The organism is Streptomyces sp. NRRL S-118, assembly GCF_000716335.1.
Lineage (GTDB): Bacteria > Actinomycetota > Actinomycetes > Streptomycetales > Streptomycetaceae > Streptomyces.
The window spans coordinates 169,913-227,583 of sequence record NZ_KL591003.1 but is presented as its reverse complement, the minus strand read 5'-3'; the positions used below and the strand labels follow the sequence as shown (position 1 = coordinate 227,583).

Genomic DNA, 57,671 nt, shown 5'->3' with positions numbered 1-57,671 from the left:
CCGGCCGTGACGAGCTCCAGCGGCACGGGCAGCCGCGCCGCGTCGTCCACCAGGGCGTGCCGGACGCCCGCGTCGGCGAGCACGGTCCTGATGCGCTCGGCGGGCGCGGCCGGGTCGACGGGGACGTAGTGGGCGCCCGCCTTGAGGGTGCCGAGGAGGGCGGCGACGGCCGCGGGGCCGCGTCCGAGGCAGACGGCGACCGGGTCGCCGTGCCGCACACCGCGGTCCCGCAGGCGGTGGGCGATCGCCTCCGACCAGCGGTCCAGGGCCGCGTAGTCGAGCGCCGTCGCACCGTGGCGGACGGCGACGGCGTCCGGCTCGATGGTGGCCCGCTCGCGGAAGGCCCGGTCGAGCGTGGTGGTCCAGGCGGTCTCGTCGACGGGGCCGCCCCGGGACAGCTCACGGGCGTGCCGGGAGGCGGCCGGCTCCTCGACCAGGCTCAGCTCGCCGATCCGGACGTCGGGGTCGTCGGCGACCTGCTCGATGACGCGCCGGAAGGCGGCGAGGAGCGCGGAAGCGGTGCCGTGCCGGTACAGCGAGGTGTTGTACTCCAGCGACAGCTCCAGCCCGTCGTTCTCGCCGACGAGGAAGCTCATGTCGAACTTGGCCGCCCCGTCGTGCAGCTGCTCGACGGCGAACCCGACTCCGCCGGCCTCGGTCGTGTGCGTGCCCCAGCGGCCGAGCGAGGTGAACTCGATCTGGAACAGCGGGTGGCGCAGGGGGTCGCGGACCGGCCGCACTGCGTCGACGACCTGCTCGAAGGGCAGCTCGCTGTTGGTGAACGCGTCCATCACGGTGCTCGCGGTGCGTGCGACGAGCTCGCGGAAGGTGAGGCCGTCGCCCACCTCCGTGCGCAGGGTGATCATCTGTACGAAGCAGCCGATGACGCGTTCCAGGTCGGGGTGCGGACGGGAGGCGCTCGCCGTGCCCACGACGACGTCCTCCGTGTGCGTCCAGTGCCGCAGCAACGCGTTGAAGGCGGCGAGCAGCGTGGTGAAGACGGTGGTGTCGGAGCCCTCCGCCACCTCCTTCAGCCGGTCCAGCAGCTCCTGCTCCAGCATGAGCGTCAGCCCGCGGCCGTCGCCGCGGGTCTCGGGGCTGCGCGGATGGTCGGGCATCACCTCGGTGGCCTCGGCGCCGGCGAGCAACTGCCGCCACTTGTCGGCCAGCGCCTTGCGGTGCCCGGCGTCGTCGAGCTTGGCGCGCTGCCAGGCGGCGAAGTCGGCGTACTCGACGGGCGGCGAACCGGCCTCCGGGCGCCGGCCGCGGGCGGCGTCCGCGTAGCAGGAGGTGAGCTCCTCGGTGAAGATGCGCGTGGAGCCCGGGTCCCACACCACGTGGTGGACCACCCACAGCAGGACGTGCCGGTCGGGGCCGAGGCGCACCAGGTGGGCCCGTACGGGCGGGGCGGCGGCGAGGTCGAAGGGCGCCGACGCGCAGGAGGCGGTGAGCTCGGCGAGCTCCCGCTCCGGATCGTCGCTGCCGGTGAAGTCACTGGTCTGCACGCCGAGGACGAAGGCCGGGACGGGTTCCTGCCACGGCACCCCGTCCACTTCGACGAGCTTGCTGTGCAGCACCTGGTGGCCGGCGACGACGGCGTTGAGCGCCTCGTGGAGCGCGGCCCGGTCGAGCGGGCCGTCCAGGCGTATCGCCAGGGCTATGTTGTTGCGGGCCTTGCCCGCCCCCAGCCGGTCGATGAACCACATCTGCTCCTGCTGGAAGGAGGCGCGGGAGCGCGGCCCGTGGTCGGTCCGCCTGAGTTCGTTGCGGTGACCGACACCGGCGGTCATCTGGTTGCGCATCCGGCCCAGCAGCCGGGAGCGCTGCCCCTGGGGCAGCCGGCCGAGACGTTCGGCGAGGTCAGACATGGGTTCCTCCGTTGCGGTGCAGCTCGGCCAGCAGTGCGGCGAGCCGGTCCGGCAGATGCTTGGCGAAGTAGTGGCGGCCACCGGGGATCACGGCGAGCCGCAGGTCACGGGCGTACCGGCCCCAGGCGCGGTGGCCCTCCTCGTAGCCCTTGGTGGCGTCGTCGGCGTCGCCGATGACGCAGGTGAGCGGGGTGACGAGCGGCTGGTCGTAGCCGTCGGGGGTGCGGGCGAAGAAGCGGGCGGCCTCGGTCATGTCGTGCCGGACCATCCGGAGCACGGCCGACAGGTCGCTGTCGTCGAGGACGCCGTCGAAGCCGTCCATGGTGGTGAGGTAGCCGACGAGGTCGTCGTCGGTGGAGACGCGCTCCATCTCCAGGGCGAAGTCGGGATCGTCCTCCGGCAGCGCCGCCGCGAGGTGGAGGGCCACCGGCCGCAGCCCGTCGCGCTCCAGGACCCGGGTGGTCTCCAGGGCCGTGACCACCCCGGCGCAGTGCCCGTAGACGGCGAACGGTCCGGTGACGGTACGGGCGATCTCGCGGGCGGCGAGTTCCGCGAACTCGGCGACCGGGAGCATCGGCCCCGGGTTCAGCGGGTCGTGCCCGGGAGGGGACACGGCCAGCAGCTCGATGTGCGGCGGGAGGTGCGCGGCGAGAGGCTGGTAGGCGATCGCGTCGCCGCCGCCGTGCGGGAAGCACACGAGGGTGAGCGGGGGGGGGGCGCCGGGGGACGGGGGAGTGAGCCGGTGCAGCAGCCGGTGCGGCGCCGTGCCCTCGCCGCCGCCCCGGCCGGCCAGTTCGGCGGCGCGGGCGGCCAGGCCCGCGGAGGTGGGATTGCTGAAGAGGTCCACCACCCGCAGCTCGCCCGCCCCCGGCAGCGCCTCGGCGACGGCCCGCACGGCCCGGACGGCCGCGAAGGAGTCACCCCCCAGGGCGAAGAAGTCGTCGTCCACCCCCACGGCCGGCAGACCGAGGACCTCGGCCCAGACGGCCGCGACGCGTCGCCCCGCGGGGTCGCCCCCGGCCGGCGCGGAGGCGGCCTCGGGCGGCGCCGCCGCGGCGCGCGGCTCGGGCAGCGCCTTGCGGTCGACCTTGCCGTTGGGGCTGAGCGGCAGCCGCTCCAGCACGACGAGCCCGGACGGTACGCAGTGCGGCGGGAGCACCGCGCCCAGGGCCGCGCGCAGCGCCGGCGGGTCCGGGCGGGCGCCGTCCTCGGGGACGACGTAACCCGTCAGCCGGGCCGAGCCGGCGGTCTGCCGGGCGACGACGACGGCGTCGCGGACGCCGGGCAGCTCGCGCAGGGCGCTCTCCACCTCGCCGGGCTCGATGCGCAGCCCGTTGAGCTTGATGCGGAAGTCGGTGCGGCCGAGGAGCTCGATGGTGCCGTCGGGCCGGTAGCGGGCGAGGTCACCGGTGCGGTAGAGCCGTTCGGTCCGCCCGGGCTCCAGCTCCACGTGCACGAACTTCTCCGCCGTCAGCTCCGGCCTGTTCAGGTAGCCGCGGGCCAGCCCGACGCCGCCGAGGTGGAGTTCGCCGGGCACGCCGACCGGGACGAGCCGGTCGGCCGGATCGAGGATGTAGGCGCGCTGGTTCGCCATCGGGCGGCCGTAGGGCAGCTTCGTCCAGCCGGGTTCGACCCGGCCGACGCGGTACTCCACGGAGTGGATGGACGCCTCGGTCGCCCCGCCGAGCGCGGCGAAGGCCACCCCGGGTGCGAAGGCGCGCAGCCGGTCCGGCTGGGTCACGGGAATCCAGTCGCCGCCGAGGAAGGCGGCGCGCAGACCGGGCAGCGCGGGCCCCGAGGCGTGTTCGAGCTGGTCGAGGAGGAGGCCGAGCAGGGCGGGAGCGGAGTTCCACACGCTCACGCCGTGCCGCTCGGCGAGCTCGGCCCAGTGGGCCGGGTCCTTCGCCGCGGCCGGGTCGGGCAGGACGATGGTGCCGCCGGCGGCGAGCATGCCGAGCGTCTCGTACACGCTCATGTCGAAGCTCGGCGAGGACAGCGCGAGCACCGCGTCGCCGGGCCCGATGCCGTAGGAGCGGTTGAGGTCCAGCAGGTTGTTGACGACGCCGCGGTGCTCCAGCGCGATGCCCTTCGGGGTTCCGGTGGAGCCCGAGGTGAAGATGACGTACGCCAGGTCCCGGGACGTGACGGGGACGGCGGGCCGGCTCGCCGGCAGGGACTCCAGCCGCCGCCGGTCGGCGTCCAGCAGGATCCGCGTGGTGCCCGGGTCCAGCGGCAGCCGGCCGACCAGCTCCGCGTCGGAGACCACGATCGGCGGTGCCGCGTCCCGCAGCAGCAGGCCCAGGCGCTCGGCCGGGTAATCGGGGTCGAGCGGCACGTACGCGGCGCCCGCCTTCAGCACCGCGAGAATCGCGGTCACCAGCCCGGGGCCGTGGCGCAGGCACAGGGCGACCGTCCGGTCCGGCCCCGCCCCCGCCTCGGTGAGCCGGTGCGCGAGCCGGTTGGCGCGCCGCTCCAGCTCCCGGTAGGTCACGGTCCAGCCGCCCAGCCCGCCGCAGACGACGGCCGCGGCGTCGGGACGCCGGTCGGCGTGCTCCTCGAACAGGTGGTGGAGGCAGGCGTCCTGGGGGAAGGGCGCGCGGGTGGCGTTCCAGTCGTCCAGGGCGGCGCGCCGCTCGGGCCCGGTGAGCAGCGGCAGCGTGGAGAGGGGCGCGGCGGGCCGTTCGACGGCCGCTTCCAGGGTGGTGAGGAAGTGGCCCAGGAGCCGGTCGACGGTCGCGGCGTCGAACAGGTCGGTGGGGTACTCCACGAGGGCGCGCACGGCGCTGCCGGTGTCGTGGACGCTGATCATCAGGTCGTACTTGGTGGCGCGGGAGGAGAAGTCGATGGGCTCGGTGTCCAGTCCCGTGAGGCCGGGCGCGGTGTCCGGGGTCTCGTCCAGCAGGAACATCACCGAGGTGAGCGGCGGCCGGCTGGGGTCGCGCGGCAGCCCGAGCGCGTCGACGATCAGGTCGAACGGCAGCTCCTGGTGGGCGTACGCCTGGAGCGTGGTGTGCCGCGTGGAGCGGACCAGCTCCGCGAAGCCCGGGTCCCCGCCCGTTCTGATGCGCAGCGGCAGGGTGTTGACGAAGAAGCCGATCAGGTCGCCGAAGGCGGGGTGGTCGCGGCCGGACACCGAGGTGCCGACGAGGACGTCCTCCTGCCCCGTCCAGCGGCGCAGGGTCGCGGCGAAGCCGGCCAGCATCGTCATGTAGAGGGTGGCGCCCTCGGATTTGCCGAACTCCCGCAGCCGCGCGATGAGCCCGGGCGGCAGTTCGACGTACCGGGAGGCCCCCGCATGGCCGAAGACCGGCGGGCGGGGCCGGTCGGTCGGCAGGTCCACGGGGGCGGCGCCGCCGAGCTCCTCGCGCCAGAAGGCGGTGAGCTGCTCCAGCCGGTCGCCGCTGATGCGGCTGCGTTGCCAGACCGCGAAGTCCGCGTACTGCAGGGCGAGCCGGGGCAGCGGTCCCCCTCCCGCGCCCGTGCGGGCCGCGTAGGCGCGCTCCAGCTCCGTCGACAGCAGCCGCATCGACCAGCCGTCGGTCACGATGTGATGGAGATTCAGCACGAGGACGTGGTCGTCGGCGGAGAGCCGGGCGAGCGAGGCGCGCAGCGGGACGGCGCCCGCGAGGTCGAAGGGGGCCGACGCGTCGGCGTCGTAGAAGGCCCGGACGGCCTCCTCGTCCGGCAGGTCGGTGACCGGCAGGGGCAGCCGGTAACCGTCGATCACCCGGGGTACGGCCTCGGCGGCCCCGGGCACGTCCCGGTAGACGGTGCGCAGCACCTCGTGCCGGTCCACGACCTCCTGGAGGGCGCCGTGCAGCGCGGCGACGTCGAGGGGGCCGCGGATGCGGGTGGCGACCGGCACGTTGTACGCCGGGCTGCCGGGCTGGAGCTGGTCGATGAACCACAGGCGGCGTTGGGCGAAGGAGAGCACCGGCGCCGCGGCGGGGTCCCGTGGTGCCGGCTCGGGGTCCTCCCGTACGGCGGCGCGCCCCCCGTTGCGGCCCGCGAGGGCCTGGAACAGTGCCCGGCGGGACTTCGGCAGTGCGGCTATGCGTTCGGCGAGGGACTCGCTCACCTTGTGCCTCCGTGCGTCTGATGGAGAGGAATACAGCAAGGGATGCGGGGGGAGGGGCCGCGACCGGTACGCCCCCGGGCCTTCGGAGCGGTACGGCTCCCGGCGCGCCGGGAGCGGCGCGGCCGAGGCGGCTCGCGGGTCGTGCGGGCCCGGAGCGGGCGGCGTCGTGCGGTGACGGCGGGGACGCCGGGCGGGCCCGGCTGGGGCTGCTGCGGTACGGGCGCCGGCGCGCCGCGCGACCCACGGCGGTGTGCGGCCGGCTGCGCCGCCCGGGACGGTCCCCGCGGTAACGGCGGGCTGGTGCGGGTCGCCCGGTGCGGGCGGGCACGGCCGGCTGGTGCGGGTCCCGCGGTGCGGGCGCGTACGGCGGGTGGTGCGGGGTGATGAGGTAGGGAGCCGCGGGCGCGGTGCCGCGGATGTGCGGGTGCGGAGCGGGTGCCGGGCGGGCCGGCACCCTCTCCGACATGTCGGGGTCGCGCTACGCGCCGACCTTCGTGCCGTCCGCGGAGGACTGCGCCGGATCCGCGTCCGCGGCGTCCTGGCCGGCGGGCGCGTCCCCGACCGGCATCTCCTTGATCGCGGCGACCGGCCCCCCGAGGAGCGTCAGACCGCCGATGATGCTGAGCGCTCCGGCGATGGCCAGGGCTCCGGTCAGGCCGAGCGCCTCGCCCAGCGCGCCGCCCGCGAAGTAGCCGAGGGACAGGGCGCCGTAGACCGCCGACAGGGCGGCACCGCTGACGCGGCCCATCTGCTCGTTCGGGGTGACGCCCTGCACCAGGCTCAGGACGTGGATGTCGAACATCGGGGACACGAAGCCGATGACCGCCTGGACCACGATCAGTCCGACGAAGCCGGCGACCGCGCCACCGGTCGGCACCAGGATGTACCCGGCGCCCAGCACGACGGCGGTCAGGACCAGGGTGCGGCCGACCGTCAGCACCTTGGTGACCAGCTCGGACAGGACGGCGCCGACGATCACGAAGACCGACATGACGGCGAAGGCCGCGCCCACCTGGCCGGGGCTGAGGTCGAGGACCTTGTACGCGTACACGATCAGCAGCGCGTCACCCATCGCGGCACCGAGGTTGACCACGACGTTGGCGGTGAACAGGCCCCGCAGGACGGGGTTGCCGAAGAGGGTCTTCAGGCCCTCCTTCATCTCCGCCTTGGCCGACGCCTTCGTCTCCTCCGCCCTCGCCCGGGTGTCGCGGTGCCGGATGACCAGCAGGGCGACCAGCGAGACGAGGAAGGTGAAGGCGTCCGCCGTGATGGCGCGTGCCGCACCGAGCACCTGGATCAGCGCGCCGCCGGCGCCGGCGCCGACGGCCTCGGCGACGCTGCGGCTGATCTGGAGCTTGGTGTTGCCCTCGACGAGGTTCTCCGTGCCGATGAGCTGCGGCAACCAGGACTGGTACGAGACCTCGAAGAAGGTGGTCAGGATGCCGGCGAGAGCGGCCACGACGTAGACGTGCGCCATCGTGACGGAGTCCACGGCGAACGCCAGCGGGATCGACGCCAGGGCCAGGAAGCGGCCCAGGTCCGCCACGATCATGATCGTGCGGCGCGAGAACCTGTCGGCGACGAGACCGGCGATCGGGGCCAGCAGGAGGAAGGGCAGGAAGCGCAGTGCGCCGAGGACGCCGACCTCGAACGCTCCCCCGTCGAGAAAGACGACCGCGAGGGTCGGTAGCGCGAGCAGTGAGATCTTGTCGCCGAAGTTGCTGACGGTCTGCCCGAACCACAGGCGGTTGAAATCGGAATGCCGACCGAGTGCCATGTCGACGCCCTTTTCTGGTTGGGGACGGAATTGTCGGACGGCACTCACCGTAGGAAGACCGGGTTAGGGACCGGTTACGTATCCGGGCGGTCAAAGACCTGGTGTAGAGAGCGTATGAGAAGCGTTGTAGACCCCGGAGAAGCGTGCGACGTCGGCGCTCTCCCGGGCGATCCCCGCCGCGGTCGCGGTGTCGAAGGGCGCGCCGCCCGGGAAGGGCTCGACCACCGGACCGCTGCCGCGCCGGCCGCCCGACCACGTACCGACCGCCCAGCCGTCGACCACGACCGTCGGGCGGATCACCCCGCCTCCGGGCCATACGCGGCGCTCGTGCTCCGCGGGCACCGACAATTCCCTGCGGCGGTATCCGACGAGGTAGTTGTCGTACGCGGGGAGCAACCGCACATCGCCCCGCGGAATTCCGTCCGTGTTCTCCACGGGCATCTCGCCGGCTGCCGCCCACGCCTGTTTGGCCGTGCTGGTGCGCAGTCCCGACCAGTGGGCGAAGTCCAGGGCGTCACTGGGACCGTGGGCCGCCCGGTAGCGGCGGGCGAGTTCGGTCTCCGCGGCCGCCCCCGCGAAGGGGAGCGGTCCGGTGTCCGCCAGCCAGTCGTCGAGCAGCACGAAGGTGGCCTCACCCGCCCGCAGGGGGCCGTGGCAGATCATCCCGGCCAGCGCCGTGCGGCGGATGAGGTGGAAGGCCGACTGGCCCTTGGGCTCCACTCCCAACGACGTGAGCCGTGCGGTGAGTTCGGCCCGGGTCAGCGGGCCCTCGCCGTCGATCGCCCGCACGATCAGACGCGACGCCCGTTCGCACAGGGCCTCGTCCAGACCGAGCTCGCGCAGGCGGCGGGCGCCGAGCGCCAGGTGGACCGGGCCCAGGAGGCCGAGCAGCCAGCGGGCGTCGGCCGCGGGGACGAGCTGGAGTGTGCCGCGCATGTACCAGCCGCGGACGGCGGTGCGCTCGACATCGGTGGCCCGCCGGACGTCCTCGGCGGTCAGGCCCGTCACGCGGGCGCGCAGGCCGAGACCCGCCGCCGCGAGGTCCTGCGCCTGGACGGCGAGGACCCGGTCCAGGGCGGCGGCGACCGTCGTCTCGCGGGCCCGCCCCCCGATCGCCTGTGCGCGTGCTCTCAGCAGCCGGTCGGCAGTTCGTCGTTCCACGGTCTCCAGTCTTTCACCGATACAGGGCGGTGCGGCTGCCGGACACCGTCCGCAGCCGCACCTCTTCGAGTGCCGCGACGCAGCCGACGGCCTCCGCCGCCGACCAGTCCGTGAGCCGCCAGGCTCCCCGGCGGACCGGGCCGGGCCGGTGCACCGGAAGGTCGAGGAGGCGTACGTCGTCGAGTGCGCCCTCCCCGACCTTGACCAGGGCCTCCTTGCGCACCCACTGGCGCAGGAAGGTCCGCCGGGGGTCGGCGGCCGCCGCCAGCTCGGACAGCTCGGCCGGCCCGCACGCGCGGGCCGCCACGTGCCGGTCCAGGGGGGTGACGCCGTCGTCGGCCTCGATGTCGATGCCCACCGGGCCGTGGGCCGCGGCGGCCGCGACCCAGCCGCGGGAGTGGGCCAGGCTCACCCCGACCCCCGCCGGGCGGTCCAGCCGGGGACGGCCGTGCGGCCGGTCGCACCGGTCGCAGCTCTGCACGACGGCCAGGCTCCGCGCCGGGCGCCCGAGCAGCTCCGCGGCACAGAACCTGACCAGCGCGTGCGCGGCGACGAAGTCGTCCCGGTCCGCGGCGGACCGCAGGGCGTCCGCCCGGTCCCGTTCCGCACGGGTGAGCAGCTCCCGTACGTCACCGGCTCCGGCCAGCACCTCTCCGGTCCGCCCGGCCAGCGCGACCGCCGCCATCAGCGCCTGCGGCGCAGGACCGCGTAGTAGCCCGGCAGCAGCAGTGCGTCCGCGTCCGACTGCGGGTCGATGGCGTGCAGCCGGACCGCCTGGTCCTCCAGGACCTCCCAGTCGTCCGCCGGGAAGGCCGCGGACAGTTCGGGGCGGGTGAAGCGCTGGGAGTGCCGCACACCGGCCGCCTCCAGCGGCCCGACCAGGTCCTCGGCCCGGCCGCGCTTGCCGCCGACGAAACCGAGGTAGCCGAACGAGTTGCTGGAGTAGTCGGGCTCGTGGACGATCAGCACCCCGTCGGGCCCCAGCAGCCGGCCCGCGACCGCCGCGAGCCGGGCCCGGGCGGCGCTGTCGAGGACGTGGAAGACACCGCGGACGAAGATGTTGTACGGGCCCTCGCCCAGGGCGCCGGCCTGCTCGGCGTCGGTCATGTCGACGGCGAGGTACTCGACGTTCGCGACCCCCTCCGCGTGTGCCTCCCGCACGGCGTGCTCGATCGCGCTGACGGAGACGTCCACACCCACCACCCGCGGGTAGTGCGGGGCGAGTTCACGGCTGTAGCGGCCGTTGCCGCAGCCGAGGTCGATGAGGGGCAGGTCGTCGCGGAAGTGCCGGCGGGCCTGGCCGAGCAGCCACTGGAACTCCTCGCCGCTGTCGGCGTCCCAGATGACGTCCCCGCCGCGGCCGGTGCGCTCGATCCCCGCCCAGTACCGCTCCCACGCGTCGCCGGTGTCCCGCTCCTCGACGGGGCCGGCGGCGGCGTCGTCCCGCTCGCCCGGCGGCGGGGAGAAACGCTCCCAGGTCTCCTCCTCGCCGAGCGCCTCGAGCAGGGCGAGGAAGTCCCGGAACATGGACTCGACCAGCCCGTCGGGGAAGACGGCGGGCAGGTAGTCCCAGTTGAAGGTCAGGCCGCCGGCCTTCTCGAAGACCTGGAAGTCCAGCGAGACCTGCGGCGTCTGGGAGATGCCGTAGACCGGCACGCCCAGCTCGGTCTCCTCGTACTGCGGCGGGTGGCCGGCGAGGCTCGTCATCACCACGGGCATGGCGGGGGCGAGGGAGCCGCGCAGCTTGGTCAGCTCGCGCAGCACCTGGACACCGCTGAAGTAGCGGTGCTCCAGATCGGCCCACAGCCGGCGCTGCACGGCCTGGGCGCGCCCGGCGAAGGTGGTGTCCCGCTGCTCGACGGCGAGCAGCAGGGTGGTCGTGGTGTCCGCGAGCAGGGAGTTGACCTGGGGGTGCAGCGGGAGCCGGTTGAACAGCGGGAAGTTGATGGTGAACCGGGCCTGCCCGGAGGCGTTGCCGAGGATCTCGGCGTAGGCGGCGGCGAGCACCCCGGACGGGGTGACCTTGCGGTCGCCGGCCCGCTCCTGGATGCGGTTCCACAGCCCGGCGGGCACCACGTGGCTGAGCCGCTCGAAGCGCACGGGCAGGGCCGGGGCGCCGGCGGGGCGTTCGGGCAGCTCCGGTGCGGGCGGCAGGGTGGCGAGCCGGTCCCGCCAGTACCACTCGGAGCGGCGGTAGAGCTCGCTGTCGCGCAGCGAGTTCCCCACGGCCAGGACGTAGTCGCGGAACGTCAGCTCCAGCGGCGGGAGTTCCGCGCCGGGATCGGTGTAGCAGGTCACCAGGTCCGGGATCAGGACCTGGAAGTAGCTCCACGCGTCGGCGACGAGGAAGTCCAGGCAGAGGTGGATGCGGGCCCGGCCGCCACCGAGCAGGCTGATCCGCACGTCGAACAGCGGCCAGCCGTCGGCGTCGAGCACCTGGTGGGACAGCCGCTCGCGCAGCGCGTCCAGTTCCGCCTGCCGGTCCGCGGCGTCCAGGCTCCCGAGGTCCGTGACCGGGATGTCGTACGCGGGGATCTCCTCGTACACCTGCTGGGTGCCGTCGGGCAGGATGCGGGTGCGCAGCGCGTCGTGGCGCTCGACCAGCCGGCGCCAGGCCGCCTCGAACCGCGGGACGTCGAGGTGCTCGCTCTCCCACTCGAAGTAGCCGTGGCAGCCCACGTTCCCCAGCTCCACCAGGCCGCCGCGGCCGATCCACAGCGCTTGCTGGCTCTCCGTGAGCGGGAACGGCTCGAAGCGGGCGGCGGGGTCGGGGACGATGGCCGCCAGACCGCCGAACTCGCCCCGCCCGTCGGTGTGTTCCGTGACGATCAGGGTGCCCAGTTCGGCGACGGTCGGGCAGGTCGACAGGTCGGACAGGCTCAGTTCGACGCCGTAGCGGCGGCGGATCTCGTCGATCAGCTGGAACGCCAGCAGCGAGTGGCCGCCCAGCTCGAAGAAGTTGTCGTGGATGCCGACGCCCTCGGTGCGGAACGCCTCGGCCCACAGGCGGACCAGCCCGTCCTCGACCTCGTTGCGCGGAGGCTCGTACCCGGCGCTGACGCCCTCGTGGGGCTCCGGCGGTTCGGGCAGGCTCCGCCGGTCCACCTTGCCGTTGGCCAGGCGGGGGAGGGCGGGCAGGACGACCACCGTGCCGGGGACCATGTAGTAGGGCAGCGTGCGCGCCACGGCGGCCCGGACCGCGCCGGCGTCCGGAGGCGTGTCGCCGTCGGCGGAGACGTACGCGACCAGCCGCTTGTCGTCGGGTCCGCGTTCCTGGGTGACGACGACCGCCTCGGCGACACCGTCGGCACGGGCGACATGGGTCTCGACCTCGCCGAGCTCCACCCGGAAGCCGCGGATCTTGACCTGGGCGTCGGAGCGGCCGAGGAGCTCGACGGCCCCGTCCTCCCGGCGGCGCGCCAGGTCACCGGTGTCGTACAGCACGGGATACGGATCGTCCGGGACGACTCCGGCGCGGAACTTCGACGCCGTCAGCTCCGGACGGCCGTGGTACCCGGCGGACACCCCGGCTCCCGAGACGTGCAGCCGGCCGACCTCGCCGTCGGCGACCGGCCGGTCCTCCTCGTCCAGCAGGTGCACGCGCATGTTGGCGATGGGCACCCCGACGGGCACCTGCCGTGTGGCGCGGACCTCCTCCGGGGTGGCCTGGCTGGTGAAGTCCACGCCCGCGCCCAGGTCGAGGCAGGTGAGGACGTTGGTCGTCTCGGTGGTGCCGTACGTCATGACGACCCGGAACGGTGTGTCGACGGGCGGCCAGCTGTGCACCCGCTCCGCCGTCGTCACCAGGATGCGCAGCGCAGTGTCCCGCGGCCAGTCCAGCCCCCACACGGGTTCGGCGAGCGCGGCGACCAGCATGGTGTGGGTGATCCCCTCCGTACCGAGCCAGTCCCTGATCTGCTCGGGCGTCTGCGCCTGGCCCGCCTCCGGGATGTGGACCGCCGCGCCCAGGGGCAGGTACGGCAGCCACTCCATGATCTGCACGGCGAACCCGGGCGTGGACATCCAGGACGCCCGGTCGCCCGGGCGCACGCCATAGGCGCGCCCGGTCCAGTGCACCAGGTTGGTCAGGGCACCGTGCCGCTCCAGCACCGCCTTGGGAGTGCCGGTGGACCCCGAGGTGTAGATGAGGTGGCTGACCGTGTCCGGGCCCGTCGGGACACCGGTCGGGGTCTCGGGCAGGCCGTGCCCGGCGGTGGCGACATCGGCACGCGCCACCCCCTCGGGCAGTCGCGGGCCGTTCCCGGGCGCAGTGAGCACGAGCAGCGGACCGGCGTCGGCGATCATGGCGGCGAGCCGGTCGTCGGGGTTGACCGGGTCGAGCGCCACGATCGCCGCACCCGTCTTCAGGACGGCGAGCGAGCCGATGACGTACTCGGCGCCGCGGGGATAGCACAGACCTATCCGCTCGCCGGGGGCCGCGCCCCGGGCGATCAGTGCGTGGGCCAGCCGGTTGGTGGCGGCCTCCAGCTCCGCGAAAGTCCAGGCGCGGTCGCCGTGGACCAGGGCGGGGGCGCCGGGGGTCCGGGCGGCCTGCTCGGCGAGGAGCCGGGGATAGCCGGTGGCGGGGAAGCCGGTGTCGGTCCGGTTGAAGTCGACGATCGCGGTGGTCACAGCGCAGCCCTTTCTCGGTGTGCGAAAGCCCGGCTGCGCAGCAGCCGCACCGGGAGACTCTTGATCCCCCACGTGAAGTTGGACGAGTTGAACCGGGCCGGTCCGGTCGGTTCGAAACCGTCCAGAGCGGCGAGCATCTCGGTCAGCAGGGCGCCGAGTTCGAAGCGGGCGAGCCGGGCGCCCAGGCAGAGGTGGCGTCCGTGGCCGAAGGCGACGTGGCGGTTGGGACGCCGGTCGACGCGGAAGGCGTGCGGATCGGTGAAGACGTCCTCGTCGCGGTTGGCGGAGACGTTCCACAGCGTGACGCGGTCCCCGGCGGCGATGCGCGTCCCGTCGATCTCGGTGTCGCGCACGGCGGTGCGCAGGGCGTGCACCCCCGGGGTGGTCCAGCGCAGGATCTCCTCGACCGCCGGGGCGATGCCGGCGGGACCGAGGCGGCGCAGCAGCTCCCACTGCTCCGGCAGCCGGGCGAACATGTGGACCGCGCCCGCGGCGGAGTAGCGGGTGGTCTCGTTGGCTCCGGACAGCACGCCGTTGCAGTTGAAGACGATCTCCTCGTCGCTCAGGGGCCGTTCGGTGCCGTCCCCCTCGTCGACGAGGGTGTCGTGGGCGATCTGGCTGACCAGGTCGTCACCGGGCCGGGCCCGGCGCTCGCCGAGGAGTTCGATGAAGTAGAGGAAGATCTCGGAGTGCGCATTGCTGCGCACGGTCTCGTCGGGGGAGTCGAAGGCGTCGGTGGTCAGGGCCCCGATCCAGGCCCAGTCGGCGCGCGGGATGCCCATCATGGCGCAGACGACCCGGTTGGGGAGCTGCTTGGCGAGGTCGATGAAGTCCAGCTCGCCCTCCTCGACCGCCTCGGCCACCAGCTCGCCCACGACCGTTTCGACGAGGGCCTCCAGGCGGGGCATCCGCTGCGGCCCGAACGCCTGGTGCAGCGCGCGCTTGAGCCGGGTGTGCTGGGGCGCGTCGGAGACGATCAGCATCCGCTGGGCGACGGCGGCGACGGCCGCCGGATCGCTGCCGAGGCGCATGCCCCGCGCCGAGCTGAAGGTGTCGCTGTCGGCGTACACGGCCATGATGTCGCGGTGCTTGCTGAGCACCCAGAAACCGTCGTCGCCGCCGGGCTCCGGGTGCCAGTGCACGGGCGCGTGGGCGCGCAGCCAGGTGAAGGCGTCCCAGAAGTCGTTACGGGTGAAAGGCGCCGGATCGAGCAGGTCGATACGCATCTCAGGCCCCTTCGGCCCGGTGCGCGGGGGTGGCCGCCGCGGTGCGCACGCTGCGGGGCCGCGTGTCGCTCCAGCAGGCGTCCACATGGGCGACGCACTCGTCCTCGGTGCCGCTGAACCCGGCCGGCGTCCAGCCGTCGGGCAGCTCGCGCGCCGAGGGATACAGCGCGTACTGCTCCTCGTGGTTGACGAGGACCTGGTAGGTGGTGGGCACGACGTCCTCCGGCTCGGTCGCATGGCATTCGGTCAGGGATGGGGCGGGTCGACGTGCGGACCGCCGGTGCGGGACGGGGCCCGGCGGCCCGCCGCCCGGCTCAGGCGGTGCCGGCCGGTACGGCCGCGACATCGCGCAGCAGTCCGGCCAGGTGCTCCAGGAGCGTCTCCGGCCGGCGCAGCACGGCGTGATGACCGCCTTCGACGCGGTGGACGCGGAAGGCGGCGGTGGTGACCGCGGCCCAGCCGGCCAGGTCCTGCGCGGTGACGGTGTCGTCGCCGTCGGCCCTCCACGCGTGCACGGGCACGGAGAGCGGGGTGCCGGGGGAGTGGGCGTAACTCAGCGACAGCACCGCGTCCTTGCGGAGCATCGCGACCATCAGGGCGCGGGTGTCCTCGTCGAGGAAGGCGGGGTCGAGCCCGGCGGTGTCGAAGAGCTTGTCCAGCTCCTCGTCGTCCTCGACGATGCCCCGCCCGGCGCCGTCCCAGTGGCCGGGCGCCCGGCACGCGCTGACCACCAGGGCCGCGGGCCGGACGCGGCGGGCGATCTCGTACCCGAGGAGCCCGCCGAAGCTGTGGCCGAAGACGACCAGCCGCCGGCCGGCGGCGACGACCGGGCGCAGCTCGCCGGCGATCGCCTCGACCGCCTCGTCGAAGGTCCGCGGCATGGGCTCGCGCCAGCGGTTCTCGCGGCCCGGCAACTGCACGCCGTACACCTGCCCGACCCCCGCCAGGGCCGGGACCCAGGCGCGGAACTGCTGGCAGCCCGCGCCGGCCGGCGGCAGGCAGAGCAGCGCCGGGAGGGCGGTGTCACCCGGGCCGGACGGCCACGTGGAGATCCAGCTGCCCATGGCGTCAGGCTCCTTCGGCGGTGAGGACGGGCGCGGCCGGTGCCCCGGGCCCGGCGGCGAGCCGGTCGAGCTCGGCGGCGACCTCCGCGACGGTGGGCCGGGTGAGCAGCTTCCCCAGCGTGATGCGCAGGCCGGTGGCCCGGCGCAGGTCGGCCACGACCCGCGCGGCGGCCAGTGAGTGCCCGCCCAGCTCGAAGAAGTCGGCGGACGGTCCGGGGACCTCGCGCTCCAGCACCGCGGCCCAGACGGCCATCACCTCGCGTTCCCGTGCCGTGGCGGCGTCCGCGCCGTCCGTCCCGCCGGTCCGCTCCGGCGCGGTGAGTGCGGCGGCGAGCGTCACCCGGTCGGCCTTGCCGGTGCCGAGGGTGGGGATGCGGTCCACCACCCGGACGACGGCGGGCACCGCCGCCTCCGGCAGCAGCCCGGCGCAGTGCCCGGTGACCGCGGCGGCCAGGTCACCGGGGGCGCCGCTGCCGGGCGCGGCGACGACCGCGAGCCCCAGTGACTCCCCCGGGGCGAGCGGGCAGCAGGCGGCGGCCACCACGCCGGGGACCTCGGCGGCGACCCGCTCCACCTCACCCAGTTCGATGCGGTGGCCGCGGACCTTCACCTGGTCGTCACGCCGTCCGCGGTACTCCAGCTCGCCGCCGGCCCGCCGGACCACCAGGTCCCCGGTGCGGTACATCCGTGCCCCGCCGCCCTGGAACGGGTCGGGCAGGAACCGGGCGGCGGTGAGACCCGGACGGTTGCGGTAGCCGCGGGCCACGGCGGGCCCGCCGAGGTACAGCTCGCCCTCGGTCCCGGCGGGCACCGGGACCAGGTCGTCGTCCAGGACGTACGCCCGGTGGTCGGGCAGCGGCCGTCCGATGCTGCTCACGTCGTCACCCCGTTCACTGTCGGCCCAGGTCGCCGCGATCGTGGCCTCCGTCGGCCCGTACACGTTCAGCAGCCGGCGGCCGCGGGAGAAGCGCTCGGCCAGCGCAGCCGGGCAGGGCTCGCCGGCCACCACGACGACCTCCGCCTCGTCCAGCCCGCCGCCGTGGGCGGCCAGCAGGGACGGCGTCAGGGAAGCGGTGCGCAGTCCGGCCGGCAGCGGGGACCGGCCCTCGGCGTCGGCGCGGCGCAGCCCGTCGAGGGACAGGTCCACCAGGGCGACGCCCTGGCCGTGGAGGAGGTAGAGCAGCGTGCACCACAGCCAGCCGTCGAAGGCGGGGGAGACGGCGTTGAGGCCGAGGCCCCCGGGCGGCAGGCCCAGTCCCGCGAGCGCGCCGACGAAGGTGTCCAGGCCGCGGTAGGTGACCTCGACGCCCTTGGGGCGGCCCGTGGTGCCGGAGGTGTAGATGACGTAGGCGCATCCGTCGGGTGCGGGGGTGGCCACGGCGAGCGCCCCCGAGGCGGCGCGGGCCGGGCGGACCGTACGGATCCCCGTGACGGCCAGCCCGTCGGGCACGTCAGCGGCGACCAGGACGGAGACCCGGGCGTCCCGCAGGACGGAGCCGAGCCGTTCCACCGGGTGGCCGGGGTCCAGGGGCACGGCCGTCGCGCCGAGGCTCCAGACGGCGAGGAGCGCGGGCACGCTGTCCCGGGAGCGGCCGAGGAGCAGCCCCACCGCGCTCTCGGGCCCGGCACCCGCGGAGGCGAGCGCCGCGGCGGTCGCGGCGGTGCGCGCGGTGAGTTCCGCGTAGCCGAGGGCACCGTCCTCGGCTCTGACGGCGGGGACGTCCGGCTGCTCGCGGGTCCAGCGCGCCAGCGCGGCGAACAGCGGCGGAAGGGCTTCGCCCGACGGCCCGTCGGTGGGCCGGGGCGCCGGCGCGGGGCCGGCATGCTGGGCCGTCATCCGTCGTTCCTCTCCTGGTCGCGGACAGTGGTCGGTGCGGTCGGTGCGGTGGGTGCGGCCGGTGTGGTGGGTGCGGCCGGTGGGGTCGAGGAAGCCGGGGCGGTGGCGCGCAGGCGCGGGCCGACCACCGGTTCCCCCGAGCCCCCGCGGCCGGGCAGCTGCAGGGACTTGGTCTCCAGGAACGCCTCCAGCCCGGCGCTCCCGCACTCGCGGCCGATGCCCGACTGCTTGAAACCGCCGAACGGGGCCGCCGGGTTGAACGACCCGCCGTTGACGTCCACCAGGCCGGTGCGGAACCGGCGGGCGACGCGCTCGGCCCGGCCGTCGTCGCCGGACCAGACCGCACCGTGCAGCCCGTACCGGGTGCCGTTGACGATCCGTACCGCCTGCTCCTCGTCGTCGTACGGGATGACGCACAGCACCGGTCCGAAGATCTCCTCCTGGCCGATGGTCGTCAGCGGGTCGACGTCGGCGAACACGGTGGGCCGGACGTAGTACCCGGTGGTGAGGCCGGAGGGGCGGCCGGTGCCGCCGCGCACCAGGCGGGCGCCGCCCTCGGAGGCGCCCCGGTGGATGTAGTCGTTCACCCGGGCGTGCGCGGCGGCCGACACCAGCGGGCCGAGATCGGTCGCGGGGTCGCGGGGATCACCGGTGACGTACCCGTCCATGATCCGTCCGGCCAGCTCCACCGCCTCGTCCTGGCGGTCGCGGGGCACCAGCAGCCGGCTCCACTGGAGGCACGTCTGACCGGTGTTGAACAGGACCTGGTCGACGGTGGCGCCCACCGCGGCCGGCAGGTCGGCGTCGTCGAGGACGAGGGAGGCGTTCTTGCCGCCGAGCTCCAGGTGGACACGCTTGATGCCGTCGGCGCCCAGGGCCGCCACCTGCCGCCCGGCGCGGGTGGACCCGGTCAGGGAGACCACGTCCACGAGCGGGTGGCTGACGAGGGCGGTGCCGAGGGTGTCACCGGTGCCGACGACCATGTTGACCACACCGGGCGGCAGATCGGCCTCGGCGAACACCTCGGCGAGCAGTCGGGCGTGCAGCGGCGTGATTTCGCTGGGCTTGTGGACCACGGTGCAGCCGGCGGCGAGCGCGGGCATCAGTTTCTGCACCGTCAGCAGCAGCGGCATGTTCCAGGGCGTGATGCACACGGCGACGCCCGCGGCCTCGCGCACCACGAGGGAGTGGCCGACCCGCTCCTCGAACGCATGGGACGCGGCGGTCTCCACGCAGTGCGCCGCCATGCCGACGGACAGGCCGGCCTGGGTCTGCAGGGCCATCCGGGAAGGGGCCCCCACCTCGGCGGTGATGGTCCGCGCGAACCGCTCGGCGTTGCGCTCCAGGCCCTCCACCACGCGGCGCAGCAGCGCGGCCCGTTCCCGTACGGGCGTGGCGGACCAGCCGGGGAAGGCGCCGGCGGCGGCGCGGACGGCCAGGTCGGCGTCGCGGGCGGTGCCCGCGGGCACCGTGGCGAGCGGCGCTTCGGTGCTGGGGTCGGTGACGACCAGCCGGCGGTCGGCGTCGGAGACCGTCCAGCGGCCCCCGATCCAGTGGTCGTCGTAGCGGGGCGGCAAAGGCCCCGGGGACGGCTCGGCCGGCGGTGCGGCGGAGCCCTGCGGCACGGTCAGCACGGTCACGGTGGTTTCCTCACTGGATCGCTCGGTCACGGGATGCGCGGCGGCGGGACGAGACCCGGCCCCGGGCGGGGGACGGCGGCCCAGGGACCGGCCGCGGGACCGGCCGCGGGGCCGGGGACGCGGGCTGCGGCGCGCGAGTCGGTCGCCGGGCCGGGGACGCCGGCCGCGGCGCGGGAGTCGGGCCGGGCGCGGCGCACCGCGCGCGGCCGGAGCCCCGGGGCGGCGCCGCCCTGCACGGCGGAGGTCAGGGACGGAAAGGACGCCAGGGGCGAGCGTGCCGGTCCCCCGGCGGGAACCACCGGGGCGGGCAGCAGTGCGTGCAGCAACCGGTCGGTCTCCCGGGACGGTGCCACCGCGAGGTCCTCGCGCAGTCGGCGCGCGCACAGCTCGTACCAGCGGCGCACGCAGGCGTGTTCGCCCCGCCTGCCGTGCGCCGTCATCAGCGCCCGGTAGGTCCCCTCGTGGTGCCGGTCGATGCCCAGGGTGCTCCGGCAGACCTCGATGAGCTCGGGGAAGTCCTCCCGCTCGGCGGCGTCGGCACGCAGCACCTCCAGCGCCCGCAGCGCCAGCGACCGCAGGTACTCGCGCTGTTCGACCACCCAGTCCGCGCTCTCGCCGCGCAGGAACTCCCCGGCGTACAGGGCGACCGCGGACCGCAGCCGTTCACGGGCCGCCCCCCGGTCGCCGGCGGCGGCAGCCCGCAGCCCGGTGTGCACCAGCTCCTGGAAGCGGTCCACGTCGGACCAGAGGTCGGCGATGTCCAGGACGTAGCCGAAGTCGCGGTAGTGCAGCCGGATCCCCGACGCACAGGTGCCGTCGGGGTGCGCGTCGAGGACCCTGCGCAGCGCGTGCGCGGCCACCTTCAGCGAGCTGTCCCCGGCGGACCGGCCGGAGCCCGGCCACAGTGCCTCGTACAGCCGGTCGCGGGTGAGGGTCTGACCACGGTGGATCACGAGGAACTGGAAGAGCCCGCGTGCCTTGCCGGCCCGCCAGCGCTGCACCGGGGCGCCGTTCACGGTCAGTTCGAAGTCGCCGAGGAAGCGGATGCGTACCGCCTGCCGTGCGATTCCGGTCACCGCGGTCGTCATCGCGTCCTCCCGGGGGCCGTCGTATGCCGTTCTGCCTGCGGCGAGTCTGTTCCCCCGCTCTACAAGCGCCCTATACCGGCCGGATCCCGCCTCTGTAGGTCCGTCATAGAGCGGTTCTCCACACTGGGGATCCGACGTTCCGGGCAAACACCACCGGCGGTTTCCGGCCCCGGTCCGCCGGCTCCCGGTCCGCCGGCGGGTCCCCGGTCCGCACGGCCTCGCGGTTCACCGGCCCCGGTCCGCCGGACACGGCCGCCCCGGCGGACACCGGTGGGCCGGCCCGGGCCCGCCCACCGGGCGTCGTGCCCCCCAGCTCCTCGGCTCCCGACCGTGATTCCCGACTCCGAAATGAGGGCTGCTCCATGACCAGCACCGACACCCGATTGAAGAAGGTCGTCATCCTGGGCGGCGGCACGGCCGGCTGGATGACCGCCGCGTATCTCGGCAAGGCCCTCCAGGGCACGGTCGACATCACCGTGCTGGAAGCCCCGACGATTCCGCGGATCGGGGTCGGCGAGGCGACGGTTCCCAACCTGCAGCGCGCGTTCTTCGACTACCTCGGCATCGCCGAGGACGAGTGGATGCGGGAGTGCAACGCCAGCTTCAAGATGGCGGTGCGGTTCGTGAACTGGCGCACCGAAGGAGCGGGCGAGGCCACGGCCCGGGAGCTGCCCGACGGCCGGCCCGACCACTTCTACCACCCGTTCGGGCTGCTGCCCGACTACGACCAGACGCCCCTGTCGCACTACTGGTTCAAGCGCAAGTACGACGGCCTCACCACCGAGCCGTTCGACTACGCCTGCTTCCGCGAGCCTCCGATCATGGACGCGATGAAGGCGCCGCGCTGGCTCGACGGCCGCTCCGCCACCCGCTACGCCTGGCACTTCGACGCCCAGCTCGTCGCCGACTTCCTGCGCCGCTTCGCCACCGAGAAGCAGGGCGTCCACCACGTCCAGGACGAGATGACGGAGGTACGTCAGGACGCGCGCGGCTACGTCACCGCGCTGCGCACCCGCAGCGGCCGCGAGCTCGACGCCGACCTCTTCGTCGACTGCTCCGGCTTCCGCGGGCTGCTGATCAACAAGGCGATGGCCGAGCCGTTCGTCGACATGAGCGACCACCTGCTGTGCGACAGCGCGGTCGCCACCGCCGTCCCGCACGACGACGAGGCGGGCGGCGTGGAGCCGTACACCTCGGCCATCGCGATGTCGTCCGGCTGGGCCTGGAAGATCCCGATGCTGGGGCGCTTCGGCACCGGCTACGTCTACTCCAGCAAGTTCACCGAGAAGGACGAGGCCACGGCCGAGTTCGCGGCCATGTGGGGCCTCGACCCCGAGACGACGGCGTTCAACCACATCCGCTTCCGCGTCGGCCGCAACCGCCGCGCCTGGGTGAAGAACGTCGTCAGCATCGGGCTGTCGTCGTGCTTTCTGGAGCCCCTGGAGTCGACCGGCATCTACTTCATCACCGCGGCGATCTACCAGCTGGCCAAGCACTTCCCCGACAAGACCTTCAACGAGGGCCTGATCGACAGCTTCAACCACGAGATCGAGGTGATGTTCGACGACACCCGCGACTTCATCCAGGCGCACTTCTTCTACGCGCCGCGCAACGACACCCCGTTCTGGCAGGCGAACAAGAAGCTGACCCTCCCCGACAACATTCAGCAGAAGATCTCCGCCTACCGGGCCGGCCTGCCCATCAACTCGCCGATCACCGACGAGTCGACGTACTACGGCAACTTCGAGGCCGAGTTCCGCAACTTCTGGACCAACGGCAGCTACTACTGCATTTTCGCGGGCATGGGCCTGGAGCCCGACGCGCCCCTGCCGGCGCTGGCGTACAAGCCCGAGTCGGTGGCGGGTGCGGAGCCGCTGTTCGAGACGGTCAAGCGCCAGCAGCAGAACCTGCTGGAGACGCTGCCGAGCGCCTACGAGTACCTCAAGCGGCTGCACGGCTGAGCCCGGCCGGGTCCCGGGCTCCCCCCAGGCCCCGCGCCACCGCCGGCCCCCCGGCCCCCCGGCCCCCCGGCCCTCAGGTGTCCGGGTCTTCGGGCCGGGCCCATCACCTCCCCCGGCACCGCAGCACTCCGGCGCGGAACCGGCGGCCACCCCCGGGCCCCCGCTTCCGCCGCCGCTCCCACGGCCCGGCGCCCGGCGCAGTCCGCCGGGTGCCGGGCCGCACTGCATCGTCATCCACAGGGAGTCAGACATGCCCAACTCCGCTCCGCACCCGGACACCCCGGGCGGCGACGGCACCGAGGGGGCCGTCGCCGCAGAAGGCGCCGTCGTCCTCCGGGAGGCGGACCTCCGCCCCTTCATGGCCGCGTTCCCCTCCGGTGTCACCGTGGTCACCACCCTGGACGCCGACGGCCGGCCCCGCGGCCTCACGTGCAGCTCGATGGCGAGCGTCGCTCTCGCCCCGCCCACCTTGGTCGTGTGCATACGGACGGCGAGCCCGACCCTGCGGGCGCTGCTCGACCAGGGACAGTTCGCCCTCAACCTGCTGCACGAGCGCGCCAGGGCGACCTCGGACCTCTTCGCCTCGGGGGCGCCCGACCGCTTCGAGCGCACCCAGTGGCGGCTGCCCCTCGGGGCGAGCGGCCCGCACCTGACCTCGTCCGCCCACGCCGTCGCCGACTGCACCGTCGTGGAGACGGCCGTGTTCGGTGACCACACGGCGGTCTTCGCGGAGGCGCGCCGCATCAGCGTGCGCCCCGCGGCGCAGCCCCTCCTCTACGGTCTGCGCCGCTACGCCGGGTGGTCCGCCGCGGCGGCCGTGCCGCAGCCGGCGGCGATCCCGCTCCCGCCGAGATCCGTACCGACCGAAGGAGCCGCCGGTGTCCGCAGCTGAAGCCATGCCCGCGCTGCTCGTCGCCGTCCCGGCCGCCATCCTCGCCTGCCAGGCCGGGGCGAGCCTCGTCAGACGCCTCGGCCAGCCACCCGTGATCGGCGAGATCACGATGGGCATCGTCCTCGGGCCCTCCCTGCTGGGCTGGCTGTGGCCCGAGGCGCAGCACTGGTTGTTCCCCGCGTCGGTCCTGCCGTACACCTCGGTGCTGGGACAGCTCGGTCTGCTGGCGTTCATGTTCCTCGTCGGGCTGGAGCTCGACCTGGGTGCCCTGCGCGGCAACTCGCGGACCGCCGTGGCCGTCAGTCAGGCGGGCATGCTGCTTCCCCTGGGGCTGGGTGCGCTGCTGGCCATCCCGATGTACGCGCAACTCGCGCCCGACGGTGTCGAGTTCATGCCGTTCATGCTCTTCATCGCGGTCGCCATGAGCATCACGGCGTTCCCGGTGCTGGCCCGGATCCTGGTGGACCGCGGTCTGTACGGGACTCCGCTCGGCGCGCTCGCGATGGCCTGCGCGGCGGTCGACGACGTGGCCGCCTGGTGCCTGCTGGCGCTGGTGGTCGCGTTCACCTCGGCGGGGTCGCCGTTCGACGCCCTCACGGCGGCGGGGCTCACCGTTGCCTTCGGCGCCGCCATGCTGCTGGTGGTCCGTCCCCTGCTGGCACGGTGGGCGAAGGGCCGCACGGACCGGGCCGGCGACGGGGCGGTCCTGGTCCTGCTGTTCAGCGGTCTGAGCCTGTCCGCGCTGGCGACGGACCTGATCGGGGTGCACACCCTGTTCGGCGCCTTCCTCTTCGGCGTGGCCACACCGCGCGGCCACCGCCGCATCGAGGCGTCGTCCGCCCGGCTGCGCGCCGTGGTGGTCCCGGTGCTGCTGCCACTGTTCTTCGTGCACACCGGACTCAGCACGGAGATCGGGGCCCTGGCTACCGACCCAGTGCAATGGCTGTGGACGGGAGCGCTGCTCGCGGTCGCCGTGCTCGGCAAGTGGGGCGGGGCGGCCGGTGCCGCGCTGGCGTGCGGACAGTCCTGGCGGCAGGCCATGTCGATCGGGGCCCTGATGAACTGCCGGGGCCTGACCGAGCTGGTGGTGCTGTCCATCGGTCTGGAGCTCGGGGTGATCGGGCCCGAGCTGTTCACCATGCTGGTGCTGGTGGCCCTGATCACCACGGCGGTCACCTCCCCGGCCGTCACCCGCTTCCAGCGCCTCCGCCCGCCGGCCCCGCCGGCCCCGGGACCGGAACCTGTGCCGACGGCCGCCTCCCGCCCCTGAGCCGAGCCGGGCCGGCGGGCGCGAACCCTGGCCGGGCGGCGCCGGGCGGATGCGCCGCCGGGCCGGGGCGCCGCTGCCGTCGAGAAGCCGCATCCGCCGGGAGATCGCGCCCGGTCGGGAGACCGCGCCTCGGGAGGCCGCAGCTGCCGGTGGCGGCAGAGGTCAGGGGTTCCCTGTGTCCGTTCCCTGTGTCCGGTGACCGCGGTCGTCGGCCGGGGAGTTCGTCCGCCGGGCAAGCCCCAGCCCGAGAGACCACGCCTACCGGGAGCGGCAGCCGCGAGGAGCGCCCGGTACCCGTTCCTCCGCCGGGCGGGCCCCCGGCCCCGGAGGCCGCACCCGCGCGGGCGGGCCCCGAGGCCGCACCCACCGAAAGAACCGCAGTCGCCGACAGGGCGCGAAGCCCGCGCCTCCGCCCGTCGGGGACCCTCGTCGGTCGGGAGGCGCGGCCCTGGAGGGCCCACCGCACCCCGATGGCCCCCACCGGCCCCGCGGCCGACGTGTCGGCCCGCCCCTGTCCCTCCGCCGCACCAGGATCGGGGCATGGGCGTCCTCCTCCCCACCCTCTTCGCGCTGTGCGCGGCGGCGAGCAACGCGCTCGCCACCGTGCTCCAGCGCCGCGCCACCCTGACCGTCCCCCAGGCACAGGGCTTCCGGCCCGGTCTGCTGCTCGATCTGCTGAGACGACCGATCTGGCTGGCCGGCATGCTGGCCGTGATCGTCGCCGGAGTGGGCCAGGCGGTCGCCCTGGCGACCGGCCCCCTGGCCCTCGTGCAGCCACTGTTCGTACTGGAACTGCCCCTCGCCCTGCTGTTCGGCTCGCTGGCGGACCGTCAGCGGCTGGCCCGGCCGCTGTGGGCGGCCGTGGCCGCCGTCGTCGCCGGGCTGGGCCTGGCGCTCATGGCGGCCGCCCCCGAGGGCAACCGCACGCACGTGCCGCTCGACCGGTGGGTGCCCACCCTGGCCGGGTGCGCCGTGGTCGTCCTGGCGCTGACGACCGCGGCACTGCGCCGGCCGCCCGGCAGGGCGAGGGCGGGGTGCCTCGGGGCCGCCACCGCGGTGTGCTACGCCCTGACGGCCGCCCTGATGAAGACGTCCATGCACATCCTCGACGACAGCGGCGTCGGCGCGTTCTTCAGCACCTGGCACACGTACGCCTTCGCCGTCTGCGGCATCTGCGCGCTCCTGCTGCTGGAACACGCGCTGCAGGGCGGGCCGCTCGTCGCCTCGCAGCCGGCGCTCACGCTGGGCGACGCGGGCGTGAGCCTCGTGCTGGGCGTGCTGCTCTACGAGGAGCACGTACGCACCGGCTGGTGGCTGGTGCCGGAGCTGCTCGGGGTCGGCCTCATCGTCGTGGGAGTGTTCACGCTGGCGCGTGCCGGGGCGAGCACGGGATGACCGGCGGCCGGCCGGCGACCGGAGTCAGCCGGCGCCGTCCAGCCCGGCGAGCAGGGCGCGAGCCTCCGCCCGCGCCCGGTCCACCTCGACGTCGCGGCAGACCACCTCCAGCCCCGGGGAGGTCCACTCGGGCCGGCCGGGGACGGCGACGTACGACCGGTAGGAGAAGAAGGCACGCGTCCCCTCACCCCCGTCCCGGCCGACCCGCAGGGTGGCGAAGCGCTCCTCCTCGGGCCCCTCCTCACCGAGGAGGAACTCGTGCTCATGGGCGGCGGGAGCCGACCGCAGGCCGAGCACCGCCCGGCCGAACGCCCGGACCTGCGCGGCGTCGTCGAAGGGCAGCAGCTCGGTGACGTGCGGCAGCCCGGCCAGCAGCAGCCAGCGACGCGGCGTGCCCTCCTCCGCCGGCTCGTGGGCGACGGACAGGACCGACGTGCCCGGCGTCGACCCCGCCGCGCCGCCGCCGTACGGCCACGCGTACGTGAAGACCTGCTCGAACCTCACGCTTTCGGCCCTCCCTCCTCCGGTACGCGCGTCAGAGCCGGTTCACGGGGTACGCGCGCAGCATGACGCGTCAACGCCTGGAATGACACCACGAATTGACACGGAGGAACCTGTGAACCACATCGTGACAGCCGCTCAGGACGCGGCGGCCGCCCCCGCCTGGCTCCATCTGATCGTGATGGCGGTCGCCGTACTGATCCTCTTCTACAGCCTGGCCCGGCACAGCAACTGACCGGCCCGCTCCTCAGGGCGTGCGCGGCGTGAGCCGCCCGTCCTCGTGGCGGAGCACTTCACGGGCCGTGTCCAGCGCCGCTTCCCGGTCGTGCGGCACCACTCCGATCCGGGTGCGGCGGTCGAGGGCGTCGGCCTCGTCGAGCGCCCCTTCATGGCGCACCGCCCACACCAGTTCGGCCACGGTCACCGGATGGCCCGGCACGACGGGGCGCGCGAGGGCGGGATCCTCCAGCCCCAGCGCGTGCACGGCCGGAGCCTCGGTGCCGTAGCGGCGCACCAGCCGGCGGGGGGCGTCCAGGGCGGCGAGGGCCGCCGGGGCGGCCGCCCCGACCAGCGGAAGGCATGCCGTACGGCAGGGCCCCGCCGTGAGACCGCGTGCGGAGACCGCCGCGTCCAGGGCGTCCTGCGCCATGCGCCGGTACGTCGTGAGCTTGCCGCCCACCACGGTCACGACCCCGTCGGGCGAGGTGAGCACGGCGTGCTTGCGGGAGATGTCGGCCGTCCGTGAGGCGCCGGACGTGCCCGGCGTTCCCGGCGTGTCGAGGAGGGGCCGCAGGCCGGCGAAGGCGCCGATGACGTCGTCGCGGCCCAGTGACACGTCCAGCGCCGAACCGAGGACGTCGAGCAGGAAGCCGATGTCCGTCTCCGGGACCTCCGGAACGTCCGGGACGTCACCGTCGACCGGTTCGTCCGTCAGTCCCACGTACACCCGGCCGTCCCCCTGCGGCAGGACCAGGACGAAGCGGTTCGCCTCGCCGGGGATGGGGATGTGCAGGCCGGCGGTGAGCGAGCCCAGGTCCTCCGAGCGGAGGACCAGATGGGTGCCCCGGGAGGGCCGCAGCCGGATGTCCTCGATCAGCCCGCCCGCCCAGACGCCGGTCGCGTTGACGACGGCGCGGGCCCTGATCCTGGTCTCCTCGCCCGTGAGTTCGTCCCGTACCAGGGCTCCGCCGCCGTCGAGGGACAGCGCCCGCGTCCGGGTGAGGACCCGCGCGCCGTGTGCCGCGGCGGTCCGGGCGACGGCCGTCACCAGCCGGGCGTCGTCGGTGACCCTGCCGTCCCAGGAGAGCAGCCCGCCGCGCAGACCGGTGGACCGCAGGACGGGCGCCATGTGCCGGGTCTCCACGGGGGAGAGGGTCCGCGGCGCGGGCAGCGTGGAACGTGACGTGCGCGCCGAGGCGCGCAACAGGTCCCCGGCCCGCAGTCCGGCCCGGGCCAGCGCCGCCTGTGACCGGGAGACCAGCGGCGTCAGCGGCAGCACGAACGGCTGGGCGCCGACCAGGTGCGGGGCGATCCGCTCCATCAGGACGCCCCGCTCCACGGCGCTCTCGTGGGCGACGTCGAGCTGCCCGGACGCCAGGTAGCGCAGCCCGCCGTGGATGAGCTTGGAGCTCCAGCGCGAGGTGCCGAAGGCCAGGTCGTGGGCGTCGATCGCGGCGACCGTCAGGCCGCGGGAGGCGGCGTCGAGCGCGACGCCCGCACCGGTGGCCCCGAGGCCGACGACGAGGACGTCCACCGGTGTGCCGTCGGCGAGCCCGGACAGTTCGCGCCGGCGGCGGGCCGCGTTCAGCGACGACGACGCCCGCGCGGGTGCGGGGGTGGTGCGCGACCGGCTGAGCGGGTGGCTCATGGGGCGAGGGTCCTTTCCAGGAGGGTCCGCAGCTCACCGAGGAATGCCGCTTCATCGAGCTCGGGGTCGGACGCGTCGGTCATGGTGCGCAGCGAGAGCGTGAAGGACTGGACGATCAGCAGCAGGGAGCGGGCCTGGCGGTCGGGGTGGGCTACCCGGACCGACCCGTCGGCGTGCCCTTCCTCCAGCGCGCCGGTGATGAGGCCCAGCAGCGCGTCCTGGCTGGCGCCCCGCCGGTCCAGCACGTACGGCAGCAGGAGCTCGGGGTCGACGTCGAGGATCTTGTGGAACAGCGGGTGGGCCCGGAACGCCTCGACGCCCGCGACCAGCCCGTCGACCAGCCCCGGCCGGGTGGGGGCGCCGGGTTCCCGCTCGGGCATGGCCGACACGGCGAGGGCGACCCACTCACGGGTCATCACGTCCCCGACCAGGGTCCGTACATCGGGCCACCGGCGGTAGAGCGTCATGCGCGAGACCCCGGCGCGGCGGGCCACGTCGGTCAGCGTCGTCCGGCGCACCCCGACGGCGAGGACGCAGTCACGGGCCGCGTCGAGGACGGTTTCCCCGTCCGAATGGTTGTGACGAATGGGCGTCATCTGTCACAGTGTAATGCCAGTGCGGGCCCCAGGGCACGCCAGGACCCGAAACCCGACGGCGAGGAACCGAATCCCGTGGACATGTTGTGGAGCGGCTGGGGCGACCCGGCCAAGGCGGCACCCCTGCCCGGCACCGTGACCGGCCTGCTGCGCGACCTGCTCGGCGTCACCCCGCGCGACCACGGCCCCGCCGCGATCGAGGACATCCCCGTCCCCGCCTCACCGCTCACGAACGCCACCCTCCGCGCCCTCGCCGCATGCCTGGGCGACCCCGCGCACCTGCGGACGGACGCCGAGACCCGCATCCGCCACACCCGCGGCAAGTCCACCCCCGACCTGCTGCGCATCCGCGCGGGCGAGGTCGACGACATCCCGGCCGCCGTCCTGCTGCCCGGCAGCCACGACGAGGTCCTCGCCGTCCTGCGCGTGTGCAGCGAACACCAGGTGGCCGCCGTGCCGTTCGGCGGCGGCACCTCCGTCGTCGGCGGCCTGGCCCCCGAGCGCTCCAGCTTCGTCGCCCTGGACCTGCGCCGCATGGACGCCCTCCTCGGCCTGGACGAGGTCTCCCGCACCGCGACCTTCCAGCCCGGGCTGCGCGCGCCGCAGGCCGAGGCCCTGCTCAACGAACGCGGCTACACCCTCGGCCACTTCCCCCAGTCGTACGAATGGGCCACCATCGGCGGATTCGCCGCGGCCCGCTCCAGCGGCCAGGCGTCCGCGGGCTACGGCCGGTTCGACGAGATGGTGCTCGGCATCACCGTGGCCACCCCCGAGGGCACCTGGGAGGCCGGACGCGCGCCCCGCTCTGCGGCCGGCCCGGACCTGCGCCAGCTCGTGCTCGGCTCCGAGGGCGCGCTCGGCGTGATCACCTCGGTGACCGTGCGCCTCCGCCCGCTGCCCGAGCAGCGCGTCTACGAAGGCTGGCGCTTCGCCTCCTTCGAGGCCGGCGCCGCCGCGCTGCGCAAGCTCGCCCAGGACGGGCCGCGCCCGACCGTGCTGCGCCTGTCCGACGAGACCGAGACCTTCATCGGCCTGGCCCACCCCGACCGCATCGGCAGCGGAGCCCCGGAAGCGGCCGGCTGCATGGCGATCGTCGGGTACGAAGGGACGGCCGCGCGCAACGAGGAGTGCCGCAGCGGGGTCCACGAGGTCCTCCTGGCGGAGGGCGGCGAGTGCGTCGGCCGGGAACCGGGGGACCGCTGGGCCCACGGCCGCTACGACGCCCCCTACCTCCGTGACGCGCTCCTCGACGCCGGGGCCTTCGCCGAGACCCTGGAGACGGCCGCCTTCTGGTCCGCGCTGCCGCAGCTGTACCAGGGCGTCCGCCAGGCACTGACCACCGCCCTCTCCGACGCGGGCACGCCCCCGCTGGTCATGTGCCACATCTCCCACGTGTACGAGAACGGCGCCTCCCTGTACTTCACGGTCGTCTCCGCCCAGGGAAAGGACCCCGTCGCGCACTGGGCCCCGGCCAAACACGCCGCGAACGAGGCGATCCTGGCCGCCGGCGGCACCATCAGCCACCACCACGGCGTCGGCACCGACCACCGCGACTGGTACGCCCGGGAAGCGGGCCCCCTCGGCGTCCGCGTCCTCCAGGCCGTCAAGGGGGAGCTCGATCCGGCAGGGGTGCTCAATCCCGGCATCCTCGTCCCCGTCCGCCACCCCTGACCCCAGCCTGTCCTGCCCTACGGAGGCGCGCACATGCGACAGTTCACCGCCGTCGTCAACCCGGCCGCGGGAAGTTCCAGCGGTACGGCGGCCCTGCTGCCCGTGGCCCGGCTCCTGCGGGAGGCGGGGGCCGGGCTGGAGACCCGCTACAGCCGCAGCCTCGACCACGCCCGCGAGCTGGCACGGCAGGCCGCCGCACAGGGGCACGTCGTGCTCGCGGTCGGTGGCGACGGGATGGCTGGAGCCGTCGGCGGGGTGCTCAGCGGCACCGACGCCGTGCTGGGCCTCGTCCCGTCGGGGCGCGGCAACGACTTCGCCAGGGCCCTGGGCCTGCCCGGCGAGCCCGCGGCCCTGGCGGAGCTCCTCCTGCGGGGCACCCCGCGCGCCGTCGACACCATCGAGGTGGAATCGGCCGTCCACACGAGGACCGCGGTCCTGGGCAGCGTGTACGCGGGCGTCGACGCCGTCGCCAACCGGTACGCCAACCGGTCGCGGCTGCTGCGGGGAGCCGCGTCGTACTACGCGGGCGGCGCCCGGGCGGTGGCGGGCTGGCGGCCGGCGGCATACCGCATCACCATCGACGGCACGACGCACCAACGGAGCGGCTACACGGTCGTCGCCGCCAACTCCGGCTTCTACGGCTTCGGCCGCCGCATCGCGCCGGACGCCCGCGTCGACGACGGGCTGCTCGACGTCGTCGTCGTCCGCCACGCCCCGAAGCGGCTTTTCTTCGCGCTGATGAACGAGCTCAAGACCGGGGCGCACATGCGGCGCCCCCAGGTCGAGGTCCTGCGGGGCGAGGAGATCCGCATCGAGGCCGACCGGGACCTCCCGTACGGCGCGGACGGCGAGGTCGACGCGACGCTGCCGGTGACGCTCCGGGTGCGGCCCGGCGCCCTGAAGGTGCTGTGCTGACGACGTGCGCCGCACCCCGGGTGCCGCCGCGTGCACGACGCGCGCGGCGGCCGGTCTGCGCCTAGCGTGAGTGCGTACGCGGCGAAAGGCACGACCGTGGCAGAGCACTTCGCGTCCGTCGACGACTACATCGGCTCCTTCCCCGACGACGTGCGCACCGTCCTCGAACGGATCCGGCGCACGATCCACGAGGCGGCGCCCGAGGGCATCGGCGAGAAGATCGGTTACGGGATCCCGGCGGTCACGCTCGACCGCCGGAACCTCGTGTACTTCGCCGGATGGCGGCACCACGTCAGCGTCTACCCCGTCCCGCAGGGCGACGCCGCGTTCCAGCGCGACATCGAGCCCTACCGGTCGGGCCGGGGAACGCTGAAGTTCCCCCTGAACGCCCCCGTGCCGTACGACCTCATCGCCCGCACCGTGCGGCACCTGGTGGCGGAACGGGCCTGAGCGGTCCGTCCCGTACCGCGGGGCACCCGCCACCACGCCGTCGCCCGGGATCGCGGCGGCGAGGACGCCGGCCGTGGTCCGACGCGCTCGTCATGGCGCCGCTCGCCCCGGACGGGGAGCCGGAGCACGCGGAGGTGTGATCCGCCGAACGGGCGACCGGCGCCGTGACCGGGCACGGGAGGGATCGTTGCCCGGGCATGCCAGGAATCACCCAGCGCGCCATGACCGCGCTCGCCCTCGCCGGGGCCGCGCTCTCGGCCGGCGGAGCCGCCCACGCCGAGTCCCTCAACCAGGAGCTGGTCGACCGGGTCCACGTCGGTGTCGACGGCGACCTCGCCCAGCACGTGCTGGACGAGGCCGTGCACACGATCGACACCGTGCAGTCGAAGGCGTCGATCCAGCCGTCCGGCCGGCGATAGGCCGCAGGCCGGTCAGGAGAAGACCACGCACGCGGCGGCCGGCACCTCCACCGCGCCGCCGCGCCGCAGCCGCCCGCTCTCGGGGTCCGCCTCGAACCAGGTCACGTCGCCGGACCACTCGTTGACGACGTACAGCCGGCGCCCCGACGGGTCCGTCACCAGATCCCGCGGCCAGACGCCGCCGCAGTCCACGCCGCCCGTGAACCGCGGCTTCTCGGCTCCGTCGGCGAGGGAGAACGTCAGGACGGTGTTGCTGCCGCGCACCGCGGCCCGGACGAAGCGCCCGTCGGGCGGGACGCGGACCACGGAGGGGTGGGCGCGCTCCCCCGAGGGGAGGCCCTCGGTGTCGACCGCCACCTCCGTCAGCGCCTCCAGGCGCCCGGCCGCCGCATCCCAGCGGCAGACCGTCATCACGGGCTCCAGTTCGTGCAGGACGTACACCACCTCCCCGTCCGGGTGGAAGGCGAGGTGACGCGGACCCGACCCCGCCCGCAACACGGTCTCGGCGTGCACGCGCAGCTCCCCGGTGGCCGGGTCGAGCGCGCACACCCGCACCGAGTCGGTTCCCAGGTCCACGCTCAGCACCCACCGCCCGCCCGGGTCCGGCAGCACCTGGTGGGCGTGCGGTCCGCGCTGCCGGTCGGCGTCCGGTCCCGAACCGCGGTGCGTGAGCACGGCCGGAGGGCCGCAGAGGGAGCCGTCCGGGCCGATCGCGAGGCTGCTGACGCTGCCCGAGCCGTAATTGGCGGTGAGCACCCGGCGCCCGGCCACAGCGAGATGGGTGGGGCCGGAGCCGCCCACCCCGACCGCCGGGCCGAGAGGCGTGAGGCTGCCCGCGTCCGCCCGGAAGGCCGCGACCGCGCCCGGCTCGGTGTCGCTCACCGCGTAGAGCACTCCGGCCCCCGGGTCGAGCGCGAGGGCCGAGGGGTTGACGATCGTGTCGACGGCCGAGTGCGGGGTGAGCGCCCCCGTCACCGCGTCGACGGCCGCGACCGTGATGCCGCGCCCGCCTCCCGCGGTGAAGGAGCCGATGTACGCCCACTGCCCGTCCCTCGTGTCCGCCCGGTTGCCGCGCTCCGCACCGCCCACAGGATGTCCCTTCCGCCGTTCCGCGACTGGCTGGGCACTGTAGGGCGCGCGCGGGGCGTCAGCGGCCGTACACGCCGACCTCGCGGAGCGAGTAGCCCCATTCGGTCCCGCGTTCGAGGCCCATGACGCGGACGAAGCGGGCCGGTACGGCGGCGAACCGCGCGGTGTCCAGGCCGCCGTCCCCGGAGGTGGTGGACCAGACGGTCCGCCAGTCGTTCCCGTCGCCGGACACCTCGATGCGGTACGCCCTGCCGTGCGCGCGCTCCCAGTCGAGCGTCACCCGGCCGACCGGCTGCTCGGCTCCCAGGTCGATCCGGAGCCACTGGGGGTCGCGCCGGTCGCTGGCCCAGCGGGTGCGCGGGTCGCCGTCCACCGCGCGGCCGGCGGCGTAGCTGGTGAACGGGTTCCACTCCGCCGAACTCGCCGACGCGGGAGCCCCGGTGGCCAGGTTGGTGCCCGCCCGGTGGCGCTCCGAGCCACCCCAGGTCGTCAGGTAGGACTCCGCGCCGCGGAGAAGGTCGTCGATGACGTCCTGGCCGCCCGTGACCCGGATGTCCTCCAGCCAGTCGGGCACCAGGCCGTAGTGGGCGGCGCCGTCGGTGTTGATGTCCCAGGTGCGTTCCCCGGTGGTCTGCCGGTCGATGAGGGAGCCGCCGTCGGCGCTGCGGAAGGGGTACCGCACGGGGTTGGGCGCGTCCGCGCCGCGCGGGGCCGGCCAGCCGCCGACACCGTTCATGTCGGTGCCGTAGCCGTATCCGGCGCCGTACTTCTCACGCAGCGCGTCCGTGCGCCTCGCCTCGGCGGTGAATCCCTCGGCACCGTGCATGTACTGGGCGATGAAGCCGCCGAGGCGGTAGACCCGCTCGGTCCAGTCGGTGTCCATCCAGCTGTGCGAGGAGAGGACGCCGGGGTAGGACGCCGACTCCAGGATGTCCAGGACGCGGCCCGTGGCCTTCACGCTCATGTGGTCGATCTCGATCATCATCCCGCGCTGCATCATGCCGCGCACCGCGTACTCGCCGAGTGCGGTGAGGCCGCGGGTGTTGCACCGCGCGTCGGCGGCGTACGAGGGGACCGCGACGCCGGGCGGGAGCTGCTTCTCGGCCTGGGCGGCCGGGGCGGCGCCGATGGGGTTGTCGGCCTGCGGCCCGGTGCACTTCTCCGTCTTCCAGAACGTGCCCGTCGACAGGAACTGGCCGACGTTGATCGCCGTACCGAGGGTGCCGGAGTCGAACCGGACCCCGCACAGGGCGTTGTCGAACTTGTGGCACAGGAACATGCTGCGGACACCGAGGGCGTGCAGCTCGTCCAGGCCGCGGTCGATGTCGTCCTTGCCGCACTGCGCCACGTCCAGGATCTGCTTGCACCCGAAGGGTTCCGAGGTCTCCACGCCCAGGACGACGGCCATCTTGCCCTGCTCGACGACCTCGCGGGCCTGGGCGGAGTCGGTGACGATCCGGAACCATCCCTTGCCCGGTCCGCCGTACATCGTGTCGATGTACGCCTGCATCTCGTACGTCTTGCGCGCCTGGAGGCGGATCGAGGTCATCTCGTCGCAGCCGCGGTCCTTGAAGAAGTAGACCGAGCAGATCACGCCGTTGGTGACGAGGTCGTTGACGAGCACCCGCTGACCGCCGCGCCAGGCGCGTTCCACCCACGCGTAGTAGTTCTGCTGGTGGGTCAGCGAGTCGTGGGCGGGCCAGTCCTTGAAGGTCGGCCAGCCGTGGGGGTCGTGGCGGCCGTCGCCGCCCTTGGTGATGAAGTCGAAGACCGCGAGGGAGCCGTCGGGGTAGTGCTCCGGGCAGTCCTTGAGCGCGTCGGCGACGCCGCCGGCGGAGAACGGCTTGCCGCAGATCAGCCGGCCCCCGAAGGCCTCGCCGGACATCAGGTGGTCGTGCGCGTCGACGAACCCCCGGACCCGGCCCTGGGCGTCGGTGCCCTTGAACGGCTCCCCGGTGACGTCGATGCGGGAGTCCGGCGCCGGCCGGGCGACCGGGTCCCACCAGCCGGGGCCGGCGGCGGAGCCCGCCCCTGCCCGGGCAGGTCCCAGGGTCAGCAGGGTGAGGATCAGCGAAAGCACCGCGAGCACCCTGAGCCTGCCGTGCGCACGTCGCACCAAGGTCATCACCCGTGTCCCAGCCGGAGGAGGCACCGTCGGGAACCCGGGCGCCCGCGGGGCCCGAGCCCTTCAGTGATTGTCATGTCCCCATAAATGATGCGAGGAGGATCGCGGCTGCCGCCACAGCAGTCAAGAGCCGCGCACCGGCCGGCCGTACCGCCCGCGGACTCCACCGCCTGGTGGGAGACGCACCGGCGTGTTCTGCTCGGACGTGGGTGTGTTCCCGGCCCCTGGAGGAGTGATCCGCATGGCGAAGCGCAAGAAGCTCGACGAGGGCGACAAGGTGACCTGGAAGAGCCACGGCAAGAACGTCACCGGCACGGTGAAGCACCAGATCACCGACCGCACGAAGGCGGCGGGACGCACCGTCGACGCCTCCGCGGAGGAACCGCAGTACGAGGTCGAGAGCGACAAGAGCGGCCGCTCGGCCGTCCACAAACCCCAGGCGCTGCGCAAGAAGGGGACGTCGTGACCGCCGGGGACGGCGACGAGCGCGAGAACACCATCGCCGCGTTCCGCGACGCGGTCAACCGCACCGCCGCCGAACCGGAGCGGTGGCTGGAGACGGACGAGTCGCGCGGCGTCGGCCAGAAGAAGGACGACGGGTCGGAGAGCGTCGGACACGAGTCGGGCCGTCGCATCGTCGCGCTGCTGCGCAAGGCGGATCTCACCGACGACGACGTCGCCCACATGTGCAAGGTCGTCGGGTACGTCGAACGCCACACCGCCCAGCGCCCCGACGGCGACGTCACCCGGACACCCTGGCGGTACTCGCTGATGAACCGGGGCCACGACCCCCGGAAGAGCTGACCCGCCCGGCGCTCCCGGGCGGGCACGGGTGCCCCCGGCGAACTCTGCGTGAGATGACCGGACATCCCCTCACGGAGGGACGTCCTCCGCCGGTTGGGTGGACGAGCCGGGCCGGGGGTGTCACCGCCGGGCCCGTACTCCGACCGCTCACCGTCGCAAGGAGACCCCGTGTCGCTCCAGCGCACCATGGCCCTCGCCGCCGCCGGCTCCGCCGCCTGCCTGTTCCTCGCCGCGCCGCCCTCCCACGCGGCACCGGGCGACGTCACGACCGTCTGCGCGAGCACCCTGACTCCGGCCGGATTCGTCGATGTGAGCTGGGGGACCAGCCTCTCCTGCGGCTCGGGAAGCGCCCCGAACATCAAGCAGATCAAGCAGCTCACCGGCCTGGCCGTGGGCACCACCGTCAACGCCTGCGCGTCCACCTACCCGCCGGCCGGCTGGGTGCAGACGAGCACGTACTACACCAGCAGTTGCCGGTACTCCGTCGTGCCGAGCTTCAACCCGAACGCCTGGACGCTCAAGCGCGTGTCGTGACGGTGGGCCGGGGCGGCCGGGGCGGTGCGGTCTCAGGCGAGGCCGTCGCCCCAGCCGGCCTGGATCATCGTCTGGAACGCCCACACCCCGTCCCGTTTGACGAGGATGTCGGCGTACCGCAGCTGCGTCGTCTCCTCTCCTCGGGTCATCGTGGAGTCCGTGAACACCACGGCGATGGACGGGCTGAGGAAGACCGGCGTCCGGGTGGAGGTGAAGGAGAGCTGGGCGTCATCGCCTTCGCCCATGACCTGGCCCATGGTCTCCATGAACCGTGCGCGGTCCCACTGCGCGGTGCGGCCGTCGCCCGCGCTGTCGTCGCTGACCAGGTTCAGCGGGAAGACGGCCATGTCGGCCATGCGCGGGACATCGCGCCGGGCGCTCGCCGCGTCGTACTCGGCGAACCACGCGTCCAGGCTCGCGCGGTCCTCGGCGGACGGGGTGAAGCCGGTGTCGGGCAGTACGGTCATCGCCATCCCTCTCATCACATTTGATCAGTCGCGAGACCGTACCCCCGCCGTGGCATCTAGTCAAACTTGATTAATGGGGGGTCCAGGTGGCGGACGGCTGGGCGAGGAACCGTCACGGTCCCTGGCGGGCGGAGTCCCGCTCCTTCGGCGACGGCCGGGCGGCGAGCCGGTGGGCCAGCATCGCGAGAGGCACGGAGGCGATCCAGCTGTAGATCGCAGCGGTGGGCGAGTACACCGCGACGACCGCGGACAGCAGGAACACCACGGCCTGGGCAGGAAGGGGGACCGAGCGCCACGACAGGTGCCGCGTGCTGCGCAGGACGTGCAGTTCCATCGCGTACAGCAACAGCGCTGCGGCACCGATGACCGCTCCGTACAGACCCGGGCCGAGGGGCCGGTGGGCGTAGGACTCCAGGACGCGCGTGGGGAACGGGATCAGGGAGACCAGCACCAGGAAGGCGACGTTGAGCCAAAAGAGGCGGCCGTCGACCCGTTCGGCGTCCCGCAGGGCGGCGTGGTGGGCCCGCCAGAACAGTGCGATCACGATCGCGCTCAGCAGGAACGTCCCCACCTGGGACTGCACGTCGTCGAGGGCGTGACGCAGCGCGTTCCCGCGCAGCCCGTCCGGGAGTTCGATGTCGAGCACCAGCAGGGTCATGGCAATGGCCACCACGCCGTCCGTCAGAGCGAGCATCCTGTGCGTGGGCATCTGCGGGGATCCGTCTCGGACGGCCGGGCGCCGCTGACCGTTGTTCATGCCTCCGTAGTAGCACCCGGCCGCCCGCGGGCCCGCCGCCCGCGCGGCGAGGGCGTGTCGCGCGGGTGCGGCGGCCAGGACTCAGGTGAAGCGGACGGTGAGCAGCGCCCGGTCGTCCGGCAGCTCGGTGTCGACCTGCTGGTGGAGCAGCAGGTCGCAGGTCTCCCTGGAGCCCAGGCCGGCCGTGGCCCCGGCGGCCTGGGCGAGCCGCTCCAAGCCGACGTCCAGCCCCTCGCCGCGGCGCTCGATCAGGCCGTCGGTGTAGAAGACGAGCGTGGCGTCCGCCGGGACCGTCGTCTCGTCCTGCGGATAGTCCTGGAAGGGGACGGGCCCCAGCGGCGGGGCCAGCGCGCTGTGCAGGTAACGGGTGGAGCCGTCGGCGCGGACGAGCAGTGGCGGGGGGTGACCCGCTCTGGAATAACGCAGGGTCCGCGTGCGCGTGTTGTAACTGGCGTAGCACGCGGTCGCCATGAGCCCCTGGTGGTACGTACCGAGGAAGTCGTTCAGCTCGGCCAGCACCTCGGGCGGCTGGTTGCCGCAGCGGCGGGCGATGCTGCGGAGCACCGTGGTGATCTGCGCCATCGCCGTGGCTTCGGCGACGCCGTGGCCGGCGACGTCCCCGATGGTGAACCCGACGGTCTCCCCGTCCAGCACATGGACGTCGTACCAGTCGCCTCCCACGTCCACCATGTGCGTACCAGGGGCGTAGCCGCTGGCGATGTCCAGTCCGGGGATGTCCGGCAGGCTGGGGAGCAGACTGCGCTGGAGCCGCTCCGCCAGCCGGTGCTCGTGCTCGAACAGCCCGGCCCGGCGCACCGCCTGGGCGATCTGCAGGGCGATGGTCAGGGTGAGTTCCGCGTCCGGTTCCGCTCCGGGGACGAAGGGGATGACCAGCCGGCCGAGCGTGACCCCCTCGGCCCTGAGCGGCACCCGACGTGCGTTCTCGGGCGCGGCGGCCGCCGCACCGTGGATCCCGTCCAGGTCGGTCCAGGACGTGGGGACGAGCGGCCGGGCGTCCGCCGTCCCGAGGGAGGGGATGATCCGGCGCGAGTGCAGCTCCAGGATCACGTCCGTGGCGTCCAGGGCCGCAGGTGCGCACTTGCGCACGGCGTCGCACACGTCGGCGAGGGTGGCGCCGGCGGCCAGCGCCGCGGTGAGCCGGTACAGGCGCTGCATGCGCGCACGGGCCGCCTTCTCGCTGCGCAGCAGCAGGCCACGCTGCTCGGTGATGGCACGACGGTAGGTCATCTGCTGGTTCATCAGGCTGATGCGCTGGGTGAGCGCCACGAACCGGTCGCTGATGTCGAGGCGGGACAGGTGCAGTTGCACCGCCGGCTCGGCCCCGTCCCACCACGTGGCGCGGGCACCGTGACAGCGCAGCCGGACCGGCCGGTCCTCGTTGTCGCGCACGGTCATCACACCGGGCAGGGGAGAGCCGCTGCGCAGCCACCGCGAGAGCCGATCCCCCAGTTCCTCGGGGTCGGTGACCAGATCGCCCAGCTCGGCACCGGTGCGCAAGGAGTTCACCGTGCGCAGGGTCGCCGGGTTGACCGCCAGGATCCGCCCCGAACCGGTGCACACGAGTACCGCGTGGGGAAGCAGTCTGGCCACGGACCGGAACGACGCCAGGTTCATCTCACCGGTCCGTTGCGGTCACGTCGACGGTGCCGGGCCGCTGTTCGGCATCCCCGAAGTACTCGCGCCCCGGCTCGTCGTCCATGTCGAGCTCCGGCCTGAGGTGCACCACCACACGGCAGCCGGTGCTGCCGCGGGCGATCGTCTCCTCCAGCTCCACACGGGCGTAGCCCAGGTTCTGCGCGGCGATGGTGCCGAACACGTTCGACGTCATCATGCACATCGACTCCCGCCCCAGCACCTTCTCGGCGAACGGGCAGCTCCGGCTGCCCAGGACGATCCGCTCGTCGTCCTGCGCGATGACGAAGAAGTCGCCCTGGATGCGCTGCTTGAGATCGACGAGGACGTCCGCCACCTGCTCGCGCGACATCCGGGTCGCGCCGAGGGCCGTGACGTACGCGTCGTTGAGCTGGGAGCCGACCGACTGGCCCACCAGGCTGATGTAGCCGGAGGCTTCCTCCAGCCCGACGACGGACTCCAGCGACGTCGCCAGTTCCCGCACCAGGCTGCGCATGAAGACGTCCCGGTCCAGCCCCAGGTCCGCGTCCTTCGCCACGCTCACACGCTGCTCCTCTCCCGAATCGTGTGGAGCACCGCGAACGTGGCCGGCGCCGGTACGCCCCGGGAAACAGAAGACCAGGCTCCACGTCGAGCATAGAGGCCACCGGTGAGGAGTCCATAGTGCGGCCACCGACGAGGGGCGGACCCGGTAACGTGGTGTCGTTTGCCCCTCGGCCGGCCCGCCGGCCGGTCCCGCTCCCTCGCCCACGGTCGGGGCGGGCGGCACGCGTCAGGGCGCCGGCGCCGTCCCGGTGACCGTGACGACGTCACCCGTGCCGAGGTTCTGGTACAGCCATGCGGCATCCGACGGCCGCAGCGCGATCCAGCCGGTGGTGACGTCCCGCCTGCCGGGAGCCCGGTCGTCGTAGGGGATGGCAGCCAGGTGGTTCGTGGCCCCGCCCGCCGCCCGCAGCTCGATCACCCACGGCAGCATCATGTCGTACTGGCCGGAGAGCCCGACGTCGTCACCGGTCATGCGCCGCTCGGCGTGCTTCGCCGAGACGGTCATCGCGCCGACGGGCGTGCGGTGACGTGCGTCCCCGGAAGAGATGGGCAGTTGACGCCCCGCCGCCGTCAGCACCCTCCGTGAGAGATCGACCGTGGCGGCCGCCTGCGGCGTGGGCGCTGTCGTGGCGGTGGCGGTGGCGGTGGCAGTAGCCGTGGCCGTGGCCGGTGGTGACGGTGGCTGCTCGCCGACGTGCGGTGACGCGGTTCCGTCCCTCATGCCGAGGGGCACGACGACGGCGAGGCAGGCCGCGACCAGCCCCGACGTGATCAGGGCGTGCCTGCGGCGCCGGCGCCGCACGGCGAGCCGGCGGATGCCGGCGCCCGGGACGGCCGGGGACGGTTGCCGCTCCTCGGCCAGAGCGCGCAGCGCGGTGGTGAGTTCATCGGACATGGCTGCCCTCCCTCCTGCCCGTGTCCTTCGGCGACGACGCTTCCGCCAGCCGCTTGGCCAGGGCGTCCCTTCCTCGTGACAGCCGGGCCTTCACCGTTCCCGGCGGTACGTTCGTCTCCGCCGCTATCCGTTCGACGGACAGGTCGCACAGATGGTGCAGGACGACCGCGGTCCGCTGTGCCTCGCTGAGCCCGCGCAACGCCTCCACCAGCGCGGTGTGGTCCGGTGTCGGCCCGGGGACCGGCTCGGGCGGCGGGCTGTGGCGCACCAGCTCCAGCCAGCGGCGGGCCCGCCGCCAGCGGCTGACCGCGAGCCGCATGGCCGCCGTACGGACCCACGCCTCGGGCGCCTCGCCCGCGAGGAGCGCGCGCCGCTTGTCCCAGGCCCGTACGAAGGCTTCCTGGACGACATCCTGGGCTTCGGCCCGGTCGCCGGTCATGGCGTACAGCTGGCCGACCAGGCGGGGGAAGGCGCCTGCGTAGAAGGCGTCGAACTCCTCCTCCGTCATGGGGTTCCGCGGTCTCCATCGCTCGAACGGCGCCATTGCGGAGCGCCGCGAAAAATTCCTCAGTACGTGTGCAACCAGCCTGCCCCGGCGTGCGTACAAGTGGCGTACATGCAAGCACAAGGAAAGGAAGGCCATGACCACGGGGGGCGGGAAGAGCCCGGCGGGCGGGGGCGGGTACGGCGACCGGAACATCCGCCGGGCGGCGTGGAGGGCGGGCAGCGCCCTCTCATGAGCACCGGCATGGCACAACAGTCGTCACCGCTCCGGCGGGACGACCCGACGAACGACGAAGCAGAAGACGGAGACACGGCAGTGACCGACGCCGCGCCCGCGTGCGCCGACACCCCGGCGCAGGACGACGCCCCACCCGAGACCCCGGACCAGGCCGTACCGGAAGGGGAGGTCCGACGGGTCCCCCGCCAGGGCCCGTCGCGGGCCGCCGAGGCGTCGCCCGCGACGGGCGGGACCGAACCGGACGGGACCGAACCGGACGGGGCCGAGCCGGATGGGCCCGAACCGGACGGGGCCGAGGAGGACACGCCCGGCGCGGGGCCGGGACCGGACGACGAGGCACCGGACGACGAGGCGTCGGGGGACGAGGCGTCGGGGGACGAGGCGCCGGGGGACGAGGAGGGGACTCCGAGCCCGGAGGAGCGGGAGGTTACGCCGGGGCCGGACGAGAGCACGGGGCTGGAGGTTACGCCGGAGCCGGACGAGACCACAGGGCAGGAGGAGAGACCGGAGCGGGACGAGACCACGGGGTCGGACGAGGGCACCGAGCCGGACGAGAGCACAGGGCAGGAAGAGAGACCGGAGCCGGACGAGACCACTGGGCCGGACGAAAGCACGAGGCCTGACGAGACCACGGCGGACGCGCCCGGGCCGGAAGAGCCGAGCACGGTTACGGAGACCGGCGAAGAGGCGCCGGATCCTGACGAGGCGGCACCGGAGCCGGAGGTCGAGGCCACGGCGGAGCACTCCCATACGGCTCCGGCACCCGCCACGACCGAAGGGCACGGCACCGGCTCTGCATCCGGGCCCGACGCGAACGCCGATGACGGCGGCACCTCCCGACCCGCCGGCCGGCCGCGGGCCGTTCCGCCCGCCGTCCCCGCAGCAGCCACCGCCACCAGGACCGCGATCACGCCCACCCAGGACGTGCGCGGCGGCCTCGGCGGCAGCGTCAGCGGCCGGCACCCGGACCCGGCGCCCACGCCGACTCCGGACCCGCCGCCCACGCCGACTCCGGACCCGCCGCCCACGCCGACTCCGGAGCCGGCGTACGCACCGCTCCTGCCGGAGCGCCCGGCCCGCACGCTCTCGCGGCGCATACGGAGGCTGACGCCCGTGGTCGTCGTCCTCGTCATGCTGCTGTGCGCCGGCGCGCAGCTGGTGCGGCCGCTGCCCGCACCCGGACTGAGCCCCGCCCTGCCCCCGGCGTACACCTTCCCGGGCGGACCGCTCAAGATGCCGTGGCCGGGCGAGGGCCAGGGGGCCGTGGAGGTCGACGGCGTCGGCCTGATCGGCACGTACGGCAGCGGCGAGCCCGCGCCCATAGCGAGCGTCACGAAGGTGATGACCGCGTACGTGATCCTCCGGGAGCGGCCGATCACCGGTGACGCGTCCGGTCCGGACATCACGGTCGACGCGGCCGCGGAGAGGGAGGGCGGCAACACCGACGAGTCGAGGGTGCCGGTCAGGAAGGGGGAGAAGTACACCCAGAAGCAGATGCTCCAGATGCTGCTGCTCCCCTCGGCGAACAACATCGCGCGCCTGCTCGCCCGTTGGGACGCCGGTTCCGAGGCGCGGTTCGTCGCGAAGATGAACGCCGCAGCCCGGGAGCTGGGCATGACCAGGACGACGTACACGGACCCGAGCGGTCTCGACGCCAGGACGGTGTCCACCGCGGTCGACCAGGTGAAGCTGGCGAAGGCGGCGATGCGCAGCGAGGTGTTCCGGGAGATCGTGGACACGCCGCACGTCACCCTTCCCGGCTCGGCGGGACGGATCGACAACGGCAACAGCATCCTGCCCCGGCCGGGGGTGAACGGCGTCAAGACCGGTTCCTCGACGCCGGCCGGCGCCAATCTGCTCTGGTCCGCCGGCACCGTCGTGGACGGCGAGGAACGCCGCATCGTCGGCATGGTGATGGGGGTGCGGAACGCCGGATCCCTCCGCGAGAAGCTCGTCCTGGCGATCGAGACGTACAGCCGCGGCCTCATCGAGGCGGCGCAGAAGGGCGTCACCTCCGCCACGGTGGCCGAGGAGGGCGACGTCGTGGGGTACGTCGACCAGCCCCTCGGCGGCAGGATCCCGCTCGTCGCCACGAAGGACGTGAGGCCGGTCGGCTGGCCGGGCCTGACGGTGGACCTGGAGCTGGACCTCGGCACCGGTGGCGGACCCCTCCCGCGTTCGGCGAAGGCGGGCGCCGTGGTCGGCGAGGTGCGGGCCGGCGAGGGGGCCGGAGCGGTGCGGGTCCCGGTGGCCCTGCGGGACGACCTCGTGGAGCCGGGTGTCACCGACAGGCTGGTACGCCTCGGCTGAGGTGCGGGGGCGGTGCCCCGGCGATGTGTCAGCCGGCGCCGCCGCGTGCCGTGCGGGCCCCGAGCGGGACGCTCACGGCACGCTGTGGCGCGCGGGTGGCGGACGCTGGCGCCGGGCACGCCGGTGCTGCCCCGCGCGCGGGTCCATGCGCCCGGGTTTGCAGTTGCGGCGGTATCCGATCACCGCGTGACCCCCGGCATTTGACCTACGGGTGATCTTTCCGGTGCGTTGTCGGATCGTTCTCTTCCGGTGCCGATCGGGGATGTCCGTGACGAGGCGACAAGTGGGGTGCGGTGGAGGGGCGAGGGTTTGCGGATGCGGCCTGGGCGCATGCGGCCATAACCCTGCGTGCGCGTGGCGCTGCGGAGCGCTGACAAGTTATGGTCCCGGTCACCGGTTCTTCCGCCGGGACGACAAGGACCCTGGCAGGGCGTCCAAACCACAGCCAGGGCCTTGTTCCAGCAACCGCGATACCGATCGCACCCACGTGAACCACACATGGAAGGGGGCTACTTCATGCCCTACGACCACAATTGCCGCCGACGCCCGTTATGGGCGCCGGAATCAGGTGCCGACGCTACCATGACCCCGCTTTCCGGAGGTGGGGTGCGACAGGCCGATGACTTGGCGGTCACGGCACGAGGCGGCCTGTTCATCGCCCTGCCGGTGCTGCCCCTCATCGTCATCACGGGAGTCCGTGACCCGGCTGTACTGGCAGCTTTGGCCATAGCTATTTCCGTTCTGGGCGCGGGGATGCGCCTTGTCTACAAGCGAGTTCGCCGGTTCTGAGAATTCGCCACCCCACCTGCCCGCCTGCTCCCCGGTGAGGCCGGCGAGGCGGGCGGCTCAGCGGCGGTCGGCCGGATCCCGCCGAGCGAGTTTTCGGCTCGGCGGGTCATCCGCGACCGCATCCTCACCGCAAACTCCTCCGCATTCCCCTGAAAGAGGCACCTCCATGTCCCCGGCCCTCCCGCGACAGCAGATCAGGCAGTGTTCCCACTGCGGAGAGGACTTCACCCACATCGTCAGGCCCGGCCGCCCGAACACCTTCTGCTCCACCGCGTGCCGGACCGCCTCCCGCGCCTCCTCCGCCGAACCCCCCGACGTCACCCAGTACGCGGAGGACCTGTCGGCGACGGCGGAGGACCTCAACCTCGCCGTCACGACCCTGCTGGCCACCGTCCAGGACGACGGCGACTCCAACACCCTGATGCGTCAGATCACCGACATCGACCGGCTCCGCAAGGACGTCGAGGCGGCCATCGTCGCGCGGGCCCGCGCGCGCGGCGACTCGTGGAAGGACATCTGCCGCTCCAGCGGCCGTGGCCCCGAGCGCCTGCGCAAGACGTGGACGCAGGACGCGGTCACCCGCCGGCTGGAGCTCGTCCGCGCCGCCCGGGCGAGCCGCCCGGCACCGCCCGCCCCGGACCCCGCCGGCGGACCGGCCGCCCGGACGGCGGGCCGCACGGGCACCGGGGCGGACGCCGAGACCGTGCGCCCGCCGAGCCAGACCCCCGCGCAGCAGCTCGCGGCCGCGATGTCCTACCTCCAGCGGTCCACCCGGAAGTCCATCAAGGAGACAGCCCTCGACATGGGTGTCTCGCCCTCCCACGTCTCACGCATCCTCGCCGGGACGCGCCGGCCGTCCTGGCCCGTCGTGGAACGTTTCGCCGCCGTCTGCCGCGGCAGCCTCCCCGAACTGCGGGACCTCTGGGAAGCCGCCCAGCGCCCGCTCGGTTACGAGGCGGCCGCCCGCGAGCCGGCCCCCGGCGACCCGGCGGAAGCGAAGGAGAAGTTCCACACCGCGCTCAACGCGCTGTACCTGGCCGCCGACCGGCCCGACCTCTGGGCCCTGCAGCGGATCTCCGGTACCGGGCGGAAAGTGGCCATCGGCGAGATCACCCGCACCCTCACGGGCGGACACGTCCCCGACTGGGAGACCACTGCCCGCCTCGTCGCCGCGCTCGGCGGGCGCCCCGCCGAACTGCGGCCCCTCTGGAAGGCCGCCGCCGCGCCGCCGCCGCGCCGGCCCGACGCACCGGAACTCCCCGCCGCGGCTTTCGGATGATCGTTTCTGCGACCCCGGGGGACCACCAGCCCATGCATCCCGGCCCCGACACCCACCTGCCGCCGTCCCGCGGCTGCCCCCGCAGCCTCCGGCTCGCCTACGAAGCCTTCCACGCCCTCCACCACACGCACTACCTCGCCTTCGCCCGCGCCCGCCTCGACGACGACCGGGCGCACGCGGCCGTCGCGGCCGCGTTCACCGCCCTCCTCGCCACCTGGCCGGCGGTCATCAGCTCCCTCGACCCCGCCTCCCGGGCGTGGGCCGTGCTCACCGACCAGATCCGCTCCCGGGCCGGGGGCTGCTCACCTCCGGACGGAGACCGGCCGGTGGAGGGCCGATCGGCGCAGGGCCCGTCCGCGGACGAGCCGCCGGAGGACCCGCTGGCCGAGGACCTGCGCACGCTCGCCGCCCTCGGGTACAGCGCCGAGCACAGCGCGAGCCTCACCGGCCTGCCGCTCGGAAAGGTCCGCTACCTGACAGCCCGCACCGACCGCACCTCCTGACCGCCCGGGCCGGCTGCCCCGCCGACCGCCCGAACCGACGGCCCGGACCGACGGCCCGGGCGGGCCGCCCGGACCCGCCGCCGTACCGCCGCCGTACCGCCGCGAGACCGGCGGGACCCGCCGCCTCCGCTGCGCCGAGGCAACACGCGGGCCCGCCCTGGGGGACAATTTCCCCAGGAGGGGGATGCGGATCCTGCGGCAGCGAGGAGTGCGATGGACCCCTTCAGCGGCGTGGCGACCGTCCTGCTGGACGGCGAGGGGACCGTACTGCGCTGGTCCCGGGCCGCTGCCGCACTCCTGGACCGCCCCGCGGCGGAGGTCTGCGGCCGGCCGCTGCGGGACCTGCTCGCCCCCGCGGGGGACCCGTACCCCGCGTCCCCGGGTGACGGCACCGGAGCGGTCCTCGCGGGCCGGGCCGCCCTGCGGCACCGCTCGGGCCGCGCGGTCGAGGTGGTCCTCCAGGCACAGCGTCTGGACGGCAGCCCCGACGTGCTGCTGCTGGCCGCCCCGCTGGAGAGCGGACACGAGCGGAACGCCTCCGTGGCCCGGACGCTGCTCACCCAGGACGTGCTCGGGATCTGCGTCTGCGACACCGCGCTGACCGTCGCCCGCAGCAGCCTCGACCCCGCCCGGGTCCCCTGGGTCCGGGAACAGGTCACGGGCCGCCCGCTGACGGACCTCCTGGCCCCGGAGGACGCCGAGAACACCGCGGCGATCCTGCACCGGGTGCTGCGCACCGGCGTGCCGGCGGCCGGGCTGGAACGGTGGGTGCGGGCTCCCGGTCCCCCGGAGCGGCGGTGGGCCCTGTCCCTGTCCGCCTTCCGGACCGAGGACGCGGCCGGCCGCCCCGACGGCGTCGTGGTCGTGCTCACCGACATCACCGAGCACCTGTGGGCCCGCCGGTACCTGGACCTGCGCCATGAGGCGGCCGTCCGGATCGGTGACTCGCTCGACGTCACACGGACGGCGCAGGACCTGGTGGACGTCCTCGTCCCCGCCCTGGGCGACCTGGCGTGGGTGAGCCTGGCCGAGCCCGTGCTCTCCGGCGACGACCCGCCGAAGCTGGCCGGGGCAGGGGACTGGCACATGTACCGGGTCGCCGTGGCCTCCACCGGTCCGTGGCCCGCCGGGCTCCCGGCCGCGGGCACCATGGGTCCTCCGGTGCCGGACGCGCCCCTCATCAACAAGGTCCAGAGCGGCGAAACGGTCATCGTGCCGGACAGGGCCGACGCCCTCGCCATGGTCGAGGAGCATCCGGAGCTGCTGTCCGCGTACATCCCCGAGGGCGGGCACACCGCTGTGGCGGCCCCCCTCTTCGCCCGCGGTCTCGTCCTCGGGGCCGTCGTGGTGTGGCGCATCGAACGGCCGGGCGCCTTCGACCAGGCGGATGCCGGACTGCTGACGGAGATCGCCACGCGCGGCGCGCTCAGCGTGGACAACGCCCGCCGCTACACCCGGGAACACCGTGCGGCGGTCGCGCTCCAGCAGCGGCTGCTGCCGCGCCCCACCACCGACACCCCGGCGGCGGCCACGGCCGGGGTGTACCGCCCGGCGTCGGGTGGCGTCAGCATCGGCGGGGACTGGTTCGACGTCATCCCCCTGCCGTCCCTGAGGGTCGCCCTCGTCATCGGCGACGTGGTGGGCCACGGATTGCACGCCGCCGCCACCATGGGGCGCATCCGTGCCGCGATCCGTACGCTCGCCGAGCTGGAGATGGAGCCCGACGAGGTCCTCGCCCACGTCGACGACCTCCTCCAGCAGCTCGCCCAGGAGGCCCCCCGCGGGCAGGCGGAGACGCTCGGAGGATCGTGCCTGTACGCGGTGTACGACCCCGTCGGCCGGCGGTGCTCCTTCGCCAGCGCGGGACATCCGCCGCCGCTCATGGTGACGCCGGACGGCTCCGTGGCGACGCTCGCCGTCTCGCCCGGTCCGCCGCTGGGCGTGGGAGGCATGCCGTTCGAGGTCACCGAGATCGAGCTGCCCCCGGACAGTGTTCTCGCCCTGTACACCGACGGCCTGATCCGCCGCGGCACCGAGGACATCGACACCGGCATCGACCGGCTGACGGAGGCGCTCGGGGGCCTGGTCCCGTCGGGCCGGACCCTGGACGAGGCCGGGCACCACCTGCTCACGCAACTGGCCGGCGACGCCCCGTCCCGCGACGACATCGCCCTCCTCCTCGCCCGTACGCGCGTCATCGCACCGGAGCGGGTCGCCTGCTGGGAGTTCCCGGCCGAGCCCGGCGCGGTGGCCGGCGCCCGTGAGGCGGTGGCCCGCCGGCTGACCGCATGGGGGCTGGACCACCTGGTCTTCACGACCGAGCTCCTGGTCAGCGAGCTGGTCACCAACGCCGTCCGCTACGCCGGCGGGCCCATCGGCGTACAACTGCTGTACGAGGGGGTGCTGGTGTGCGAGGTGTCGGACCCGAGCAACACCCAGCCGCGACTGCGCCGGGCCCGCAGTACGGACGAAGGCGGACGCGGCCTGTTCCTCGTGGCCCAGTTCACCACCCGCTGGGGCTGCCGGTACGGACAGTCCGGCAAGACCATCTGGGCCGAACAGTCCCTGGCGGGAGCCGACGGCACCACCGCCGGCGGATGAACCGGACGGACCGCGCCGAGGACCGGGGCCGGCCGGGCGGCGTCGCCGCGTGCTCATCGGCGGCCTGCCAGGAAGCCGGAACAGAGGCGGTTGAAGAGTTCGGCGCGCTCGAACTGCACCCAGTGGCCGGTGTTGGCGACGGTGTACAGGTCGCAGTCCGGCATGCGCTCGGCCAGCATCCGGCCGCCCCGCGGCCGGTTGACCTTGTCCCGCGCACCCCACAGCACCAGCGTCGGCACCCGTAGCCGGCCCAGGCGCCTGTCGCGGGTGACGTCCGTCCTCCACACGGTGCGCAGGGCGCCGCGGCCGGAGGGGCGGCGCAGCGGAGGGGAGGCCACCACCTCCGGGTCGATGCTGGCCCGGTAGCGGTCGTCGATGTCCTGGTCGGAGATCTCCGTGGCGTCGACGACGAGGTACTCGCGGACGAACCTCTCGAGCTTGGGCCGGGACGGGCCGTCGCCCGTGTAGTAGTTCAGCAGCGCGGTCAGGCCGGGGGTCGGCAGCGAGCGGGTGGTGCCCACCCCGCCGGGCCCCAGGAGCACCATCCTCCCCACCCGTTCGGGGGTGTCGAGCGCCAGCCGCAGGGCGCAGGCGCCGCCGTAGGAGTGCCCCACCAGGTGGGCGCGGTCGAGACCGAGTTCGTCGAGCAGCCCGCGGACGGTGTCGGCGAGGTGGCCGACGGGATCGCTCGCGTCGACGCCCTTGGTGCTGCGGCCGTAGCCGGGCAGGTCGGGCACGACGACCCGGAACTCCTCGGCGAGCGCGCCGATGTTGCGGTGGTACGACGGCACGCCGGAGGTGCCCGGCCCGCCGCCGTGCAGCAGCAGTACGGGCGGTCCGTCACCGGTCTCCGCGACGAAGATCTTCTTTCCGGCGACGTCGAGCAGGGATTCGTGCAGGGGTTGCGGGGCCAAGGGTTCCTCACGCGTTCGTACGGGGCGGACGGGCCGCGGCGCCGGCACGGGCCGGCAGCGCCGGCCGGGCGGACGCGCGCCGCGGGCGGCGGTACGGCCAACTCCCGGCACGCGGACCAAGAGTGGCGGTTCACCGGCCGGCCATCCACCCCGGCGGCCGCTTTCGCCGTCCGTGTCCGCGCCGTCCCTGTCCGCGAGCGTCTCGCACGGTCCGCATCCCCCGGCCCGTACCGCCTCCCCGCCGGGCGGCGCGCGGCTCCTCGCGCCAGGACGACCACGACCGCCCCCAGCCGGTTCCGGACCGCATGTACGGGCCGCCGTCCCAGAGGTCGCCCGCCGTGCTGCGATGCGCCGGTCGCGCCGGCCGGTGACCGGCGGGACCCGACCACGGGCCACTCCCCGAAGGGAGCCGTTCCGGCAGCGGCGACGACAACCCGGCTCCGGCGCCGAGCAGTTGGAATCGGACCGCGGCGTACGACCGGATGGTCCGCGCCACCGGGACGAACGCCGCCCGGTGACCGACGCTCCCGGCGGTGCTACGGAAGCAGCTCGCTGATCACGTCGAGTGCCGTCTCCCACCAGGGGGCGGCGCCCGTGCCGAAGGCGGCGGCGAGGGCGGTCCCCACGGCGACGTCCTGCGCCGACACCTGCGCGGTGTCGTCCCAGTCGTCGATCACCTTGCCGTCCCCCGTCGAATCCAGCTCACCGATCCTGCGCCCGTCCCTGAACAGCCTGCTCTCGCCGTACGAGCAGGGCACGAGCCGGTAGCGCGTGCCGCCGACCTTCGCGTCGACGCGGTAGGAGCGCCGGGAGAGGCGGCCCTTCGCGGGGGTGAGCCGCGCGGGCTGCCCGTCCACGGTGAGGGTGAGGCGCGCACGGTCGCGCGTACCGATGGGGATGTGTTCGTCCGGCTTCTCGTCACCCGTACGGAGGAGCCGAACGTCGGGCAGTCCGCTTCCGGACACCTCGACGACCCCCGCACGGTGGTCCAGCCGGACCCGGGCCGGGCCCGGGGTGTTCTCGCTCATGCTCGGGCTTCTTGCTCTCTGTGCCGACAATGCGTCGAGGTTAGCCCGTGCGGGTGAGGACACCGTCGGCGGGGACGGGTGGGATCCGCACCGATGGGGTATGCCTGGTCCAGGCACCACCCGGTGTGGGGATGCCTGCGCCGGTCCGGGCCCGGACCGGGGCGCTGGTGACTGACATGAGGAATTCGTATGGCGAGCGGTACCGTGAAGTGGTTCAACTCCGAGAAGGGCTTCGGCTTCATTTCCCAGGACGGGGGAGGCCCGGACGTCTTCGCCCACTACTCCAACATCACCGGCATGGGGTACCGGGAGCTGTTGGAGGGCGAGAAGGTGACGTTCGACGTCAGCCAGGGCCAGAAGGGGCCGCAGGCGGAGAACATCGTTCGCAGCTGAACCCCCTCATGCGATCGCCCCGGTCGGTATGGCCGTACCGGCAGCCGCATCCGCCGGCCGGTGGCGACGCTCGTGTGCCGGGCCCCCGGACTCCGGCGTGACCTCCGTGCACGGGCCCGGCGCCGACGACCGGCCCGCGTCCGGTGTCACGGCGCGCCGCGCCCCGCGGGCGTGATGGGGCTCCCCGGCGGTTGCCCACCGCTTCGCCGGTCCTCCTGAGAGCCGAGGTTCCGCTCCAGCAGGCGGGTCGATTCCCCGACGCCCACCGAGCGTGCCCCGGACGGCGCGGGCAGGCGTCCGTCGGCCGCCGCGAGTTCCACGAGCGCCCGGTCGATCGCCTCGTGCGCGGCGAACAGGCACGGGGTGCTGTAGATCGCCACGTTCACCCCCACGGCGTCCAGTTCGGCCGGCGAGAGGGCCGGGGACCTGCCGCCCGCGATCTGGTTGAACAGCAGCGGAGTCCGCCGGTCACGGCCCGGATCCGCCGGATCGTCTCGACGCTGCGGACGCCGTCGACCAGCACGATGTCCGCCCCGCCTGCCGCCAGTGCTTCCGCCCGCAGCAGCAACTCCGCCTCCTCGACGGCATCCGTCCGCGCCACCACGAGCATGTCGCGCCGGGCGTCCAGGACACGCCGCAGCTTGTCCAGGCACCGCTCCAGCGGCACGACGAGCTTGCCGTCGGCATGCCCGCACCGGCGCGGCCGGTCCTGGCATCCACGGTCACCGGCCGTCCTCGGCCGGCGCCGCCGGGCCGGACACGCGAGGGTTCGCGTTCCGGCCGGGGCCGCCGGCCGAGGACGGCCGGTTCCTGCGGTGCCGCCGTCACCCGGCGGCGCGGAAGCCCCGCAGCCGCAAGCTGTTGCCGACGACGAAGACCGACGAGAACGCCATCGCCGCACCCGCGATCATGGGGTTGAGCAGCCCCGCCGCGGCGATCGGCAGCGCCGCCACGTTGTACGCGAAGGCCCAGAAGAGGTTGGAGCGGATCGTGCCGAGCGTGCGCCGCGCGAGGCGGATGGCGTCCGCGGCCACCCGCAGGTCACCGCGTACGAGGGTGAGGTCCCCGGCCTCGATGGCGGCGTCCGTGCCCGTTCCCATGGCGAGCCCCAGGTCGGCCTGGGCGAGCGCGGCCGCGTCGTTCACGCCGTCCCCCACCATGGCGACCGAACGGCCCTGCGCCTGAAGGCGCTTGACCACGTCCACCTTGTCCTCAGGCAGCACCTCGGCGATCACCTCGTCGATCCCGACCTCGGCGGCGACGGCCTCGGCCACCGCGCGGTTGTCCCCGGTCAGCAGGATCGGGGTCAGCCCCAGCGCGCGCAGGCGGCGGATCGCTTCCGCGCTGGTGTCCCTGACCGCGTCCGCGACCTCCAGGACCGCGCGCGCCTCGCCGTCCCAGCCGACCGCGACGACGGTGCGCCCGGCCGCCTCCGCCCCCGCCTTGGCCCGCGCGAGCGCCTCGGGCAGTTGCAGCGACCGGTCGGCGAGCAGCTTCTCGCGGCCCACCAGGACGGCGTGCCCGTCGACGATGCCCTGGACGCCCAGGCCGGGCACGTTGGTGAACTCCTCCGGGGCGGGCAGGGTTCCGGCGCGCTCGGCGGCGCCGGCGGCCACGGCACGGGCGACCGGGTGCTCGGAGGCGTGCTCCAAGGCACCGGCCAGGCGCAGCACTTCCCGCTCGTCGGTGCCCTCGGCGGTGTGCACGGCCAGCAGGGTCATCCTCCCGGTGGTGACGGTGCCCGTCTTGTCGAGGACGACCGTGTCGACCGTGCGGGTGGCTTCCAGCACCTCCGGCCCCTTGATCAGGATGCCGAGCTGGGCACCGCGTCCCGTGCCGACCATGAGGGCGGTCGGGGTGGCGAGACCCAGGGCGCACGGGCAGGCGATGATCAGTACGGCGACGGCGGCGGTGAACGCGGAGGTCGGGCCGGCGCCGTTGCCGAGCCAGAAGCCGAGCGTGGCGAGCGCGAGGCCGATCACCACCGGGACGAAGACGGCGGAGATCCGGTCGGCGAGGCGCTGCGCGGCCGCCTTGCCGTTCTGGGCGTCCTCCACCAGCCGGGCCATGCGGGACAGTTGCGTGTCGGCGCCGACGCGCGTCGCCTCGACCACCAGCCGGCCACCGGCGTTGAGGGTGGCTCCCGTGACGGAGTCACCGGCCCCGACCTCCACCGGGACGGATTCGCCCGTCAGCATAGACGCGTCGACCGCGGAGGATCCCTCGACGACCGTGCCGTCGGTGGCGATCTTCTCGCCCGGGCGGACGAGGAACCGGTCCCCGACGGCCAGGTCCGCGATCGGCAGGGTCACTTCGCGGCCGTCCCGCAGGACGGTGACGTCCTTCGCTCCCAGCTCGAGCAGGGCCTTGAGCGCCGCGCCCGCCTTCCGCTTGGAACGGGCCTCGAACCAGCGGCCCGCGAGGATGAACGCGGTGACCCCGGCCGCGGCCTCCAGGTAGATGTTCCCGGCGCCGTCGCTGCGGGCGACGGTGAACTCGAAGGGGTGGGTCATGCCGGGCGTCCCGGCCGTACCGAGGAAAAGCGCCCACAGGGACCACAGGAACGCCGCGGACGTGCCGACCGAGATCAGCGTGTCCATCGTCGCCGCCCCGTGGCGCGCGTTGGTCCAGGCGGCGCGGTGGAAGGGCCAGGCGGCGTACGTGACGACGGGTGCGGCAAGGGTGAGGGACAGCCACTGCCAGTACTCGATCTGCAGGGCGGGGACCATGGCCATGGCGATCACGGGTACCGAAAGGGCCACGGCGGTGATCAATCGGTGCCGCAGGGGCCGCAGGGGGTCGGGCTCCTCGGCGGGCACCGGTCCCGCGCCCGGTTCCGGTCCCGACCCGGTATCCGGTCGTGCTCGTGGTCCGGCCGGGGCCGGCAGGTGTGCCGTGTAGCCGGTCGCCTCGACGGTGGCCACGAGGTCCTGGACGGAGACGTCCGCGTCCCGGTAGCTGACCTTGGCCTTCTCCGTGGCGTAGTTGACGGTGGCGGCGACGCCGTCCATCCGGTTGAGCTTCCTCTCGATGCGGGCCGCGCAGGAGGCGCAGGTCATGCCCCCGATGGCGAGCTCGACCTCGGCGGCGCCGACCGTCGTCGTGGGGTTGCTCATGGATGCTCCTCGCAGCTCGGTCGGATACCCCTCCGGGGTATATATGCCGGGTTCCTGTATACCCCTTCCCCGTATCCGGGAGCAAGCGCTGATCTCGCTTGACTTCATACCCCAGGGGGGTATGTATTGGAACGCGGCGCATCCGGCGCGCACCTCACAGGGGAGTTCGGTCATGAACACAGGTCTCAAGGTCACCGCCTTCGCGGCGGCACTCGCAGCCGCGTTCGGCGCGGCGTACGGAGTGGGCGCGGGCATGGACCCCGTGGTGGCGGGGGGTGAGCGGGTCGCGGGCGGGGGAGGGGCCGCGCACGCTGAACACGCGGCCGTAGGGGGCGGCGAGGCGGCCTTGCCCGGGGGTCTGCTCGTGTCGCAGGGCGGCTACACCCTGGACCTGCACACTCGCGCCCTCCGCGCGGGTGAGTCCGCCGAACTGCGCTTCGCCGTGCTGGACGAGCGCACCGGCCGCAACGTCACGGCGTTCCGCCGCGAGCACGGCAAGGAACTGCACCTGATCGTCGCGTCCCGCGACCTGACGACCTACTGGCACCTGCACCCGGCCAGGGCCGCCGACGGCACTTGGTCCACGCCGGTCCGGTTGCCGGAGGCCGGTGGTCACCGGGTCTTCGCGGACTTCCGGCCCGCGGGGAAGGACGCCCGCGGCCTGACGCTCGGCGCCGACCTCGCCGTGTCGGGGACCTCCGTGCCGGACGCGCTGCCGCCGCACAGCGCGACGGCCACGGTGGACGGGTACCAGGTGCATCTCGAGGGCGGCCTCACCCCCGGCGCGGGCAGTGAGCTGACGTTCGCCGTAACGCGGGCGGGGAAGCCCGTCACGGACCTGGAGCCGTACCTCGGCGCGTACGGGCACCTCGTCGCCCTGCGTGCCGGGGACCTCGCCTACCTGCACGTCCACCCGAACGGCGAGCCCGGGGACGGCAGGACGCGTCCCGGGCCGGGGATCTCCTTCACCGCGACGGCCCCCAGCACGGGGACGTTCCGCCTCTTCCTCGACTTCCGCCACGGAGGAAAGGTCCGCACGGCGTCCTTCACGGTGCACGCCGGCAGGCCGGCCGCTGCCGGACCGGCGGAGGCGGGGCAGGAGGGCGGGGGAGGGTACGGGCCGGAGGAGGGACGCGGGGAGTCCGGGACACACGCGCACTGACCGGGGCCCGGCCCCGCTCGCCGGCCGGGGCTCACCGGCCGGGTGCAGCGGCCGGGCCACCCGGAGTTCACCGGTCCCGCCGCTGCCGGGGCTCAGCGGCCGAGTGTCGTCAGCAGGAGCCGGGCGAACTCCTCCGGCTGCTCGGTGCAGCCGACGTGCCCACCCGGGAACTCCGTGATTCCGGCGCCGAGCAACTCCGCCAGTCGCTTCACCGGCCCGTACAGGGCCTCCTGTTGCCGTGAGTCCCGCCCCGCGGCCAGGACCAGCCGGTCCGCGGTGCGGCTCAGGGCGTCGACGTCCGGGACGGTGGCCGAGAAGGGGCAGAGGATGCGCTCCAGGAAGACGGGCAGGTTGGCGTGCATGCGCGGGGCCATGTCCCGCAGCTCCGGGGGCAGCTCGGTCGCCTTCTCCGCCGGGCGCTCGCCGAGCCCCTCGCTGAACCGCGCGATCGCGGCGCCCGCCCCGCGCTCCCGCGAGATGTCGCGCACCTCCGTGAACAGCGCCCGGTGGGGCGCGGGATCGTCCAGGAGCTCCAGCAGGGGCGGCTCGTGCGCGACCACGCGACGCAGGCGCTCGGGGTGCCGGGCCAGCAGGTCGAGCGCCACGATGGCGCCCGAGCTGCTGCCGAAGACGTACGCGCCCTCGCCCGGCGCGAGCAGGTCGAGCAGCCGGTGGGCGTCGTCGCTCCACACCTCCACCCGCTGGTCGGTGAGCGGCACGTCGAGAGGGCTGCGGGACAGCCCGCGCGGATCGTAGGAGACCACCGTGAACCGGCCGGCGGCGAGAGCGGGCGCCATCGCCTCGTACAGCCCGGCGTCGGCGGCACCGCCCGGTATGAGCAGGAGCACCGGGCCGCTGCCGCGCTGCTCGTAGTGGAGGGTCGCGCCCGGCACGTCGAGTGTGCCGGTCGTGAGGGAGGTCATCGGTGGGTCCCATCGGGTCGTGGCGTACCGCCCGGCAGTGCGCGCAGCGGCTTGCCTAACTGTATTAGGTTTGAACCTAATGGTTCTAGGTGGGAGGTGTCGAGCGGATGCGGGCGCCGCCACCGACGTCGGCGCAGGGGGGCGACGCCCTGCGGGTCCCGCGGAAGGAACGCGGGTGATCACGGCGACGGGGTGTCAGGAGTGACGAGGACGTGAACGCCCAGGAGTGACGTGAGTGCACATCGGTACGGACGGCCGGCGGAGGGGCGGTGTCGCAGGGCACTCGGGATGCCTCGCGGCACCGCCTCTCCTCGTCCGGTCAGGCTGGAGGCGTCCGTCCCGGCAGAGCACGCGTGCCCTCGCCCGCTGTCCGCATACTCCGCCATATGGCTGATCGTCCGTCAGGCGTCAGGCCCCCCGCCCTCCGGCGCCCGGGCCTCACGCCGTCACGCCGTGCGGGGCGCGCATCCCGAGGCGGAGTCTGCGCCCCGGTCGACGGGGCATACGGGCACCAGGACACGACGAAGGGAGTGGCCATGATGGCCATAGCCGCAGCGGTGTTGTTCTTCATCGCGTTTCTCATCAACGCCGCCGAGATCACCACGAACGAAGCCTTCTCCTCGGGGAACGTCATGCTGTTGGGCCTGACCCTCGTCGCGCTGCACCTCGCCGGTGTCGGCGCCGGCTGGCGGGCCGGCAGGGCACACCGCCGCTGAGGCCTCTCGTCTGGATG

The 57,671-nt window shown here is 74.0% G+C and carries 46 protein-coding genes and 1 pseudogene (1 of these 47 cut by a window edge); 19 read left to right on the top strand and 28 right to left on the bottom strand.

From position 1 onward, the window contains the following. The 12 genes from IH00_RS0107735 to IH00_RS37125 form a co-directional block, all read right to left on the bottom strand. On the bottom strand, positions 1 to 1,868 hold the 5' portion of the coding sequence (locus IH00_RS0107735) for a non-ribosomal peptide synthetase (RefSeq protein ID WP_052411255.1). Its footprint begins 1,486 nt before the window's first position; 1,868 of the gene's 3,354 nt are visible here — the first part of the coding sequence; it begins with the start codon at positions 1,866 to 1,868; its stop codon lies beyond the left edge, outside the window. After that, positions 1,861 to 5,946 (bottom strand): non-ribosomal peptide synthetase, encoded by a 4,086-nt coding sequence (locus IH00_RS0107730; protein ID WP_052411254.1) that lies wholly within the window; start codon positions 5,944 to 5,946, stop codon positions 1,861 to 1,863. Before IH00_RS0107730 ends, IH00_RS0107735 begins: the two co-directional genes overlap by 8 nt. Before the next feature lie 478 nt (positions 5,947 to 6,424). After that, positions 6,425 to 7,723, bottom strand: a complete 1,299-nt coding sequence (locus IH00_RS0107720) for an MFS transporter (RefSeq protein ID WP_052411253.1) — start codon at positions 7,721 to 7,723, stop codon at positions 6,425 to 6,427. A gap of 90 nt (positions 7,724 to 7,813) precedes the next feature. Beyond that, positions 7,814 to 8,884 (bottom strand): winged helix DNA-binding domain-containing protein, encoded by a 1,071-nt coding sequence (locus tag IH00_RS0107715; RefSeq protein WP_052411252.1) that lies wholly within the window; start codon positions 8,882 to 8,884, stop codon positions 7,814 to 7,816. 13 nt (positions 8,885 to 8,897) lie between these two features. Beyond that, positions 8,898 to 9,569: a 4'-phosphopantetheinyl transferase family protein gene (locus tag IH00_RS0107710; protein WP_052411251.1), complete on the bottom strand. Its 672-nt coding sequence runs from the start codon at positions 9,567 to 9,569 to the stop codon at positions 8,898 to 8,900. Beyond that, on the bottom strand, positions 9,569 to 13,516 hold the full coding sequence (locus tag IH00_RS37130; RefSeq protein ID WP_031070976.1) for a non-ribosomal peptide synthetase: 3,948 nt from the start codon (positions 13,514 to 13,516) through the stop codon (positions 9,569 to 9,571). Before IH00_RS37130 ends, IH00_RS0107710 begins: the two co-directional genes overlap by 1 nt. After that, entirely contained in the window at positions 13,513 to 14,742 is a 1,230-nt protein-coding gene (locus IH00_RS0107700) for a cytochrome P450 (RefSeq protein ID WP_031070975.1), read from the bottom strand. Before IH00_RS0107700 ends, IH00_RS37130 begins: the two co-directional genes overlap by 4 nt. A 1-nt stretch (position 14,743) precedes the next feature. Further along, a complete protein-coding gene (locus IH00_RS45025; RefSeq protein ID WP_078887613.1) occupies positions 14,744 to 15,088 on the bottom strand; it encodes an MbtH family protein in 345 nt (114 codons plus the stop codon). Beyond that, positions 15,057 to 15,806 (bottom strand): thioesterase II family protein, encoded by a 750-nt coding sequence (locus IH00_RS38845; protein ID WP_052411249.1) that lies wholly within the window; start codon positions 15,804 to 15,806, stop codon positions 15,057 to 15,059. Before IH00_RS38845 ends, IH00_RS45025 begins: the two co-directional genes overlap by 32 nt. A 4-nt stretch (positions 15,807 to 15,810) precedes the next feature. Beyond that, positions 15,811 to 17,643 (bottom strand): non-ribosomal peptide synthetase, encoded by a 1,833-nt coding sequence (locus tag IH00_RS0107685; RefSeq protein ID WP_078887612.1) that lies wholly within the window; start codon positions 17,641 to 17,643, stop codon positions 15,811 to 15,813. Then, positions 17,640 to 19,220 (bottom strand): aldehyde dehydrogenase family protein, encoded by a 1,581-nt coding sequence (locus IH00_RS0107680; protein ID WP_078887646.1) that lies wholly within the window; start codon positions 19,218 to 19,220, stop codon positions 17,640 to 17,642. The genes IH00_RS0107685 and IH00_RS0107680 overlap by 4 nt, the downstream gene beginning before the upstream one ends. A gap of 89 nt (positions 19,221 to 19,309) precedes the next feature. Further along, positions 19,310 to 20,371, bottom strand: a complete 1,062-nt coding sequence (locus IH00_RS37125; RefSeq protein ID WP_052411248.1) for an AfsR/SARP family transcriptional regulator — start codon at positions 20,369 to 20,371, stop codon at positions 19,310 to 19,312. Between the two features lie 362 nt (positions 20,372 to 20,733). Here IH00_RS37125 and IH00_RS0107670 point away from each other — a divergent pair, with 362 nt between their 5' ends. The 4 genes from IH00_RS0107670 (at position 20,734) to IH00_RS0107655 (ending at position 25,889) form a co-directional block, all read left to right on the top strand. Beyond that, positions 20,734 to 22,332: a tryptophan halogenase family protein gene (locus IH00_RS0107670; RefSeq protein ID WP_031070967.1), complete on the top strand. Its 1,599-nt coding sequence runs from the start codon at positions 20,734 to 20,736 to the stop codon at positions 22,330 to 22,332. A gap of 250 nt (positions 22,333 to 22,582) precedes the next feature. Next, entirely contained in the window at positions 22,583 to 23,224 is a 642-nt protein-coding gene (locus IH00_RS0107665; protein ID WP_063835318.1) for a flavin reductase family protein, read from the top strand. Continuing rightward, entirely contained in the window at positions 23,211 to 24,494 is a 1,284-nt protein-coding gene (locus IH00_RS0107660) for a cation:proton antiporter domain-containing protein (RefSeq protein ID WP_234334796.1), read from the top strand. The genes IH00_RS0107665 and IH00_RS0107660 overlap by 14 nt, the downstream gene beginning before the upstream one ends. Positions 24,495 to 25,034: 540 nt before the next feature. Continuing rightward, positions 25,035 to 25,889: a DMT family transporter gene (locus IH00_RS0107655; protein ID WP_031070961.1), complete on the top strand. Its 855-nt coding sequence runs from the start codon at positions 25,035 to 25,037 to the stop codon at positions 25,887 to 25,889. A gap of 24 nt (positions 25,890 to 25,913) precedes the next feature. On the opposite strand, the gene IH00_RS0107650 is transcribed toward IH00_RS0107655, so the two are convergent. The 3 genes from IH00_RS0107650 to IH00_RS0107635 form a co-directional block, all read right to left on the bottom strand. Continuing rightward, positions 25,914 to 26,393, bottom strand: a complete 480-nt coding sequence (locus tag IH00_RS0107650; protein WP_031070960.1) for a hypothetical protein — start codon at positions 26,391 to 26,393, stop codon at positions 25,914 to 25,916. Positions 26,394 to 26,637: 244 nt separating this feature from the next. Continuing rightward, complete coding sequence (locus IH00_RS0107640) at positions 26,638 to 28,257, bottom strand: glycerol-3-phosphate dehydrogenase/oxidase (protein WP_052411246.1); 1,620 nt, start codon at positions 28,255 to 28,257, stop codon at positions 26,638 to 26,640. Further along, complete coding sequence (locus tag IH00_RS0107635; protein ID WP_031070955.1) at positions 28,254 to 28,853, bottom strand: TetR/AcrR family transcriptional regulator; 600 nt, start codon at positions 28,851 to 28,853, stop codon at positions 28,254 to 28,256. The genes IH00_RS0107640 and IH00_RS0107635 overlap by 4 nt, the downstream gene beginning before the upstream one ends. A 75-nt stretch (positions 28,854 to 28,928) precedes the next feature. Here IH00_RS0107635 and IH00_RS0107630 point away from each other — a divergent pair, with 75 nt between their 5' ends. The 4 genes from IH00_RS0107630 to IH00_RS0107615 all read left to right on the top strand — a co-directional run bounded on the left by IH00_RS0107630 (position 28,929) and on the right by IH00_RS0107615 (position 32,308). Then, on the top strand, positions 28,929 to 30,524 hold the full coding sequence (locus tag IH00_RS0107630) for an FAD-binding oxidoreductase (protein WP_031070953.1): 1,596 nt from the start codon (positions 28,929 to 28,931) through the stop codon (positions 30,522 to 30,524). Between the two features lie 33 nt (positions 30,525 to 30,557). Continuing rightward, positions 30,558 to 31,439, top strand: coding sequence for a diacylglycerol/lipid kinase family protein (locus tag IH00_RS0107625; protein ID WP_031070951.1), 882 nt, complete (start codon positions 30,558 to 30,560; stop codon positions 31,437 to 31,439). 96 nt (positions 31,440 to 31,535) lie between these two features. Further along, positions 31,536 to 31,889 (top strand): iron chaperone, encoded by a 354-nt coding sequence (locus tag IH00_RS0107620; protein WP_031070949.1) that lies wholly within the window; start codon positions 31,536 to 31,538, stop codon positions 31,887 to 31,889. 197 nt (positions 31,890 to 32,086) lie between these two features. Further along, positions 32,087 to 32,308 (top strand): hypothetical protein, encoded by a 222-nt coding sequence (locus IH00_RS0107615; RefSeq protein ID WP_158827737.1) that lies wholly within the window; start codon positions 32,087 to 32,089, stop codon positions 32,306 to 32,308. A 12-nt stretch (positions 32,309 to 32,320) separates the two neighbouring features. On the opposite strand, the gene IH00_RS0107610 is transcribed toward IH00_RS0107615, so the two are convergent. After that, the gene (locus IH00_RS0107610; protein WP_052411245.1) at positions 32,321 to 33,397 is read right to left on the bottom strand and encodes a lactonase family protein; all 1,077 of its coding nucleotides are present in this window, start codon (positions 33,395 to 33,397) and stop codon (positions 32,321 to 32,323) included. Between the two features lie 58 nt (positions 33,398 to 33,455). Beyond that, entirely contained in the window at positions 33,456 to 35,522 is a 2,067-nt protein-coding gene (locus IH00_RS0107605) for a galactose-binding domain-containing protein (protein ID WP_031070944.1), read from the bottom strand. Between the two features lie 241 nt (positions 35,523 to 35,763). On the opposite strand from IH00_RS0107605, the gene IH00_RS0107600 reads away from it, so the two are divergent. From IH00_RS0107600 to IH00_RS0107590, 3 genes are all read left to right on the top strand, one after another. Continuing rightward, on the top strand, positions 35,764 to 35,988 hold the full coding sequence (locus IH00_RS0107600) for a hypervirulence associated TUDOR domain-containing protein (protein WP_031070942.1): 225 nt from the start codon (positions 35,764 to 35,766) through the stop codon (positions 35,986 to 35,988). After that, the gene (locus IH00_RS0107595) at positions 35,985 to 36,326 is read left to right on the top strand and encodes a DUF3140 domain-containing protein (RefSeq protein WP_031070940.1); all 342 of its coding nucleotides are present in this window, start codon (positions 35,985 to 35,987) and stop codon (positions 36,324 to 36,326) included. Before IH00_RS0107600 ends, IH00_RS0107595 begins: the two co-directional genes overlap by 4 nt. A 168-nt stretch (positions 36,327 to 36,494) precedes the next feature. Continuing rightward, on the top strand, positions 36,495 to 36,860 hold the full coding sequence (locus tag IH00_RS0107590) for a hypothetical protein (protein WP_234334795.1): 366 nt from the start codon (positions 36,495 to 36,497) through the stop codon (positions 36,858 to 36,860). A gap of 32 nt (positions 36,861 to 36,892) precedes the next feature. On the opposite strand, the gene IH00_RS0107585 is transcribed toward IH00_RS0107590, so the two are convergent. From IH00_RS0107585 to IH00_RS0107560, 6 genes are all read right to left on the bottom strand, one after another. Further along, positions 36,893 to 37,327: a nuclear transport factor 2 family protein gene (locus IH00_RS0107585; RefSeq protein WP_031070936.1), complete on the bottom strand. Its 435-nt coding sequence runs from the start codon at positions 37,325 to 37,327 to the stop codon at positions 36,893 to 36,895. A 112-nt stretch (positions 37,328 to 37,439) separates the two neighbouring features. After that, a complete protein-coding gene (locus tag IH00_RS0107580) occupies positions 37,440 to 38,036 on the bottom strand; it encodes a TMEM175 family protein (protein WP_158827735.1) in 597 nt (198 codons plus the stop codon). Positions 38,037 to 38,165: 129 nt separating this feature from the next. Beyond that, a complete protein-coding gene (locus IH00_RS0107575; RefSeq protein ID WP_158827734.1) occupies positions 38,166 to 39,695 on the bottom strand; it encodes a SpoIIE family protein phosphatase in 1,530 nt (509 codons plus the stop codon). 25 nt (positions 39,696 to 39,720) lie between these two features. Continuing rightward, on the bottom strand, positions 39,721 to 40,281 hold the full coding sequence (locus IH00_RS0107570; protein WP_052411244.1) for a methanogen output domain 1-containing protein: 561 nt from the start codon (positions 40,279 to 40,281) through the stop codon (positions 39,721 to 39,723). Positions 40,282 to 40,509: 228 nt separating this feature from the next. Further along, a complete protein-coding gene (locus IH00_RS0107565) occupies positions 40,510 to 41,178 on the bottom strand; it encodes a L,D-transpeptidase (RefSeq protein WP_031070929.1) in 669 nt (222 codons plus the stop codon). Continuing rightward, positions 41,168 to 41,686 carry a SigE family RNA polymerase sigma factor gene (locus IH00_RS0107560; protein WP_031070928.1) on the bottom strand — a complete coding sequence of 173 codons (519 nt, stop codon included), beginning with the start codon at positions 41,684 to 41,686 and terminating at the stop codon, positions 41,168 to 41,170. Before IH00_RS0107560 ends, IH00_RS0107565 begins: the two co-directional genes overlap by 11 nt. A gap of 312 nt (positions 41,687 to 41,998) precedes the next feature. Here IH00_RS0107560 and IH00_RS0107550 point away from each other — a divergent pair, with 312 nt between their 5' ends. The 5 genes from IH00_RS0107550 to IH00_RS0107530 all read left to right on the top strand — a co-directional run bounded on the left by IH00_RS0107550 (position 41,999) and on the right by IH00_RS0107530 (position 49,402). Further along, on the top strand, positions 41,999 to 44,230 hold the full coding sequence (locus tag IH00_RS0107550) for a D-alanyl-D-alanine carboxypeptidase (protein ID WP_052411243.1): 2,232 nt from the start codon (positions 41,999 to 42,001) through the stop codon (positions 44,228 to 44,230). A gap of 516 nt (positions 44,231 to 44,746) precedes the next feature. Beyond that, positions 44,747 to 45,019 carry a hypothetical protein gene (locus IH00_RS0107545; protein WP_158827733.1) on the top strand — a complete coding sequence of 91 codons (273 nt, stop codon included), beginning with the start codon at positions 44,747 to 44,749 and terminating at the stop codon, positions 45,017 to 45,019. 166 nt (positions 45,020 to 45,185) lie between these two features. Further along, positions 45,186 to 46,298, top strand: a complete 1,113-nt coding sequence (locus IH00_RS0107540; RefSeq protein WP_031070922.1) for a helix-turn-helix domain-containing protein — start codon at positions 45,186 to 45,188, stop codon at positions 46,296 to 46,298. A gap of 32 nt (positions 46,299 to 46,330) precedes the next feature. Beyond that, complete coding sequence (locus IH00_RS37120) at positions 46,331 to 46,801, top strand: hypothetical protein (RefSeq protein ID WP_039946523.1); 471 nt, start codon at positions 46,331 to 46,333, stop codon at positions 46,799 to 46,801. A 213-nt stretch (positions 46,802 to 47,014) separates the two neighbouring features. Then, positions 47,015 to 49,402, top strand: coding sequence for an ATP-binding SpoIIE family protein phosphatase (locus tag IH00_RS0107530; RefSeq protein ID WP_031070917.1), 2,388 nt, complete (start codon positions 47,015 to 47,017; stop codon positions 49,400 to 49,402). A gap of 53 nt (positions 49,403 to 49,455) precedes the next feature. Here the strand turns inward: IH00_RS0107530 and IH00_RS0107525 are convergent, their stop codons facing one another. Both IH00_RS0107525 and IH00_RS0107520 read right to left on the bottom strand, forming a co-directional pair. Further along, entirely contained in the window at positions 49,456 to 50,316 is an 861-nt protein-coding gene (locus IH00_RS0107525) for an alpha/beta fold hydrolase (protein WP_039946521.1), read from the bottom strand. 536 nt (positions 50,317 to 50,852) lie between these two features. Next, on the bottom strand, positions 50,853 to 51,344 hold the full coding sequence (locus IH00_RS0107520; RefSeq protein WP_031070914.1) for a hypothetical protein: 492 nt from the start codon (positions 51,342 to 51,344) through the stop codon (positions 50,853 to 50,855). 189 nt (positions 51,345 to 51,533) lie between these two features. On the opposite strand from IH00_RS0107520, the gene IH00_RS0107515 reads away from it, so the two are divergent. Beyond that, positions 51,534 to 51,737 carry a cold-shock protein gene (locus IH00_RS0107515; RefSeq protein ID WP_031070912.1) on the top strand — a complete coding sequence of 68 codons (204 nt, stop codon included), beginning with the start codon at positions 51,534 to 51,536 and terminating at the stop codon, positions 51,735 to 51,737. A 146-nt stretch (positions 51,738 to 51,883) separates the two neighbouring features. On the opposite strand, the pseudogene IH00_RS43890 reads toward IH00_RS0107515, so the two are convergent. Further along, positions 51,884 to 52,449: pseudogene (locus IH00_RS43890) on the bottom strand (isocitrate lyase/phosphoenolpyruvate mutase family protein); the annotation flags it as partial. 112 nt (positions 52,450 to 52,561) lie between these two features. Further along, the gene (locus IH00_RS0107500; RefSeq protein ID WP_031070910.1) at positions 52,562 to 54,853 is read right to left on the bottom strand and encodes a heavy metal translocating P-type ATPase; all 2,292 of its coding nucleotides are present in this window, start codon (positions 54,851 to 54,853) and stop codon (positions 52,562 to 52,564) included. 172 nt (positions 54,854 to 55,025) lie between these two features. Here IH00_RS0107500 and IH00_RS0107495 point away from each other — a divergent pair, with 172 nt between their 5' ends. Next, entirely contained in the window at positions 55,026 to 56,015 is a 990-nt protein-coding gene (locus IH00_RS0107495) for a hypothetical protein (protein WP_052411240.1), read from the top strand. 92 nt (positions 56,016 to 56,107) lie between these two features. Here the strand turns inward: IH00_RS0107495 and IH00_RS0107490 are convergent, their stop codons facing one another. Beyond that, positions 56,108 to 56,938: an alpha/beta fold hydrolase gene (locus tag IH00_RS0107490; protein ID WP_031070906.1), complete on the bottom strand. Its 831-nt coding sequence runs from the start codon at positions 56,936 to 56,938 to the stop codon at positions 56,108 to 56,110. Between the two features lie 536 nt (positions 56,939 to 57,474). Here IH00_RS0107490 and IH00_RS0107485 point away from each other — a divergent pair. Beyond that, entirely contained in the window at positions 57,475 to 57,654 is a 180-nt protein-coding gene (locus IH00_RS0107485; RefSeq protein WP_031070904.1) for a hypothetical protein, read from the top strand. The last annotated feature ends 17 nt before the right edge of the window (positions 57,655 to 57,671 follow it).

Excerpts from the sequence above, each read along its gene's own strand:
- IH00_RS0107565 (WP_031070929.1), bottom strand. The coding sequence starts at position 41,178 with ATGTCCGATGAACTCACCACCGCGCTGCGCGCTCTGGCCGAGGAGCGG.
- IH00_RS37125 (WP_052411248.1), bottom strand. The coding sequence starts at position 20,371 with ATGACGACCGCGGTGACCGGAATCGCACGGCAGGCGGTACGCATCCGC.
- IH00_RS0107530 (WP_031070917.1), top strand. The coding sequence starts at position 47,015 with ATGGACCCCTTCAGCGGCGTGGCGACCGTCCTGCTGGACGGCGAGGGG.
- IH00_RS0107655 (WP_031070961.1), top strand. The coding sequence starts at position 25,035 with ATGGGCGTCCTCCTCCCCACCCTCTTCGCGCTGTGCGCGGCGGCGAGC.
- IH00_RS0107710 (WP_052411251.1), bottom strand. The coding sequence starts at position 9,569 with ATGGCGGCGGTCGCGCTGGCCGGGCGGACCGGAGAGGTGCTGGCCGGA.
- IH00_RS0107700 (WP_031070975.1), bottom strand. The coding sequence starts at position 14,742 with ATGCGTATCGACCTGCTCGATCCGGCGCCTTTCACCCGTAACGACTTC.
- IH00_RS0107625 (WP_031070951.1), top strand. The coding sequence starts at position 30,558 with ATGCGACAGTTCACCGCCGTCGTCAACCCGGCCGCGGGAAGTTCCAGC.
- IH00_RS0107615 (WP_158827737.1), top strand. The coding sequence starts at position 32,087 with ATGCCAGGAATCACCCAGCGCGCCATGACCGCGCTCGCCCTCGCCGGG.
- IH00_RS0107545 (WP_158827733.1), top strand. The coding sequence starts at position 44,747 with ATGCCCTACGACCACAATTGCCGCCGACGCCCGTTATGGGCGCCGGAA.
- IH00_RS0107540 (WP_031070922.1), top strand. The coding sequence starts at position 45,186 with ATGTCCCCGGCCCTCCCGCGACAGCAGATCAGGCAGTGTTCCCACTGC.
- IH00_RS37120 (WP_039946523.1), top strand. The coding sequence starts at position 46,331 with ATGCATCCCGGCCCCGACACCCACCTGCCGCCGTCCCGCGGCTGCCCC.
- IH00_RS0107495 (WP_052411240.1), top strand. The coding sequence starts at position 55,026 with ATGAACACAGGTCTCAAGGTCACCGCCTTCGCGGCGGCACTCGCAGCC.
- IH00_RS0107580 (WP_158827735.1), bottom strand. The coding sequence starts at position 38,036 with ATGCCCACGCACAGGATGCTCGCTCTGACGGACGGCGTGGTGGCCATT.
- IH00_RS0107670 (WP_031070967.1), top strand. The coding sequence starts at position 20,734 with ATGACCAGCACCGACACCCGATTGAAGAAGGTCGTCATCCTGGGCGGC.
- IH00_RS0107600 (WP_031070942.1), top strand. The coding sequence starts at position 35,764 with ATGGCGAAGCGCAAGAAGCTCGACGAGGGCGACAAGGTGACCTGGAAG.
- IH00_RS0107485 (WP_031070904.1), top strand. The coding sequence starts at position 57,475 with ATGATGGCCATAGCCGCAGCGGTGTTGTTCTTCATCGCGTTTCTCATC.
- IH00_RS38845 (WP_052411249.1), bottom strand. The coding sequence starts at position 15,806 with ATGGGCAGCTGGATCTCCACGTGGCCGTCCGGCCCGGGTGACACCGCC.
- IH00_RS0107560 (WP_031070928.1), bottom strand. The coding sequence starts at position 41,686 with ATGACGGAGGAGGAGTTCGACGCCTTCTACGCAGGCGCCTTCCCCCGC.
- IH00_RS0107605 (WP_031070944.1), bottom strand. The coding sequence starts at position 35,522 with ATGACCTTGGTGCGACGTGCGCACGGCAGGCTCAGGGTGCTCGCGGTG.
- IH00_RS0107635 (WP_031070955.1), bottom strand. The coding sequence starts at position 28,853 with ATGACGCCCATTCGTCACAACCATTCGGACGGGGAAACCGTCCTCGAC.
- IH00_RS45025 (WP_078887613.1), bottom strand. The coding sequence starts at position 15,088 with ATGTCGCGGCCGTACCGGCCGGCACCGCCTGAGCCGGGCGGCGGGCCG.
- IH00_RS0107685 (WP_078887612.1), bottom strand. The coding sequence starts at position 17,643 with ATGACGGCCCAGCATGCCGGCCCCGCGCCGGCGCCCCGGCCCACCGAC.
- IH00_RS0107520 (WP_031070914.1), bottom strand. The coding sequence starts at position 51,344 with ATGAGCGAGAACACCCCGGGCCCGGCCCGGGTCCGGCTGGACCACCGT.
- IH00_RS0107585 (WP_031070936.1), bottom strand. The coding sequence starts at position 37,327 with ATGACCGTACTGCCCGACACCGGCTTCACCCCGTCCGCCGAGGACCGC.
- IH00_RS0107515 (WP_031070912.1), top strand. The coding sequence starts at position 51,534 with ATGGCGAGCGGTACCGTGAAGTGGTTCAACTCCGAGAAGGGCTTCGGC.
- IH00_RS0107500 (WP_031070910.1), bottom strand. The coding sequence starts at position 54,853 with ATGAGCAACCCCACGACGACGGTCGGCGCCGCCGAGGTCGAGCTCGCC.
- IH00_RS0107665 (WP_063835318.1), top strand. The coding sequence starts at position 22,583 with ATGCCCAACTCCGCTCCGCACCCGGACACCCCGGGCGGCGACGGCACC.
- IH00_RS0107490 (WP_031070906.1), bottom strand. The coding sequence starts at position 56,938 with ATGACCTCCCTCACGACCGGCACACTCGACGTGCCGGGCGCGACCCTC.
- IH00_RS0107720 (WP_052411253.1), bottom strand. The coding sequence starts at position 7,723 with ATGGCACTCGGTCGGCATTCCGATTTCAACCGCCTGTGGTTCGGGCAG.
- IH00_RS0107640 (WP_052411246.1), bottom strand. The coding sequence starts at position 28,257 with ATGAGCCACCCGCTCAGCCGGTCGCGCACCACCCCCGCACCCGCGCGG.